Below are 57343 nucleotides of genomic sequence, written 5' to 3'. Positions count from 1 at the left end.
GAAGATAATACCGTTCGGAAAATAGGTAATGTGGAGAAAAGCTTTTGTATCCCCCATTGCAGTAATGCTCAAAGCCAGAAACGCAGGTGCCGTTTGTAATGGCTTCTGCTGCCTCGGAGCAATTTACCCGGTACCATTCTTCGTTGAAATATCTGTTGGGTGAATGGCCGGAGGATGCCCCTTCGACCTTGTACCATTGTTCAAGCTCATGGTCAGAAAAAGACAACAGAGCATCCATAATTGCGCCGTATTCTGCGCGGTACCAATTTGCGTCAAAGGGGTACCATAAAGCTTCGGATGCTTTACTTGGCATAGTCTGTCATCTTTCGTTTTCAGGTATGGAAATCAAAGGGCCTGAATGCTGTTTTCAGCCTACAGCACGGCGGTTGCGCCACAATGCCGCAAAGTCAATCTGCTGCATGATAACGGGTAGGAAGCCTGCTTCTCGGCATAGAGTGGCCAACATGTTGCGGGCAGCAGGGTAAAGAAGCCGCGGTGCTTCTATAAGAAGCAAGGTTTCAAAAGTTTCTGCTGTTGCATGTTGCAGCGTAAAGATACCTGCATAAGTCAGATTCACATCAAATAAGGGGACAACTTCTTCCCCTTCTCGTTGTGCAGGAAGGTGCCCCTGACAGCGCAAGATCAGTTCAACTTCAAAGTTGGGCTGGTTTTCACCCATTTGATGGGCACGTACATCTACAGAAACACCAAGGTGAGGGCGTTCTGTTACGCGTGAGTAAATGGCTGGTGCCCCAAGAACCTGAAATTCAACAGATTTAACATATTGGATTCCCATCATAACAGACGGCGCAGGAGATGTGTGAGATGCGCCGCCAAGTGAATCTGCAGTTTCGGTATTCATGATGGATGTCTGATCCTCAGGAGTAATGTCGCAAACAAAAATAGCTCATTATTCAGGAAAAATGAGCAAAACAATATAATCCGCACCAGCCCTACCAGATTCAGACAGTTGCGGCGAGAGGAAACACAATAAACTTCTTTTCTGTTGTAGCTCTGGCAACGGTCTAAAAATGTGTGAAATATTTTATCACTAAGCTTGCGGTTGATGGTATCCAGTCGCTTGTTCTTTGCGTGTGATACGGTTACGACTTGATGCCATGATCAGGCTGATAATTGTTGTCCCATTCCTGCTGGCGCTTGTGGTGTTCAGTGCCAGTAATCAGGATCCGCTCGATATGTGGTTGCTGACATATAGCTGGAAGTCTTCAGCTGGTGTGTTGGCGCTGTTGGTAGCTGCTGTTGCCTTTTTGCTGGGAGCTTTCTGTTTGTGGACGGCAGAATTCAGGCAACGCCGGCGTGCGCGCAAGGCAGAGCAACATGTAAAAGAACTGGAAGCGCAGCTTGCCCAAGTGCAGGCCGTATCTAGCATGCCAGTGGCCCCAGCGCCCGTAGCCATAGCGACTCCGCCTGTTTCGCCTGCAAATGGAGCAGAACCACATGTCTGATACAGCAAGGCAAATAGGTTTGATTGTGGCGTTGGATACGCAAGACCCGGCGCAGGCCAAGGCATGGGCGCATGCGGTGCAAGGTGTTGCGGGTGTTATCAAGCTTGGTATGGAATTTGCTTATGCAGCAGGCTTTCAGGCTGTGGCAGATCTAGCTGGGCAGAGGCCTTTATTTCTGGATCTTAAGCTGCACGACATTCCCAATACTGTGGGAGCCGCTGTAAAAGCGCTTTCTCATTTGCGCCCTCGTATGCTGACACTGCATGCTGTTGGTGGTGCAGAAATGATGAAAGCTGCACGCAAGGCGTGTGATGAGGCTTTCCCGGAAGGAGAGCGCCCATTACTGCTGGCTGTAACTGTGTTGACCAGTATGGATGATCAGGCCTTGGCAGAAGTAGGTGTGCCGGATGATACGCGCACGCAGGTTTTGCGCTTGGCGCATCTGGCAATGAAGTCCGGGATGGATGGATTGATCTGCTCCGCGCATGAACTCAAGGCGCTGCGAGAAGTTCTGGGTGACAAGCCTGTGTTGGTAACGCCAGGTATTCGGCCCGCAGGAGCAGCTAAGGGTGATCAGAAACGCGTTATGACGCCTGCGGAAGCACGCGCTGCCGGAGCAGACTGGATTGTGGTGGGAAGACCCATAACTCAGGCTGCAGATCCAGCAGCAGCAGCAGCAGCAATTGCTGCGGAACTGACAGCATAAATCTGCTGCATATAGCTGGAGTAGGTTATGAGCAGCGTTCGGACAGGCGTAAAAATCTGCGGCATTACAGAAGAAGCCGGGCTGGAAGCCTGCATGAAATATGGCGCAGATTGGGTCGGCTTTGTTTTTTTTGAACGCTCTCCTCGCTATATAAATGCATTGCGGGCAAAGGTTTTAGCTGCCCGGGTTACAGACGGCATCAAGAAAGTCGGGCTCTTTGTACGCCCTGGCGATGCTGATTTGGAACGCGTGTTGGGTCAGGTCGATCTAGATATATTGCAGCTTTATACAACGCCTGAACGCGCCGTGCAGATACAAGACAAGTTTGGGCTGCCTGTTTGGTTATCCATTCCAGTTGCCTCACAGGCAGACTTGCCACAACAAAGCATAGTGGAACGGCTTGTGATTGAGCCTAAGCCCCCAGTTAATGCAACACGCCCGGGTGGTAATGCGCAGCGCTTGAACTGGGATATGCTGCAAGGTTGGAAACCTGCTTATTTGTGGATGTTGGCGGGGGGGCTAAATCCCGAAAATGTAGGACAAGCCGTTGCAACAACCGGAGCAGCAGCGGTGGATGTTTCATCCGGCGTTGAAAGTGCGCCTGGCATTAAGAATCCGGATGCAATTGCGCGTTTTATCCATAATGCGCGCACTTCAGCCGTTGGTTGAGATAAAAACTTTATTTTTTCCGCTTTAGGTCTTGTTTGTTCCGAAAATTTTGCTATTACCTCTCTCGCGTCGGAGAGATGGCCGAGTGGCTTAAGGCGCACGCTTGGAAAGCGTGTGTACGTTAATAGCGTACCGAGGGTTCGAATCCCTCTCTCTCCGCCATAACGTAATTTTCCTTTAAAAATAGTCAGTTCAATTGAGCTGTAGAGCTACAGCGTTTTGTGATGTTGTTCCGTACACAAGATACATACAATATTTTCCGATGCCCTAAAGCTTGGTACGGCTATAAGGTTGCAGGCTAATTGTACGAGTAGGATAGCAAAAAGTAGGGCCGCAAATACATCGTATAGTGGAAGGCCTAAAGTGAATAGACTTTCAACGGTGATGTATTCTGCTACACTATGAATGTCCGACATCCATAAAAGCAGATAATCTTTCCATTGTCATGTGCGTGTAGCAGATGGTTCTAACTCTTCATTTATTAAACGATTACGATGTGTTCCATCCATAATGCTTTCCTACATTACGATTCGAATACGAAATATATTATTGACCAATTAGTCAGAATAAAAATACGATTTCGATACAAAATATCATTTATCCTTTAACGATTGGAAAACAGAAAGGCAGTCCTCTCCTGCTTCATGTTAAAGGCGGAGCGCTTATTATAGCAGAAGGCAGTATGCGAGCAGACATTCTGTGTGGCCCAGATGGAAAAATTGCTCATGTAGCAAACACGATAGAAACACCATCGGGTTGTGATGTTGTGGATGTCGCAGGGTTATTGGTAATGCCGGGAGGTATAGACCCGCATACTCATATGGAAATTCCTTTTATGGGCACAATTGCAAGTGATGATTTTTATACTGGAACAGCTGCTGGCGGAGGCGCTGAAGAAAAACCCCCACTCATGAGTGGGGGGTAGGAAAATAATGAATAAGGGAAATGACCTGAGTTCTGTAAATCTAGTTAGTATAATGCGTTAAAGGCAAATTGTGGTGATACAATGCGGGATGTGTTATGTCCCGCATAATACACGGAAACACCAGCAATAACGCCATAATTAGGTGTCCAGTTGTATTCTAGTGCTGGGGCAACCTGCCAATCTCCCGAACCGGAACTCAGTTCATCTACTTTCAAAGCAGAAGCATAATGGCCTTTTAGGCGGGTGCCATTAGCCCAATCTCGTGCCACGTCAATTGCAAAAACCCATCGCTGTGTAATGCCATATTCCAAGGAAAATCCTGCTTCACCATACATGCCGGGCTGTCCGTGGCCGCGAAAACCGCGTGTGGTACCATAACTGGTAACATCTCTTAGATGAGCAGAATTAAGAGCGCGCCGGAAGGTTGCCCATAGCCGTAACCGCAACTCATGGTTATTGGGCATGGTGTATGTGGATTGTTCAGTTAATGTCGCGCGATATGTGTAAACGCCGCTGCCAACGCCATCCTGTGAGCGTCCGAGGTGAGAGTAATCACCTGTAGGAAAGGAAACGCCGGTAATAAGGTTGAGTGTGGGAATAAACCGTTTGGGATCTGCCGTAAGATAGCGCCACATGAGATCAACTGGCACATCTCCAATTTTCAGGCCGCTACTGGTTGTATCTCCATGCTTCCACCGGTAGCTGATAGCTGGCGTGGTCTGAATGCTCAGGTAATCCGTTAAGGCGTACCGATAAATGGTAAAGCTGGTAACCGATTGCTGACGCGGGGAGGACATGGGCACATTGTTATTGTGCGGACCGATCATACCTGAAGGTACAGAGTAGTACATATAGGGTTCTAAAAGAAACATACCCTGTTTAGAGAGAGGGCCTGAAGGAGAAACCAGAGACCCAGTGTACCATTGATCGGCCGCGCATGCGCTTTGGGAATATGTGCTTACAGTGATGGCAGATAGGACAAGGGGCAGAAGAAAACGCAGAGATTTATCAGAAAAATATCTGAAAATAGTGCTCATCAAATGTGCTCCTTGGAAACTTGATTGTTTTCCGCACATGGAAAGCCTGCATCATCGGTAAGTTCCACAGAGGAGAGTGTTTGTGGAACAATATTCTGTGGTTTCTGGTTGGAGGTCTTCCACCCAATAATCAGCACAAGAGCCAATAATGGAATGGCAGCGATAGACATGGTGCCGGTTGGGTAATCCAGTGCCATCAGCAGTAAAATGCAAAGGAAAAACACAATACTTAACCAAGATGTAAAAGGGGCACCGGGCATTGCAAAACCCGTAGGGGCAATACGACCTGCCTTAATGGCCTGACGTAATTTGATCTGGCATAAGAGAATAAAGCACCATGTGCTGATAATCCCCAGAGATGCCATGTTGATTACGATTTCGAAAATTTGTGATGGCAACAGGTAATTTAATCCAACACCAACCAGATAAATGGCAACAGTTGTGAGAATGGCTGCTGCTGGAACAGATTGTTTGTTCATATACGATAGGTAACGTGGTGCGGAACCGTTAAGTGCCAGAGCCCGAAGTACTCTGCCTGTGGAATAGAGGCCTGAGTTTAGACTGGAGAGTGCTGCGGTGAGCACTACAATGTTCATAACGGAATCCATCCCCGGAATACCGAGTTTGGAAAAAAATGTAACAAATGGGCTAATGCCTGCCTGATAAGAGGACCATGGCAGAAGCAGCACAAGAAGAGTAACAGTGCCAACGTAAAAAATAATGATCCGCCAGATAACATTGTTAATGGCGGATGGCAGGATTTCGCGTACATTCTGGCATTCACCAGCGGCAGTGCCAATCATCTCAATGCCGAAATAGGCAAATACAACGCCTTGCATCAGGGCGAGTGCAGGAAGTGCCCCATGAGGGAACAGGCCTCCATGCTCAGTAATCAACTGTAGGCCAGTCGTATGTCCATCAATCGGAACGCGCAGGCCTAAAATAGCACTTCCAACAACAAGAAAAATTAAAAGTGCTGCAACTTTAATAAGCGAGAACCAGAATTCCATCTCGCCAAACCATTTTACACCAATCAGATTCATTGATGTAATAACCATAAGGGCCATAAACGCCATAACCCATTGCGGAACAGCAGCAAATACACCCCAGAAATGCATGTAAAGGGCTATGGCGGTAATATCGACAATACCTGTCATGGCCCAACTAAAGAATGAAAGCGCACCTGCGACATAAGAAGCACGAGGCCCTAGAAATTCCAGCGCATAGGAAACAAAACTACCGCTGGTAGGCCGGTACATAACCAATTCCCCTAGTGCTCTGAGCATAAGGAAGGAAAAAATACCGCAAACTAGGTAAACTATTGCAAGAGAAGGCCCTACAGCTTGAAGCCTGCTTCCCGCACCCAGAAAAAGACCAGTTCCAATAGCGCCTCCGATAGAGATCATTTGGATCTGACGTTTGCCTAAAGCTTGTTTGTATCCTTCTGAAGTCTGTTGAAGAGGGTGGGATGAAGAAGTTTTTGTGTCCAAAATTTCTATCTCCATGACAACAGACAGTGCGAAATCTGCAATATATTTTATGGAACGCATCTTGTTTCGATAATGCAATAACAGTAATCGCAGGATCAGGGAAGTCATTGCAGAATCGAAACACCATAGAGTTAATGTATAAAATGTTTTACAAAAATAAACTTAATATGTATTATTTAAATATATATTGACTTTATAGGTGAGTATTATCGAATTTACTTAAATTAAAATGCAAATCACAAAGTAAAAATTTTTTTATATATTATATAGTGAAGTTGAGAATATATTATAATATCTCAATCAAGATTTGTTTTTTCTGAATACGAATAAATAGTTAATTTATAAAAGCTGATAAATACTGATATTTATTAGGCGTTTAAGTGAGGTGTCGTTACCATTTTATTGTAAATGGCACGACACCTCATCAAAAAGTTACTCGATGCAGACAGTCGCTTCGCTTGTAAGCACGCGGAAAGTAAAGCTTTCCTGAAGATACAGCTCAACGGTTTCTGCCGTATGGCTTAGATAACCGATGGAAAAGTCCTGCCCGATATCAAGCTGCAAATCTCCACCGCGCTTGGAGATAACAAAAGCACCTTCAATAGCCGGAGCCCAGATGGGTTCACCTTCAATCAGGCTCTCAATATGTTTGAGAACAGGGTAGCCAACATCATCTCCACCGCTTACAGCCTGATAGGCTTTGGTGCCAAGAACAAGAGAATAGGGGCCATTCACGCCAGCAAGACGCAAGGTATCCAATGCAGCAGTAATGGCATGCGGATAATCTTTTGCAGAAGCTGGCAGCTTTGTATGTGGGTTAGATGATCCCTGCCGAATGCCTGTAATTCCGGCAGCGGCATAGCCATCAAAAATGGCACGATCCTCTGCGAAAGCAATTTTCTGGGCAGCATCCTTAACGGGCTGCCAATCAGAATCCAGAGAACCACGTTCTACAGCATCAATTTCTTCGCGCGATAAGGTAAAGGGAACCCGCAGTTCCACAAGGGGAAGCACTTCGCGCTGTACGGCCTGTATGCCATCGCTCAGGGAGCTGATTTGTTTATTGCGGCCAGTACCAACGCTGGAAAATGCTGTGCCTTTTGGTTCTGGTGTGTCAACCACGCGCCGTCCGGCCAGATTGCGGCAGATTGTGCGAGAAGCTTCCTGTTCAATTTCGGCCCAGGCAACGTGGGAAATGGGTGCAAGATGTTTATGCAGGTTGTTCATTTCAGGCGTCCTTATTGTTTAATGATCCAATTCCAAGGGAACCGTGAAGAGGTTTTGTGTTTTGAGAAGCAGATGCAGGTTCTGGAGATGCCTGAATATTTTCTGTGCTCATGTTGGGAGCATCGTCAAGGAAGTCACTCGTGGGAATGAAGAAAAGTGACCCGGTTACCGCTGTGCTTACATCTAGAATTCTATCGTAATTGCCAGGAGGCTTGCCGATAAACATATTTTGTAACATCTGTTCTGTGCGTGCAGGAGAACGCGCATAGCCAATAAAGTATGTGCCAAACTCTCCTTTACCCACTTCTCCAAAAGGCATGTTGTCACGTACAATCTGAAGTTGCTGTCCGTTTTCTTCAATGTTTGTAAGAACATTGTGCGCGTAGCTGGGCTTGGCTGCTTCGGGCAACTCTATGTCGGATACTTTTTTGCGGCCAATGATGTGTTCCTGAACTTCAGTTGGGATGGCATTCCATTTTTTAAGATCATGCAGGTATTTCTGCACAATAACGTAACTGCCACCCGTAAAAGATGGATCTTCATCTCCAATAACTGTTGCCGCAAACGCCGCTTGTCCTGTTGGATTTTCGGTGCCATCAACAAAACCGAGCAGATCTCGTGCATCAAAATATTTAAAACCGTGCACTTCATCTACAACTGTTGCAGCACCTTCCAAGCGGGAAGTTAGGGCTGTTGCCATCTCAAAGCATAAATCCATACGCGTGGCACGGATATGGAACAGAAGATCTCCCGGTGTTGAGGGGGCATGGTGCACGCCGTTAATTTCCTGAAAGGGATGGAGTTCCTTTGGGCGAGGAGCTCCAAAAAGCAGATCCCATGCGTTTGATCCAATACCGGTAATACAACTTAATTTGCCATCTGGAATACGAAACCCGACACCTCGCACAAGTGACGAAATATCGCCAAGGAGATCTAAAACCTGAGTGCGAACTGTCGGGGCATCATTCAGGGTCATCACAAGGAAAAGGGCTGATTGTGTTAATTTCGTATCAACTGGCTGCGGTGTAACCACTGTGAGGGAACTCCTGAATGCATAACGCGTTATATAATCACGACTGATACCTAGCATAGGCAGATGAATATTTGAGGCAAGATGGAAGGTGGTATCAAATAAACGCATCCATCGGATAATAAATTTTCATGATAAGTATCTTTTATCATAAGATAAACAAAAGGTCTTGGACGAACATTTTCTGTTGATTTATTTTAAATACCAAATCATGGAGGTGTTGTTTCCGGTGCATAATGCGTAATTATAGAATTTATGGCGTATAGATAGAATTTTTGTTGCTATCCAATGTCAATTTTCGGTCAAAATACCACTAATTATAAGTTTGGAAAGAACCTATGCAACCTGCGCATGATATTGCGCTTCTTTTGGCGCGCTTCCAGTTTGCCTTTACTGTAGGTGTTCATATCATCTTTCCGGCCTTTTCAATCGGGCTGGCAGCTTACTTGGCTGTATTGGAAGGATGCTGGCTGAAAACCGGACGTTCTGTTTTTCTTGATCTGTATCGATACTGGATCAAGGTATTTTCGATCGTTTTTGGTATGGGTGTCGTGTCCGGTCTGGTGATGTCGTATGAATTCGGCACGAACTGGTCGGTTTTTTCTCAAAAGGCAGGCCCCATTACCGGGGTTCTTTTGTCTTATGAAGTTATGACAGCATTTTTTCTTGAAGCCGGATTTCTAGGCATCATGCTGTTCGGCATGAACAAGGTGGGGCGTAAACTGCACTTTGCCGCCACATGCTGCGTATCTATAGGCACTTTAATTTCCATGACGTGGATTCTTTCTTCCAACTCATGGATGCAAACGCCACGTGGCTATATGATAGACCCCGCAACTGGGCGTTTTTTGCCAGCAGATTGGCTGGCTATTATCTTTAATCCGTCCTTCCCTTTCCGGCTGGTACATATGGGGTTGGCAGCCTTTTTGTCTGTTGCCTTTATTGTTGGCGCAACAGGTGCGTGGCACATGCTTAAGGCACGGCGTGAAGGAAAAGTGGCCACGGCTCCAGTGCGCACCATGTTTTCCATGGCCATGTGGATGGCAGCTATTGTGGCCCCGCTACAGATTATGGCGGGTGACGCGCATGGCCTGAATACCCTGAGATATCAGCCAGCAAAAATTGCAGCTATGGAAGGGGATTGGGATTCAACGTCTCGCGCGCCAGAGCTTTTGTTTGGCATCCCCAACATGAAAACCGAGCACACGGATTATGCAGTAAAAGTTCCGCTGCTGGGTTCCCTGATTTTAACACATAGTCTGGAAGGTAAAGTGCCGGGGCTAAAAGACTTCCCGCGCGATCAACGTCCACCTTCACAGGTTATTTTCTTTTCCTTTCGTATCATGGTTGCGCTTGGTGTGCTCATGATGCTGGTTGGCTTTTGGTCTCTGTGGCTGCGGCGCACACGCACCTTGTTTACAAATGCTGTGTTTCATCGTGTTGCGGTGTGTATGGCTCCGGCTGGTTTTCTGGCCCTGCTCTGCGGTTGGGTTACCACGGAAGTGGGGCGGCAGCCTTGGACTGTTTATGGTCTTTTAAGAACATCACAGAGTGTTTCACCAATTATGCTGCCAAGTATGGCTGTAACAATGACAGCTTTTGTTGTGGTGTATGTCATTGTGTTTGGGTCTGGCATTGGCATTTTGGTGCGCCAATTAGGGCATGAGCCGCAAGAGGGAGAGCCAGAAGCAAGTTCCGCAAATGCATCCGATATTTTGGCAGAACGCATGCATCCGGAAGTTATTGAATCTTCTTCTGGTAAAGGAGCTTGAGCACAATGGATCTTACATATTGGCTCCCGGTTATATGGGCCGTTATCTTGGTGGCGGCTATTTCGATCTACGTCATTCTGGATGGTTTTGATCTTGGTATTGGTATGCTGTTTGCATTGGAGCGGGATCCAGGCCGCCGGAATGTAATGGTCAGCACCATTGCGCCGGTATGGGATGGTAATGAAACATGGATGGTACTTGGTGGGGCTGTGCTTTACGGCGTATTTCCCGGGGCGTATGGCACGCTTCTGCCAGCATTTTACCTTCCGATCATTCTTATGTTGTTGGCGCTGATTTTTCGTGGTGTGGCATTTGAATTCCGGGTTATGACGCATGGCACAGGCCGTGAGACATTGTGGAATGTTGGTTTCATGCTTGGGTCTGGTATTGCGGCGTTCTGTCAGGGTGCCATTCTTGGAGGTGTTGTTCAGGGTGTAAAAGTTGTTGATGGAGCTTTTGCCGGAAGCGCGTTTGATTGGCTGACGCCGTTTAGTATTCTATGCGGTATAGCCGTGATGTGTGGTTATGCCCTGTTGGGGGCAACTTGGCTGATCTGGCGCACTACCGGAGTGCTGGAAGCTTCTTGCCGCCGTTGGGCCAGTAAATTGGCCATAGGGCTGTTTCTGGGGATTATTGCAGTAAGTCTTTGGACACCACTTTTGCATGCACCTTATTTACGCCGTTGGACAGATTGGCCAAATGTCGTTCTCGTTCTTCCTGTGCCAATTCTTGTAGCTGTGTTGGGGGTACTGTTTGTACGTGGTTTGCGGCATGAGCATTCCAAAGGCCCATTTTTATGTGCTCTGGGCTGGTTCTTTTTATGCCTTTCTGGTTTGGGGATTACGGTTTGGCCTTATATTGTTCCGCCCGGTCTGACACTTTGGGATGTGTCCGCTCCCCCAAGTAGCCAATTGTTCCAGCTTGTTGGCACAGTTATTCTGCTGCCGATTATCCTAACCTACACAATTTATTCCTATCGTGTGTTTCGCGGAAAGGTAACGGAAACAGATGGCTATCACTAAAATTGTTCAGGGAAATGGAGATGGTGCCCCAAAAAATATTGGGGCACGGATTGGATGGTTTGTGGCGATCTGGACACTGAGTACCATAGTATTTGTTGCTGGGGCTTCTTTGTTACACTTGATAATCCCGAAATAAATTAGGCTTTAATTTCCCCTATTTTAAATTACAAATAGGGGAATATCTTAACGAGTGTATTTTATTTTGAGATAGAAGTATTTCCTCTTTGTTGTTTTACAGGATTATTTTTGTCTGTTTTAGAAAAATCTTCAGCATTTTCTAATTGATTGCGTGGTGTGCTTTTAAAGGGCGGGATTTTTTGTCCAGGAAAGTAGTAAGGCCCCCGGTAATTTTGATCGAGCTGAGCGTTATTAAGCTTGTCGACCATATTATTACCCGTTCCATCAGAATAAATGGAAGATTGCGGCATGGGGGTAGGCTTCTGCAGTTTAGGAGCGCTGTGCGCCAAAGCTGGCAGTATCAGGCATCCCAAAGCCATTCCAGTATATATGATTTGGTTTATGCGTGACATGAGGGCTTTCTCTTTGCTGAGTATAGGCAGGTGAGAGATGATGGGCCTATCAAAACAGAAGCCTTCTTATAACCACTCATGACTATGAGATGTTCCTCTGGGAGCGCAAAAATTTTTCATTCAAAAATGCAACCTTCGTATTGGTATTTCGTCTCTGATCTATCGGTTTGTTTTATATAATCTGGATTTATTTGGGTAATTTAAAGTATTGATTTTAAATATATAAATGAATATATCGTATGGAATATCATAAAATAGTATAACTTAGAAAAATATTGAATAAATTTCTACATAATGATAATATTTTAGATGCACATTACGTATGAAATTAAGAGGTGAGGAAATATTTTATGAAAGATTCTGGAACGGCGCACGCGCATTTTGGTTGGTTTAAGCGCCGTAAACAGATGAAGCCGCAGGACATTACTGTTGTTGATGCCCAGATGTTAAACAAGGCAGTAGGCGCGGCTGCTTTGGGTAATGCCATGGAGTGGTTCGACTTTGGTGTCTATGGCTATATTGCTGTCACACTGGGGCAGGTCTTTTTTCCATCGGATGATGCTGCCTCCCGTCTGATTGCAACTTTTGCTACGTTTACCGTAGCATTTTTGGTGCGGCCTCTTGGCGGTATGGTTTTTGGACCGCTGGGAGATAAGTACGGCCGCCAGAAAGTTCTGGCTTTTACAATGATTGCAATGGCAATCGGCACTTTCTCCATTGGCCTTATCCCGTCTTATGCTCAAATTGGTTTATGGGCGCCTTTGCTATTGCTGCTGGCCCGTTTGGTGCAGGGGTTCTCAACTGGCGGTGAGTATGCCGGGGCAGCCACCTTTATTGCGGAATATTCTACCGATAAAAATCGGGGGCTTATGGGGAGTTGGCTGGAGTTTGGTACTCTGGCTGGTTATGTGGCAGGTGCTGGTATTGTAACGGCTTTGCAGATTGGCCTTAGCCATACGGCCATGCTGCAATGGGGATGGCGTATTCCTTTTTTAATTGCAGGCCCACTAGGGCTTTTGGGTGTGTATATGCGTTCCCGGCTAGAAGAAACGCCAGCTTTTCAGGCATACGCCGAACAGGCCGCGCAGCGGGATGATGAAAAGCCGGGTTGGGGTGAACTGCTGCGTGTGCATTGGCGGCAGTTGCTAAAGTGTATGGGCCTTGTTCTGGTATTTAACGTAACCGATTACATGTTGCTGACGTACATTCCCAGCTATTTGACGGTTGCTTTGGGATACGCCGAAAGCAAAGGGCTTTTGCTGATTATCATTGTCATGCTGATGATGATGCCACTGAATGTTATGGGTGGGTATTTAAGCGATAAACTGGGCCGCCGACCAATGATTATTGGGGCCTGTGTTGCCCTTTTGGTTCTCTCTATTCCTTCTGTTCTGCTGTTGCAGAGCGGAAATGATTGGTTGATCTTTTTGGGTTTGATGCTTCTTGGCCTAGCACTTGTTTGTTTTACCAGCAGTATGCCTTCTACTCTGCCAGCACTTTTTTATACCCCGATCAGATATACGGCGCTTTCTATGGCGTTTAACGTATCTGTTTCAATGTTTGGCGGCACAACACCGCTGGTAACAGCATGGCTGGTTGGGCATACGGGCAATTTGCTAATGCCTGCATATTATCTCATGTTTGCAGGGGGTATTGGTATTGTGACAATGCTGACAGTAAAGGAAACCGCCTGTATGCCTTTGCGTGGATCACCACCCGCAGTGGGAAGCGAGGCTGAAGTTAAAAAGATCCTTCAGGGGGATCACCCTATCACAGTGGATTCTACGTTACCGTCTATTCCTCAGGAATAAGGTAAAGTTAGGAACACTTCGTAGGATGCAGGCCCAGCATGAAACTCTCATGCTGGGCCTGTTTTGCCTTTAAGTTAGATGGTCTTTCAGCCAGTTTTCAACAGTCTCAAGTAATGCGCGCCCACTGGCTTCATCTCTGGTAGGAGCGGGAAAGCACGGGCCAGTTTGTATCTGGTAACGCATGGGGAGGGGCGGCTGTTTTAGAAAAGACCAACCCTGCGAAAGATAAGGTGAATCTGTTTTGATCAAAATGGTCTGCACTGGCAGGCGTGTGCATTGGGCAATAGCAGCAAAGCCTGGCTGCATGGGGCTGGGTTCTGTTCCTGCGCGGGAGCGCGTGCCCTCAGGAAACAATAGTAATTGATTGCCTTCTTGCAGACGTTCAGAGGCAGGGCCAATGAGCCGCAAAAGACTATCATGCCGGATATAGCCCGCAGTGCGTAATGTACTGCCCAAAGTTGGGCGTTCCCAGATGGAGGCTTTGGTAACGCAAACCAGATGCGGCAAGGCAGAGGCCAGAATAAGGCTATCCAACCGTGAAGGATGGTTGGCAACCAGTATAATGTTGGGAACGTTTTTAAGTGTATTGAGTTCTGTTAGATCACATTTCAAAATATCGGCAGCTTCAAGATAACGCACGGCAAGCCGTGCCATGAAACATAGCCATGCTTGGCCTATTTTGCGGCGTTTTGACCCTTCTGGCAAAGCGTGCCGAAGAAGGAAAGATCCTGCATCCAGCGCCAGAAAAATAATACCAATAACGGCAAGTGATGCATAAAACCGTAAGCTGGTACCAAGTTTTGAAAATAATGACATGAGAATACAGTACAGCTCTGGCAAGAAGAAAAGACATGCAGAACACATACATGACGCCACGGTGTAGAGGGCATGGCGTCATGTATATTTAGAGTAGATTATTCACCGTTCTGAGATTGCATAATACGGCGTAGATCCGCTGCCATATGGGCGCTATCTGCACGGGCATCAACCATTCCCTTATAACGCACCTCCGGCCCCATCACCACAAACTGTGGAGACATCCGCATGGTATATGTCCATTCAGGATCAGGCACCTTTTCGATAGGGGCATGATATTCCTTTGCCAGATCAGCCAAAGCAAAGGGCGCTGCTGTGCCGCTTACAATACGCGGGCCAATACTTTCACCATATTGGCGCAGGCGCTCTGCATCATCTCTGTCTGGGTCAAGGCTTACAAAAATGATAACAGCATTGTGCCTGCCACCTTCTACCTGATCCAATGCGGCAGACATATTGCGCAGGGCTGGGGCGCAGGCGTCTTCTGCGCAGTGTGTGGCGCCAAACAGAACAAGCATCCAACGGTTACGGAAGGTCTGATCCGTCATGGTGCCAGTTGTGGAATCCATCAGGCGGAAGGAACCTCCCACCTCGTTACCATAAGTGTTTAGTTGCACGCCGTGTTTTAAGGCCAGGTGAGTGGCCGTGTAGCCTCCGGCGGCTGCCAGAGCCAGCACGCCAAAGGTCATGAGGGCTATACGTTTTCCAGCCGGTGTCATGGTCTTAATGTGCCTCCGCCCAATTTTGGCCTATTCCGGTTTCTACAACCAGCGGAACAGCAAGATCTGCTGCTGCTTCCATAACGTTTTTAATAATTTCTGCCACAGCTTCAGCGTCTGATTCATCTGTTTCAAATAACAGTTCATCATGCACCTGCAGGAGCATGCGTGTTGCGCCAAAGCCTGCTTTTTGTAGAGCCAGTGGCAAATGAACCATGGCGCGTTTTATAATATCTGCAGCACCACCTTGTAAGGGAGCATTGATAGCTTGTCGCTCGGCATATTGGCGTCTGGCAGCACTTTTTTCATGAATGCCCGGCACATAGCAGCGGCGGCCAAAAGGCGTGAGAACATAGCCATGGGTACGTGCTTCTTCCCGCATGCGTTCCATGTAATCACGAATGCCGGGGTAACGGGCAAAATAGGCATCTATATAAGTGCGTGCTTCACCAGCAGGAATGCCAAGCTGTTTGCCTAGCCCAAAGGCTGAAATGCCGTAAATAATGCCAAAATTAATGGCTTTCGCGCGCCGTCGCGTAAGGGCATCCATACCCTCAAGCGGGATATTGAACACTTCCGATGCCGTGCGGGCGTGAATATCCTGCCCGAGCTGAAAAGCTTCACGCAATGCAGGAATATTGGCAACATCGGCCAGTAGCCGCAGTTCGATTTGCGAATAGTCAGCAGAAATTAGCTTTTTGCCAGATGGCGCAATAAAGGCCTGCCGGATGCGTGTGCCTTCTTCCGTTCGCACTGGAATATTTTGCAGGTTGGGATCAGTCGAAGATAAGCGCCCGGTGGAGGTGATAGCCATTTGGAAAGATGTATGCACGCGGTCATCCCGCCCGGCTTGGCGCAAGAGCGCATCCGTATAAGTGGATTTCAGCTTGGCAAGTTGTCTCCATGCTAAAATACGCGCAGGCAGATCATGCCCTTGGTCGGCTAGATCCTGCAATACAGAGGAATCTGTGCTCCACGCTCCGGCCTTGCCGCGTTTGCCACCCTTCAGGCCCATTTCGTCAAACAGGATTTCCCCCAATTGTTTGGGGGAGCCGATATTGAACTGTCGCCCGGCGGCTTCGTAAATATCGTTTTCCATGCCCTGCATACGAGCTTCAAAATCTTTGGAAAGCCGGTCAAGCTCTGTACGATCTACAGCAATGCCAGCTTTTTCCATATCGGCCAGAATAACTGAAAGCGGGCGTTCAATCTGTTCATAAAGCGCCAGTGCCTTGTTGGTGCGCAGCGTGGGGTGCAGCACATACCAGAGGCGCAAGGTTACATCGGCATCTTCAGCCGCATATTTGGTAGCTGTTTCAACAGGAACTTGCGCAAAAGGCACGCGGTTACGGCCTGTGCCGGTCACACTGTCATACGTAATGGGCGTATGGTTTAAATGCAGGTTAGAAAGCTCATCCATACCTTGCCCATGCAACCCGGCAGACTGGCTGTAAGAGATTAGCATAGTGTCATCAACAGCGGTGATGCTGGAAAGCGGAATGCCCGCATGATCCAGAATGAGCAGATCAAACTTGGCGTTATGGAAGATCTTTAAAACGGCATCATCCTGCAAAAGTGGTGCCAGAAGTTTAAGGGCCGCATCAACAGCAAGTTGTTCACCCGTGGGAGCTTCCAGAGTGCCTTCATGTTTTAATGGCACATAGCAGGCTTTGCCCGGAGCCGTTGCAATAGAAAACCCAACAATATTAGCCGCCAGCGGGTCTAACCCATCTGTTTCTGTATCAACGGCACAGATACCGGCTTCCTGCGCTGTGCTGATCCATTTTTGCAAAGCTTCTGCTGTGCGTACGGTTTCATAGTCATGATATGGCGCAGAAAGTACAGAAGCATCGGTGGTTGGCGCGGTATCAGCAGCAGGCGTAGTGGCTCCGGCAACAGATGCTGCAGCCACTTTTTTTGCTGCACGATGTGCGTGGGCGCCAGAGGGATGCCCAAGCCCCATACGGCTGAGGATGGAACGAAAGCCCATGCGATCCAGCCAGTCTGCCAGCATTAGCATGTCTGGCTCACGCGTGTTGAGCTCATCCACCGGCACGGGGAGGGGAACATCTGTAGCAAGTGTTACCAATTGCAGAGAAACGCGAGCGGCTTCGGCGTGTTCAATCAGCATATCACGCCGCTTGGATTTTTTCATTTCCGGCGCGGCATTCAAAACAGCTTCCAGTGTGCCATATTCCTGCACAAGGGCTGCGGCTGTTTTGGGGCCAATACCGGGCACACCGGGAACGTTATCTGTGGGGTCTCCCATCAGGGCCTGCACATCCACTACTTTTGTAGGGGGCACCCCAAATTTGGTTTCCACTTCTGCAGGGCCAACAGGTGTTTGCTTGATTGGGTCCAGCATGCAAACGCCATCCCCCACCAACTGCATGAGATCTTTGTCTGAAGAAACAATGGTGCAGGTACCGCCCTGTGCCCGAATGGCTGTTGCGTAGGATGCAATAAGATCGTCTGCTTCCCATCCGGGCAGTTCGATGCCCGGCACATTGAAGGCCTGTGTGGCCTCCCTGATCAGGCTGAACTGGGGGCGCAGGTCTTCAGGCGGTTCGGGCCGGTGTGCTTTATACTGCGGATAAATTTCTGAACGGAATGTCTGGCGGCTGGCATCAAATAACACAGCCAGATGGGTGCCTACATGGTCTTTAAGCAAACGAGCCAGCATGGTGGTAAAGCCATAAACGGCATTTACGGGCACACCTTCTGGGCTGGTCATGGGCGGGAGGGCATGAAAGGCGCGGAAAATAAAGCCGCTGCCATCTACCAGAACCAGATGGGGTGTTTCTGTCATACTGATGCAAACCGTGTAAGCGGAAGGGAAGGCAGAAAGAAAGCCATAGGGTTTGGATATGCCCCTTGGGTTTTGATGTCCAGCACTGGGCACCTGGCTTTCTGGAGGGTGTTAAGGCCCGTAACAGACAAATACCCCGGCGAAGGCCGGGGTATAGGGGGTATGTTTACAGGAAAGGCACCTGCAAGTTAGCCAATTTTTTTAACCCAGCCATGCGGGTCTGCTGCGCGGCCAAACTGGATATCGCACAAAGCTTTACGTAGGCTGCTGGTGACCTCACCTGTCTGGCCGTTACCAATGGTGCAGCCGCCTTCTGTGCTTTTGAAGGTGCCAATGGGTGTCACAACAGCGGCTGTGCCACAGGCAAACACTTCTTTCAGCTTGCCGGAATCGGCATCACCATAAAGCTGATCAATAGCGTAGCGTTCTTCTTTTACCTTAAGACCACGATCACGCGCCAAGGTGAGAAGGGAATCGCGCGTAATGCCGTGCAGAATGGTGCCGCTATCCAGCGGAGGTGTTTGCAGGGTGCCATCTTCAAACACCATCATTACGTTCATGCCACCCATTTCTTCCAGCCAGCGGCGTTCCTGCGCATCAAGGAACAGAACCTGATGGCAGCCATGTTCCTTGCCTTCCATCTGGGCCGTTAGGCTGGCGGCATAGTTGCCACCACACTTGGCCGTACCCGTTCCCCCGCGGGAGGCACGAACAGTGCGTTCTTCCACCCATACGGAAACCGGGCCGGCATCCTTGGAGAAATATTCACCCGCGGCACAGGCAATCACAATAAACTTGAATTCAGATGCCGGTTTCACGCCCAACGCGGCTTCTGTGGCAATCATGAAGGGGCGGATATACAGCGTGCCGACTTCTGGCTTGGGCACCCAGTCCTTATCCAGTTTTACAAGCTGGGTGACTGCTTCCAGAAAAAGTTCTTCAGGCACCTGCGCCATAGCCATACGTTCGGCAGAATGGCGGAAGCGGCGGGCATTTGCATCTGGGCGAAAAAGCTGCACGCTGCCATCTGGAGTGCGATAGGCCTTCATGCCTTCAAAAATTTCCTGCGCGTAGTGCAATACGGATGCCGCAGGGTCCAGCATCAACGGCTGGCGGGGCAGGATTTCAGCAGAATGCCAACCCTTACCTTCCGTATAAGTGACAACAGCCATGTGGTCGGTAAAAACGCGGCCAAAACCCGGATTGGCCAGCATGGCTTCCCGCTCTGCTGCGGGGGTAATGTCTGTTTTGCGGGTAATCTTGAAGGCGGTGTCAGATTCGGTGGTCATGGGTTCTGCTGTCTCCACGGCGCTGGGGTCTGAGCCAGATAGTCTGGCGGCTCCGTTGCCTCGGTTCTTTTTTTGCTATCAGACGTTCTTATATCTTAGGTCTGAGTTGGCAGGCTTGATGGGGCTTTTCCTATCATGTTCATGCTTTATGTGCCAGAGAGCCAGACAGGCATGCCCCGTAGGGCGGTTTTGCATCTGGCGGAATAGGTGGCTGCTTTCGGCAAGGCAGGCTGTTATCGGGCCACCTGGGCACTTCCGTCTTTTTCCGGAGAAATGCGTTATGGCACCACTTCCTTTCCAACAAAGCTATGCAGCATTGCCAGAGCGGTTTTATGCCAGCGCGCCTCTTTCTCCTGCGCCAGATCCCAAGCTGATCCGGTTGAATTACGCCTTGGCAGAACAACTTGGGCTGGATGCACAATGGCTGGCCAGCCCGCAGGGCGTGGCTATGTTATCTGGCAGTGCAATGCCAGAAGGTGTGGATCCACTTTCCACGGCGTATGCGGGGCATCAGTTTGGCAGCTTTAATCCGCATTTGGGCGATGGGCGCGCCTTGTTGCTGGGGGATGTGCAGGACGCTCAGGGCCATGTGTGGGAAGTGCAGCTTAAAGGTTCTGGCCCTACACCGTTTTCACGCAGGGGGGATGGCCGCGCTGTGCTGGGGCCTGTGTTGCGTGAATATGTGGTCAGTGAGGCCATGCACGCCTTAGGTATTCCCACAACTCGTGCGCTGGCTGCCGTAAAAACAGGCATGGCTGTTTTACGTGAAACCATGTTGCCTGGGGCTGTTCTGGCACGTGTGGCTTCCAGCCATATCCGGGTTGGCACGTTTCAGTATTTTGCATCGCGGCAGGATTTGGCAGGGCTGCGGATTTTGGCGGATTTTGCCATTGCCCGGCATTACCCGCAGGTAGCACAAGGCCCAGCGCCGTATCTGGAGTTTCTTCAGCAGGTTATTGCGGCTCAAGCCAAGCTTATCGCGCAGTGGATGCTGGTTGGGTTTATTCATGGTGTAATGAATACGGATAATATGGCCGTATCAGGGGAAACCATAGATTATGGTCCCTGCGCTTTTATGGATCAGTATGCCCCCAATACCGTGTTCAGTTTTATTGATGAGCGCGGGCGTTACGCCTTTACCAATCAGCCAACAATCGCCTTGTGGAATCTTACGCGCTTGGCGGAAGCCTTGTTGCCACTTCTTTCTGAGGATGAAGATGAAGGCGTGGCCTTGGCTGGGCAGGCGCTTGAGCAATTTGGTGGACTGTTCCATGGCGCATATTTTGCGGGATTGCGTGCAAAACTTGGTTTAAAAACACAGCAAGCCAAGGATGAAACATTCTTCCATGCTTTGTTTGCTCAGATGCAGGAGCATCAGGCTGATTTCACCAATACCTTCCGCAGTTTGAGTGATGAGCGTGTGATAGCGGGTGAGTATGTGCCCGATACGTTAGAGGGTATGCAGCCATGGCTGCACCAATGGCGGCAGCGCTTAACGCAGGAAGCGGAAGAGGCGCCAGCGATACGGGCAGAGAATATGCGCCGCGTAAACCCGTGTTATATCCCGCGCAACCATCTGATAGAGTCCATGATCGGCACTGCTGTGAATAATGATGATTATACGCTGTTTGAGGAAATGCTGCGCCTTACCGCATCACCTTATACAGAGCAGGCAGATATGGCGCGGTATGCGCAACCACCCCAGCCTGAAGAGCGCGTAAGATATACATTCTGTGGCACGTAATCGCCGCTTATACGCAACCGGTAATGACGATAAAGCGGTGGTTATCGGCTGTGGTTTCAATGCGTGCCGCTACACGGTACACAGTGCGTAACAATGCTGGAGTTAAGACCTCCGCCGGAGGGCCGGAGGCAATAATACGGCCTTCGTGCAGCACACAAACCAGATCGCACAAGTTTAACGCGATGTTCAGATCATGTAGCACCATCACTGTAACAAGGTTGTTTGCACGCGTGATCTGCGTGAGTAGTTTTGTAACAGCATACTGATAATGCAGATCCAGCGCACTAAGTGGTTCATCCAGCAACAAGGCCTGCGGTTGGCGGCCAAGAGCCTGAGCCAGACCAATGAGCTGACGTTGACCGCCGGAAAGCTCATTCAATTTTCGCAATGCCAGATGGGCAATATTAAATTGCTCCAAAAGGCTTAGTGAAACCTCAATATCTTCTTCATTTGGGGTATCAGCAAAACGTTGCCCTTGCTTGTTGGGCATAACACGTTTTGCAGCCAGCATAGCTTCTAGCGCAGTGATATTAACAGGTGCGGGCAGGGCTTGCGGAAGATACAGGCAGTGTTGGGAACGTTCAGGCAAACGCATGCTGGTAAGCTGAAGACCATCCAGCGCAATAGTGCCTTGAGCAGGTAATAGGCCACTCATGGCGCGTAACAAGGTGGATTTGCCGCTGCCATTTGGCCCCAGCAGGGCACAGATACGCCCATGTGGAAAGCGAGGTGTTGTTAGATCATCCAGCACCGTATTGCGTCCATAATGGACGGTGAGATTTTGTGCTATCAGGCCAGAGGAATATTTGCCTGCTGTCATACCATTGGCCGCTGTTTAAGGATAATGGCCAGAAAGAATGGAATGCCCACCAGTGAGGTAATAATACCAAGAGGCACCACAATGCCCGGCACCAAAATACGCGCAACCAAAGAAGAAACAGACAAAATAAGCGCGCCGGTGAGTAAGCTGCCGGGTAGGCTGAAATGATGATCTTCTCCCACCAGTCTGCGTGCAATATGTGGGGCTACTAATCCCACAAACCCGATCACGCCCACAAAAGCAACGGAAAGAGCGCATAAAAAACTGATACGTAAAAGCGTTGCTCGGCGTAGCCGCGGGACATCCACCCCAAGACTGGCGGCGCGCTCTTCTCCCATTCTTAAAAGAGTCAGCCTTCCAGCAGAGCGCAAAGAGAGTGGGAAAATAAGAACCAGACTGCCAGCCAACAAAGCTAAAGAGGCCCATGTAGCGCGGCTGAGGCTACCGAGTGTCCAGAAAACCAGATCTTGCAGCGTATCTTCACTGGCAACAAATTGCATAAGAGCAACAAGCGCCTGAAACGAAAAAACAAGCGCAACCCCACAAAGAATAACCGTGCTGGTATCGGCTTGTCGGAAGCGTGTTAGCATATCCAATGCAAAAACGGAGAAGACCGAGAACACAAAGGCACACCCTGCTACCAGCCAGTTATCGGGCACGCCTGTAATGTGCCATTGTAAAACAATAGCTAAAGAAGCTCCAAACGCTCCGGCAGCGGAAACACCTAATGTAAATGGGCTGGCTAATGGATTGGCCAGAACTGTCTGCATTTCTGCACCTGCCAAGCCCAGAGCGCCACCTATGCAGGCAGCCATGAGGGCATAAGGCATCCGAATTTGCCATACAATAATGGCAGTTTGCTGCGGCACAGATGCTGAATTGAACAGTGTATGCAAAAAGAGGGTTGGAGAGAGATGAGCAGGCCCAACCAGAAAATTGGCACCAAGTGAAAGTACAACCCCTATAGCCAGACAACCAAGGATAAACAGCCGTTTATAGATGCTGGCACGATATGTAACTTGCACAGCAGTAAGGTCTGGCAGCGTGTTCTTGAGGCCCGGCATAGCATCCTGTGCTTGACGGTGTGCAGTGGAAAAGGCTTTGTGCGTTTTCATCTTTTCCTTCTGCATGAAACTCGAAAAACGGATAGGTGTTGGCACAGATGGTTATAATGCAAAATGGTTATGATCCATCTTTGCCCGTAAAGGAAACATCCTTCTCCTTTACGGTAACGCCAGAGCAGGCAGGAGAGCGGATTGACCGTTTTCTGGCAGCTATAATGGAAACGCTTTCACGCTCACGCATTAAAAGCCTAATTGAAGAAGGGCACCTTAAGTGTGATGGCGTGTGCATAAGAGAACCGGCCGCCATAGCTCGTGCTGGCATGAAAGTGGAATTGACCATTCCACCCGCAGCCCCCGCAGTGCCGCAAGGAGAGGATATTTCTTTCACCGTTTTGTACGAAGATGATGATCTGATTGTGCTGGATAAGCCCGCGGGCCTTGTTGTGCATCCCGCGCCGGGGAATGAGACAGGTACGCTGGTTAATGGCCTGATTGCCCATTGTGGTGAAAGCCTGAAAGGTATTGGGGGAGAACGCCGCCCGGGTATTGTGCATCGGCTGGATAAAGATACCTCTGGCGTTATGGTGGCAGCTAAAACAGAGATGGCACATCAAGCCTTGTCAGAAGATTTTGCCGCTCGTCGGATAGACCGTACCTACTTGGCCTTTTGCTGGGGGCTACCCAATCCGGCGGAGGGAGATTTTGAAGGGGCAATCGGGCGCGATAAGCGAGACCGCAAGCGCATGGCGCTCACCCCCAAAGGCGGAAAATGGGCGCTCACACATTACCGCACGTTGCAGGCTTTTGGCACGGGGGCTGCCCTTGTGGCCTGCAAGTTGGCAACAGGGCGCACACACCAGATCCGTGTGCATTTTTCTGCGAACGGACACCCTTTGATAGGCGACCCGCTGTATCTGCGTCGGATTCCCGCAGCCTCTCGTGTACTGCCTTCTGCGGCCCGTGCTGCTGCTCTGGACTTTCCGCGCCAAGCTCTTCATGCCGCGCGGTTAGGGTTTATACACCCCAGAACAGGTGAAAAATTGCTGTTTGAAACCCCTATGCCGGAAGACATGCAGGCATTGGAACGCAGCTTGAAGGCTGATCAGGAATAGGTTTTTCGATTCGGAAACGAGAAACAGGACTGCACAGGTCCAGAAATATGGCTGTCTTCTGCCATGCATCTTAGAATTCTTGACACATGTGCTTTTTCCAGCGCACCCTATTACACCCACTAGGCCTTGGAAACCGTAGCCGAACTGGTGGGAAAGCCTCTTTTCAGTTTGCCGCTCATACGGAGGGCAGAGGAATTGAGGGTTAAGACATCTGTCCATCGCATGACTGGATCTTGCCTCTTTTTATGAATGCATTGCGGGCGTTACGGGAACCCAAAGCATTCAAGGGAGTTTCCAGTTCAGGGGAGTAGTCAGCACATGGTATCTTCCGTTATCAATGTTGGGCCTGAAAACAATCTTTCAAGGTACCTTCAGGAAATCCGCAAATATCCTCTCCTCACACCAGAAGAGGAACTCAGCCTTTCACGTCTGTGGCGCGATAAAGGAGATGTTAAAGCCGCGCATCAGCTTGTAACTTCTCATCTGCGTTTGGTTGCAAAAATTGCCATGGGTTACCGTGGTTATGGCCTGCCAATCAATGAACTGATTAGCGAAGGCAATATTGGCATGATGCAGGCCGTAAAGCGGTTTGATCCAGAAAAAGGGTTCCGCTTGGCCACATATGCCATGTGGTGGATTCGTGCAGCCATTCAGGAATACATCCTGCATAGTTGGTCTTTGGTGAAAATGGGCACCACTGCGGCTCAGAAAAAGCTGTTCTTCAATCTGCGCCGCCTGAAAGGGCAGATGCAGGCCATTGATGATGGTGATCTGAAGCCAGAGCAGGTGAACAAGATTGCTACAACACTGGGTGTTTCTGAACAGGATGTGGTGGATATGAACCGCCGCATGGCAGCCCCAGACCATAGCCTGAATGCACCCATGCGGGCCGATCAGGATAGTGAATGGCAAGACCGGCTGGTTGATGATCACACCAATCAGGAAGACGTTTACGCTGAGAATGAGGAACTTTCTGGCCGTAAAGCGCTGCTTTCTTCCGCCATGGAAAATCTGAACGAACGTGAACGCCGGATTTTTACGGAACGCCGGTTAAAGGATGATCCCTCAACGTTAGAAGAATTGGCGCACGAATATGGTATCTCGCGCGAGCGGGTGCGCCAGATTGAGGTGCGTGCGTTTGAAAAAGTGCAGGCGGCCATGAAGAAGGAAGTTCAGGCCCGGCGCGAAGAAACCTCCCAGAATACGTAATAAGCTTTGGCGTTTCCTAATTGCAGGCCATGCAGGCAGGAAACGCCAAAATGCTTATATTTGTTTGAGCGTATAAGGAATGCTTACGATCAGGCAGCCGCAGCGTCTTGAATGAAAAATGTGGCGTCTGTTCTGCCGTTCCAGCTTTCTGCCCGCAAATACCCTGCAAGATGCAGGGCCGGGCGTGTTGTATCTTCCAGTTTGGCCGCGAGTGGGTTTTCATGGGCGCGGAACAGAAGCGCTTTCAACCGGCCGTTATTTTCACCCTTTAAAAGCAGACGCAGCGTATTGCCATCGCGGCCAATGCGATCTGCACGTATAACTGTTACGCGTGGTATGGCCAGCAGAGGTTCTGGGTTTCCAGCACCAAACGGTGCAAGGGCACCCATGTCTTGCGCTAATTCAGCCGTGGCGCCAGAAATGGCCACCACCGCATCTACTGTAAGCGGCACTTTTTCTGGAAGCGTGGCAGCCTGTGCCAACCGAGTATCTAGAAAGGTATGAAATTCTTCCAGCTTATCTGCTGTAAGGGAAAAACCAGCAGCCATGGCATGGCCCCCACCGGTTTTCAACATACCTGCCTGACGGGCTGCAATAATCACGGTGCCAAGATCTAAGCCGGGAACAGAGCGGCCAGAACCTTTAATCGTGCCATCTTCTTGTTCTGCGCCTACAAGGGCAGGGCGATTGAACCGTTCCTTAATACGCCCCGCTACAATACCGACAACACCGGGATGCCAATCTTTCCCCGCTAGCATAATAACAGCGTGTCCGGCTTTTTTCTGAGCTTCTGCCTGTTGCATGGCAAGATCCAGAATATCGGCCTCAACACCTTGTCTACGGCGGTTTACGGCATCCAGACGTTCGGCCATCTGGCGTGCTTCAAAGTTATCTGGGCAACGCAGCAGGCGGAGGCCTAAGGCTGCTTCTGCAATACGGCCACCCGCATTAATACGAGGCCCTAACGCAAAGCCGCAGGAAAAAGCATCTGGTGCTTTGGTAACGCCAGCAATTTCCATAAGTGCATTCAGGCCAGTACGTTGGCGGCGGGCCATAATTTTAAGCCCTTGCGTTACAAACGCACGGTTAAGCCCATGCAGTGGCATAACATCACAAACCGTTGCCAAAGCCACCAGATCAAGCTGGCGCATAAGATCGGGCGGAGGCTGGTTTGCTGTAAACCAGTCTGCACGCCTCAGATCTCTCGTAGTGGCAACTGCGGCAAGAAAGGCAAGGGCTGCTGCGCAAATATGATGCAGGCCAGAGGGGCAGTCTGGCCGGTTAGGGTTGACCGTTGCCAGAATAGGGGGAAGGGCATCTTCCGATTTGTGATGATCCAGCACAATCACATCGGCTTTGTCTGTCATCTGACACAAAATATCTGCCGAAGCGGTGCCGCAATCCACACAAATCAATATGGAAGCGCCCTGCGCCACCAAATTATCCAGTGCGGCTACGTTAGGGCCATATCCTTCGGTCATTCTGTCTGGAATATGGGTATGAACGGTGCAGCCGAGTTCTTCAAAAAAAGAGGCAAGAATGGCGGAGGCGCAGGCGCCATCCACGTCATAATCACCAAAAATCCCAATTACTTCACGATTCTGGACAGCTTTTGCCATGCGGGCAGCAACCTTATCCATATCCGTGAGAGTGGAAGGATCGGGCATAAGTGCCCGCAACTTGGGTTCCAGAAAATGAGGGGCTTGATCCGGGGTAATCTGGCGCATGGCCAGCAAACGGCCAACAATTTCTGGAATACCCAGTTGTTGAGCCAAAGCAGCCCCCAGACGCATCAGGGCAGGATCTTCTGCCCCGGCACGCCAAACCCAACGCCGCCCAACAAAGCTGGCTTCCACCCCTAATACAGCAGGCGTGGAAGTTTCTTCTGGTTGTTCGGTAAGTTGCAAGGTGCTGCTTTGCATCACAATTCAGAGCTGTTTATTGCGGAGCCCATGTTTTGGTTTTGAAATTATGGTGGCCTTCAATAAAGCGCACCGTTCCAGATTTGGAACGCATAACCAGAGAATGCGTAATGGCCTGATGCGGCAACTGCCGAACACCACGCAGCAACGTGCCAGTGGTTACACCCGTGGCAGAAAACAGCACAGAGCCGGCAGCCAGATCATGCAGGCCCAGCTTGCGATCGGGGTCTTTGCCAGGGTTCATTTTGCGGGCGCGTTCACGCTGTCCTTCATCTTCAAACAGCAGCCGTCCTTGCATTTGCCCTTCTACGCAGCGAATGGCAGCCGCAGTCAACACACCTTCAGGTGCACCGCCAGAGCCTACATAAATATCAACCTGACTGGTATCAAGGCAGGCGGCAATTCCGCCTGCCACATCGCCATCTGTCAGCAGGCGCACACGCGCGCCAGCAGCACGGGCGCGGGCAATCATTTCTTCATGCCGTTCCCGGTCAAGTGTGCAGAGCAGAAGATCCTGAACACTTTTGCCTTTGGCTTTGGCCAGATTTTTCAGGTTGTTTTCAATGGAATTATCCAGATCAACAACACCTTCGGGCAGATTGGGGCCAACCACAATCTTGTCCATATAAATATCTGGCGCATGCAGGAAGTTACCACGTTCTGCCAGTGCCACCACGGTAATGGCATTTGGCATATCTTTGGCGCAAAGATTGGTGCCTTCTAGCGGGTCCACGGCAATATCCATGCCGGGGCCGCCAGAGCCTACTTTTTCACCAATATAAAGCATGGGGGCTTCATCCATTTCCCCCTCACCAATCACCACCATGCCATCAATGGCTACGGTATCAAATGCTGTGCGCATGGCTTCTACGGCAGCGCCATCCGCATCGTTTTTACGGCCACGCCCTGTCCACCGGGCGGAAGCCAGAGCAGCGGCTTCCGTGACACGCACCAGCTCAAGCGCCAGATTGCGGTCAGAAACAACAAAAGGAGAGGGGCCTATGGAATCAGACATCAGAAACAGGATCCTTGCTTAAAAGTCTATGATACCGGAAAAGGTGGCTAGAATCAGGCTGTTTCGATCCGAATCATCACAGGGCTGTCCGTCACCACGCTCAATGCATCTATTTTGGTGATGGCATCCTGCATGGCGGCTTCTGATGTCTGATGCGTAACCAGAACAAGCGGAACATACGGTGTTGTCTCATTTTCCGCAGGATGCTGAAGCATGCTGCGCAAGGAAACACCGCAATCACGCAAGACAGCTGTAATGTCTGCAATAACGCCGGGGCGGTCTTCTACCATGAGGCGGAGATAGAAAGCGCCTGCTCCGGTGCCAGCAGGGCAAGCACGCAATGCAGGTTCTGCACTGGCCTGCACGCCCCATACCGGAATGGTGTGGCCACGGGCAATATCAATCAGATCCGCGGTTACGGCACAGGCTGTTGGGCCAGCACCGGCACCGCGGCCTTCCAGCATGATACGGCCAACAAATTCACCTTCAGCTACAACGGCGTTAAACACGCCATCCACCTGCGCAATAGGTGCGTTGTGTGGCAGCAGGCAAGGTGCAACACGCGCTTGCAGGCCTGCATCTGTCAGCCGGGCAAGGCCCAGAAGTTTGATGCGGTAGCCAAGGGTGCGAGCAAAAGCAAAGTCAATGGCGCCAATTTGGCGGATGCCTTCTACCTGCACGGAATCAAATGCTACTGGGCGACCAAAAGCCAAGCCTGCCAGAATTGTCAGTTTGTGGGCTGCATCTATGCCATCAATATCGGTGGAAGGGTCGGCTTCTGCATATCCCAGATCCTGTGCATCTTTCAGCACCAGATCGAAATCCTTACCCGTTTCACGCATTACGGTAAGAATATAGTTGCACGTGCCGTTCAGGATGCCGCCAACATGCAGGAATTTGTCTGCGGCCAAGCCTTCTCGCACTGTTTTAATGGCAGGGATGCCGCCTGCTACGGCGGCTTCAAACAACAGGGGAGCGTTGTTGTCTGCACTAAGCTTGGCAAGGGCGGAGCCGTGAACAGCAAGAAGAGCTTTATTGGCGGTTACAACTGGTTTGCCAGCAGCCAGCGCTTTTTCTACCAGCGCACGGGCCGGGCCTTCGCTTCCACCAATCAACTCTACAACAACATCCACATCTGGGTCTGAAACCAGATCCAGCGGGTTATCATGCCAATGTAACGTGGAAACATCTATGCCGCGGTCGCGCGTGCGGTCTCGAGCGCTTACGGCTACCACTTCCAGTTTGCGGCCTGCGCGGGCGCTCAGCAGATCTGCATTCATACGCAGCAGGCGAATAACGCCAGCGCCAACCGTGCCCAGACCGGCAATACCAAGACGAAGAGGAGAAGAATTGGAACAGGATGTCACGGTGCAACAGGCTCCGGCTTTTTGGTAGAGGAAGAAGAAGATGGCGAGATACCATGCGCAGACAGGAACCCACGAATGGAACGCAGGGCCTGACGCAGGCGCTGGGTGTTTTCAACCAACCCGATACGAACATGGTCATCACCATATTCACCAAAGCCAAGGCCAGGAGCCACAGCCACGCCAGCTTCTTCCAGAAGGAGTTTGGAAAAGGCAACACTGCCCATTTCACGGAACGGCTCAGGAATAGGGGCCCAAGCAAACATGGAACCTTCTGGAGAAGGAACATCCCATCTGGCTCCGTGTAGGCCGCGAATCAGCACATCGCGCCGGTCTTTATAAAGAGCACGCAAGTCAGCCACACAGTCCTGCGGGCCGTTAAGGGCGGTTACAGCAGCTACCTGAATAGGCGTGAAGGCACCATAATCCAGATAAGATTTAATGCGGGTAAGTGCTGCAATTAGGCGCTCATTACCCGCAGCAAAGCCTACGCGCCACCCAGCCATGGAATAGGTTTTGGAAAGAGATGTGAATTCTACAGCAATATCTTTCGCGCCCGGCACGGCCAAAATGGAAGGAGGCACAAGATCACCAAAATAGATTTCAGCATATGCCAGATCAGACAGAATCCATATTTCTTCCTTGCGGCAGAAAGCAACCAATTCCTTATAAAAATCCAAATCAGCCAGATAGGCCGTTGGGTTGGACGGAAAGTTTACAATCAACGCGGTGGGCTTGGGCACGGAATGGCGTACAGCCCGCTCTAGCGCGCGCAGCATGTTTTCATCCGGCGTTGCCGGAATGGAGCGGATGGAAGCCCCGGCAATAATAAAGCCAAACTGATGAATGGGGTAGGAGGGGTTAGGCACCAAAATGGTGTCCCCCGGGCTGGTAATAGCGGAAGCCAGATTGGCTAACCCTTCCTTGGAGCCCAGTGTGACAATCACTTCCTTGTCCGGGTCCAGCCCAACGTGAAAGCGACGTTCATAATACCCAGCAACAGCCTTGCGTAGCCCCGGAATACCGCGACTAACAGAATAACGGTGGGTACGAGGATCCTGCACCGTTTCCAGCAGTTTATTAACAATGTGCTGCGGGGTGGGGGTATCTGGATTGCCCATGCCGAGGTCAATAATATCCTCGCCCCGCGCGCGGGCTGCTGCCTTGGCCTGGTTTACCGAGGCAAATACATAAGGCGGCAGACGGCGGATGCGATGGAATTCTTCAGTCATGGGTTTTTAATGCTCTAAAGAAACAGGAGGTAAGGAACCCCCCGCAGGTTTGTGGGAAGAAGCATAGTAATCGTCAGAGCAGAACAGGCAACTCCTCACTCTGCCCAAAATGCTGGAATGACACTTTTGTAAGTGAGTTTCAGGGGCTGGTCGCCACTTTGGCACCTGTGCCAAAGGCATCCCCCCTTACATGAATGCTGGAGGAAGGCACGCCAAGATTTACCAGTGCTGTTGCCAAACGTTGAGCCCGCAAAATCCCAAGTTTTACAGCATCAGACTGGTCCTGCGCGCTTAATGAAAGGGCATTACCAAACCCACGGATAAAGAATGGCCCATTAGGGTGATCCGCTTTGAGTTTGCTGAGCGTATTTTCCTGCCCGCTGGACAGCACATCTGACTGTGGCACAAAATGGAAAGAAGTGCCTTTCACATCAACCAGATCATAGTTTGGCTTGATGGTATCTGGCACATGCGCATCGGAAGGCACATCAAAGCCCGGAAAAGATGGGGCTGTGGGAGGGCCATCTGGAATCTGCGGAATATCAGAGGCCGGTATTTCTGTTTGTGCGGCTTTTGGGCGCACTGCTGGCATGCCAACTTCTGGTTCGGCTTCTGCTGTTTTATCCTGCGCCTTGTTAGCGTGGCTATCCGTGGAAGATGCCTTGCCGGTTGGGGACGCAGCGTTTTGCGTATTTTGGTTTGGTGAGGAATCCGCAGCATCCATAATGGCACCACTTACGCCTTCTGGCAGGCTGGCCTGTTGAGAGCCATCTTGTGCCGCGCCATTTTGCTGGGGAGAGGACGCAGCAGAAGGGGCCGCTTTTGCCGGAGGCTGTGCTGTAGCAGAAGGCGGAGGCGGAATATTGGGGATAATGCTGCCATTGGCAGCGACTGTCCGGTAAGCCAGATTGCGCTCACGAATCAGCCCTTGAGTTACCAGCGCGCGATCTTGGGGGGAGGGCATTTCCGGCGCTTGTGTGGGGGTAAGGCCAACATGCGGGTAGGGATCGTAAATACCGGGCGGCGGGGGGCGTTGAGAAGCAATAACCCCACCGCGCATATGCTGCACCCAAGAAAGCGTGCCATCAACGGCATCCTTATGGGGGCTGCATCCGCCAAGAAGAAGCGCCCCAGAAGCCATGAGCACTCCAAGCCGTACAGCATTTAGACCTATGGTGCTGCGGGGTGTCCGCTTGTGTTCTAAGCTGGGTTGCGGCATGGCAGCGCGGATACTCCGACTAATGGAAACCAGACAGTAAGACAGAGCGCACCTTACCCTTTTCCGTCCCGGCTGGCGAGACAGCACATGATTGCCCCTTGGCAGGCAGCCTTAGGCAGCGCAGGATAAGAGAATGTACACAGATACAGAACATGCGGAGAAAGCAATGACGGGCATTTTCCCCCGTAACGCCATCAAGATGGATGACGAACCGGAAACTCCGGCAGCCCCGGAGAAGGCAGAAGAAAAAACAGCCGGCGCCCCGCATGGCGAACTGGAACACAAGTTGTTCAAGCAGCGGAAAGTGCTGATTTTTGGCGGAATTGATGATAAAATCGCCCGCGATGTAACGGGCCGCCTTTTGGCGCTGGCTGGTGAATCTGACCAGCCGATTGATGTCTATGTCAATTCTCCCGGTGGGCATGTGGAAAGTGGTGACACAATCCATGACATGATCCGCTTTGTCGATTCGATTGCCCCGATCAACATGATTGGCACAGGCTGGGTGGCATCTGCTGGTGCGCTGATTTTTGCCGCCGGGCATAAAGAGCGCCGATTCTGCTTACCCAATACACGCTTTTTGCTGCATCAGCCGATGGGTGGCGTGCGTGGTCCGGCAACGGATATCGACATTGAAGCGCGTGAAATTATCAAGATGCGTGAACGGCTAAACCGGATTTTCGCTAAAGAAACCGGCCATAGCTATGAAAAAGTCGCAAAAGATACGGATCGCAACTATTGGATGTCTGCCAAGGAAGCAATTGATTACGGCTTAGTGACCAAGATCATTTCAAAGCTATCTGATCTGCACTAATACACATCGCGCCTGCTTCGCATTTCCAACTTTGGATTGGGCGAGGCAGGCGCGTTTGCGTTACTGGATCTGCCAGAATGTCTGCCCAAAAGGTTGGGTGTCGTATGAGGCAAGATCCCTAGAAAACAGGTTCCTCACATGGGTTCTCTGAGCGATATCTATTCTCATCTGCCTGAAAGCATGGATGATTTGCCTCCGCCGCCCAATGAGGCCGCAGTGGAAGAGGCTGATTATCGTGCCCGCCATTGGGTAAGCCCCGTAAAAGGGCCGCTTACGCCGGGGTCTGAGGCGCATAAACATGCCTTGGCGGAAATGTTCCGCGAGACGTTTAATCCTTACAGGCCATCCGTTATCAATTGGCCTAAATTGGACCCAGAAACGCTCAAGCGCATAACGTCCCTGCCTATCTGGGATATCGCCGTGCAGACGGAAGGCAAAGCGCGCCTGCGCATGGCTGCTTATGCTAATCTGGTTACAGACCCGGATATGAAGGATGCCATCTCCCGCAATGCGTGGGAGGAAAACCGGCATAAGGAAGTGCTGTCCAAAATGGTGGCAGCCTATGATATCCCTATGGCGCCGGAACCTCCTTACGTTGAGCCCAAGGATGTTGAGTGGGCGTATCTGGTGACAGGTTTTTCCGAATGTGCGGACAGTTTTTTTGCCTTTGGCATGTTCGAACTGGCCAAGCGTTCTGGCTATTTTCCGCCTGAACTGACAGACACGTTTGAACCTATCATGCAGGAGGAATGCCGCCATATTCTTCTGTTTGCCAACTGGTTGGCATGGAACCGGGCTGTTATGCCTTGGTGGCGTCGGCCTTACTTTGAGCTGAAGGTTCTGGCTGTTTGGGCATTCCTTGGCTACGAGCGTTTGTCTCTTGTGCGCACGGTGGATGATAACGGCCAGGTACATACGCAGGACAACAATTTTACGGTAACAGGCACCAAGGAAGTTACCAACATTCAGATCAATCTGCCTGATTTCATGCAGCTTTGTCTGGATGAGGATGACCGGCGTTTTTCCGGCTATGATCCACGCCTGCTGCGCCCAACAACCACGCCTGCCATTGCACGCGTTATTCGTGATGTTGGGCGGTGCTGGGAATTTGCTAGCGGTGTTTTCAAGGCAAATCGTAAAACAGCAGCTTAATCTGTTTTAAGATTTATCCCAACCAGCCCGATTATCTTATTGGGGTTGGTTGGGTAATTTTTTATCTGCTTGAGGCTTTGGCGTTGCCATAGCGCCTATAATGGAAAGGTGGGGGCGTTTTTGGGCGCTCTGTTATAGCTTGGGCAATAAGATCATGATCCGGTGCACGGTGGCACACAGGGTCAGTCGCCGTAGCATCTCCCGCTAGAGCCAAGGCTTGGCAGCGGCATCCGCCCCAATCATCTTCCTTGAACGCGCAGGACTGGCATGGTTCGGGCATCCAATCTGTGCCACGGAACAGGCGGAACAGGGGTGCATTTTCCCAGATATCGGCCAGAGAACCTTCTGTAACAGAAGGCATCTGAATGCCCGGAATGTTCTCTGCAGCATGGCATGGCAGCACTTTGCCTACAGGAGAAACGTTTAGAAAGCGTTGGCCCCACCCACCCATGCAGGGTTTGGGCCGGTCTGCATAATAATCTGGCGTTACAAAATCTATGCTCATGCGGCCAGCGAGACGGGTGCGTGCTTCAGCAACAATTTTTTCTGTTTCTTCCACCTGAGCACGGCTGGGCAGTAACGCATTACGGTTGAGTAGCCCCCAGCCATAATATTGCGTATGCGCAATTTCTATGCGTCTGGCCCCAAGCTGTTCAGCTAAGGCCAGCATAGCTGGCACACGTTCACAGTTTTGCCGATGGATTACAAAATTCAGTGTAAGGGGCAGCCCTTCGGCCTTAATAAGTTGTGCCGCTTCCAGCTTTTTGGCGTGGGCGCCTTTCATATGGGCAATATGGTCTGCGCTTTCAGCTTCGGCATCCTGAAAGGAAAGCTGGATATGGTCCAACCCAGCATCAGCCAGTTCTTGCAGGCTTTTGGCATTGAGCAGCACGCCAGAGGTAATCAGGTTGCTATATAATCCTGCTTTGGCGGCATGAGCGACAAGTTCGGGTAGATCTGGCCTTGCCATAGGCTCACCGCCAGAAAAGTGAACCTGCAATACGCCCATTTCAGATGCTTCGCTCAGCACACGTTTCCAGTCTTGTGTGCTGAGTTCCTGCGTGCGGGGTTCCAGTTGTAAAGGGTTGGAACAGTAAGGGCACTGTAAAGGGCAACGGTGCGTGAGTTCTGCAAGCAGGCTCATGGGAGGGGGAGGCATGTTCATACTGCCAGCAACACCTGCTTGGTGGTTAGATCCTGTAAAAGGGCTAGCACATCCCGTGCAATAATATCCCGCGGGGCGGAAAATTTTTGGCAGAGCAGCTCTAATATATCGCCCACATTGCGGGTACCATTTATGAGTTGCAGCACTTCAACCGCGATAGGGTCTGCATGAAAGGCGCGTTCAGGCGCTTGAATGAACCATACTTCCCGCACGCGGTCATATTGCAGGCGTGTGCCTCGCGCAAATCGGAGGATACTGCTTTCAGAAATCATGGAAGTATCAGGTATTTGGCTCATGCTGCAGTTTCTGGGCGGAAAGAACCCGGTGGAATACGAGCGGGCGTGACGTAAGCATAATCCAGCGCATCCAGCATGGACCATAGCACGCCGCATTTAAATTTAAGCGCGTTGAGCACACTCTGCTGTTGTTCCACTGTGCGAGCGTGCTCCTTTACATAAGCAAGCGCAAAAGCAGAATCCTGTGGTGCCTGTGTCAGGCGCGGCTTAAAGTAAGCCAGTGTTTCTTCGGTAATAAAGGCATAGTTCTGCAACATGCCCGAAACACGCTCGCTGATAATGGTGGGGGAGAACAGTTCTGTCAGGGAGGAAGCAATAGCCTCCAGCACAGAACGTTCGCGCACAAAATGCACATACGCCTCTACAGCAAACTTTGTGCCAGGCAGCAGACCTTCGAGTGATTCGACATAGGCACGATCCAGCCCCAGGCCATCCGTAAGCTTCAGCCAGCGCGCTACGCCGCCGGAGCCCGGTTCTGTGCCATCATGGTCTTCTAACCGTCTCCGCCATTCACGCCGCAATTCGGCAGTGGGAAGGCGTGCGAGAAGAGAGGCATCTTTAGCGGGAATGCTGGCCTGATAGTAATATCTGTTCAACGCCCATGCCTGAACCTGTCCTTTGTTCAGTTTGCCATCGTGCAATGCGCGATGGAAAGGGTGCAGATTGTGGTAGCGTTCTGCGCCTATGGCACGCAGGGCTTGTTCCAGTTCATTCGGGGTGAGCAGTTGGGTGGTCATAGCGAGACTTTCATTCCATCAAATGCAACATCCCATCCTGCTTGCTCTACGGCATGGCGCTCTGGTGAATCGGCCAAGAGAATAGGGTTGGAATTATTGATGTGGATGAGAATTTTACGTTTCACATGTAAAGGGCGGAAGGCGGCAATGGTGCCATCGGGCTCATCTGCAATGGACATGTGGCCCATGCGGTGCCCGGTTTTGCTGCCCAGTCCGGCGCGGATCATTTCATCATCTGTCCACAACGTGCCATCAAAAAACACAACATCTGCGCCATTTATGCGGTTGCGTAGGGCATCTGTCATCATCGCGCAGCCGGGAATAAACAGGGCTCGGGCGTGGCCATCCGTTATTTCCAGTCCAATGTTTTCCCCATTGCTCATGATTTCAGCAGGGTTTTCGGCCTTTTCTGCGTAAAGGGGGACTTTGCCCGGTACAATAAAGGGCATGATGCTAAACTCAGCCGGAACCAAGGAAATGGGGTGCTCCGGTTGCATGGCGCGGCGTGGCACAAGCGTGCGATCTAGTGCATTAAAAATAGGATTTGCGTTGATCTGATCCAGCACAGGTTGTGTGGCATATAGATTAAAGTGCTGCCGCTCGCGCAGGGTGAGCAGGCCCGTAATGGCGTCTATTTCCCCACTTGTAAGCACAACGCCAGAAATGGGGGTGGAGCGTAGCCCTTCACGCGGGAACATATCCGGTGTCTGGTTGATCTGGGTGCGCAGATCGGGCGAGGCATTGAGTACATACCAGTGCTGGCCATCTCCGCTTACGGCAAGAGATGCCTGCGTGCGGGAAGGGGCTGCGGGGTCTCCCGCACGGGCGCGGCGGCAAGCCGGGGCGTTAGAGTTCCATTGCGGAAAGCCGCCACCCGCACCTGCACCAAGAACAACAATTTCAAGCATAACAACACATCTAAATAAAAAAGCCGCCAGTGCAAAACCGGCGTTAAAACCGGTAATGGCTGGCGGCTAAGCTGGGCATAACCCCGACTTATTTCTTCTGGCCGCAAACGTAGCTGTTGATTTCAGCGCCCAACGGAATTTCGGTAACTTTTGGTGCAGTCCAAGCCATAAGCCTGTCTCCTTGATTGAGTTGAAACAGAGCAGATTCCTACAGGCTCTCCAGATAAAGATCCGCAGGAAAAAGCCGCTTTTGCGCCTTGCAGTGTGATGAAAAATGGCTATCACGCAAGGGTTCTACCCCCCAAAGAGGCGCGTAGAGGGGCTATTTTCACGCAACTGTGAATAAAAGAAGGGCTGTACAGCACAACAGCACAAAATGCGTGCAAGATTTGTCTTGGCTGGCGGAGTCTTCTAAAGCAGCCCAAACAGGCAAGGCCTCAGCCCAGCGGGGTCACTATGCCGGGGAGGAAACAGATGAGTGACCAGATACGGGTTGGGGTAAGACGCACGCATGATGAATAGTCAGGTTAAGGCTCTGTTTGTCCGTGTCTTTCGCAATACCGGGTATATTCTGGGGGGGCGTGGGTTTTGCGCGGCTCTATCACTTATAACCACAGCAGTTTGCGCACGTGCATTGGGCTTGCAGGATTATGGTGTTCTGCTGCTTATCAATTCTTTTGTTCTCTCCTGTTCAGCAGGGTTGCGGTTTCAATCTTGGCAACCTTTGCTGCAATACGGCAGTAGCTTGTACCGTAAGGGGGACAGGCATCCGTTTCAGATGCTCTTACGCCATTGCATGCTACTGGATGGCGTAGGCGCTGTGGCAGGTATGGGCGTTGCCTTGCTGCTGTGTGAATGGTTCGGAAATCTTTTAGGCTGGGGAGATGCGTCTTCCGCTACACCGTTTTGGTACATGACAGTTATTCTGTTCATGAACACAGGTGGCGCTATGGGCGTGATGCGGTTGCTGGATCGGTACGAACTCTCTGTACTGGCAGATAGCGGAAGCGGGTTGATCCGTTTGGTGGGTAGCCTTGCGGGGCTGTTCTGGCATTGGTCTTTTACCAGTTTTTTGGTGATCTGGTATTTCTCAACTGTTGCATCATTTTTTATCAATTACGGCATGGGCGCGTATCTGCTTTTGCGCTCAGATGGGTTGCAGAATTTCCGTATATTCGGCGTGCCTTGGGTAAGCCCTATCAAGGGTATCTGGCGCTTTATTTTTTCTGTCAGCATCAATCAGGCGCTTGCACGGCTTTCTTCGCGCTTAACGGTGATGATTGTAGGTGCCGTTCTTGGCCCGCAGAGTGCTGCCATTTATAACGTAACGTGGCAGATTTCTGATGGTCTGGCGCGCCCGGCCCAGATGATGACACCAGCTTTGTATCCAGAACTGGTGGCCTTGAAAGATAAGCGAGACTGGGCATCTATCCGGCAGGTAACGCATCGTATCTTGCAAGTGCTTGGTGTGTTCTCGGCAGCGGTGCTGGCGATTGTGTTTGTGTTGGGGCCTTGGTTGTTGCATGTGCTGCTGACTGTGCCGTGGTCTGGCACCCGCACACTTCTGCTGTTGATGACATTAACTGCCATTCTGGACTTGTGGGATGTGCCGCTAGAACCTTTGTTGGTTTCTCTTAATCGTGCCCATCAGATTTTGCTGGGGCGGTTGTTTACAATGTGCGTAACACTGCCCTTGCTGTATTTCCTAACTTCTGGGTTAGGAATGACCGGAGCCGGTCTGGCAACATTAATAGGCGAGTTAGTAATCTTCCTAACCCGGCTTGTGCCTTATCTGTTGATGAGCCGAAAGCAGGATTTTGGAAGAGGCAATGGCTAAGGCAGCGCCAGTTTCTGATACATGCGAGGTGTGGATACTGGATACACATCGTGCCGGTGAAATGGCGCAGTGCAGGGCTTTGGCGGATATGCTTGGATTGCCGCGCCAGATTATTCCACTTCAGGCAGATTTTAGCTTGCCAGAGCAGATTCCGGATACCCGAAACCTCCGGTTAATTCTGTCTTTTGGTAATGCAGTGCAGGCGGCCTTGGCGTTGCGAACGCGTTGTAAAAACACGCCAGCCATTGTGCAATTAGGGCGGCCAAGCCATGTGCCCGCAGCAGATTTGGATCTGATAATTATTCTGCCGCAGGATGATTATCCAGCAGCTTCCAACGTATTGCGTTTAAGATTTCCCTTAAATGGCGCGGATAAAGGCCAGAGATTTATACCGCAAGCAAATCCAGTTACGCGGCATGGCGGCACGGTTGTTTTGTATGGTGCGCCCTCAAAGCAGTTTTTTCTGGATAAGCAGGATACATATAAACTTCTAAGTTTCAGCCATAAACTGGCACAGGCACACCATGAACCATTGCATGTGCTTACCAGCCCAAGAACTCCTGTAGAGGCTGAAGGTTGGCTGGAGGATATAAGTAAAACCATTCCAATGCAGATTTACACGTTCCGAAAAGGCGTTAACCCTTTCCAGAGTTTTTTGCAGGAGGCCAGCAGGTTTGTTGTAACTGGAGATAGTGCATCCATGTTGGCAGATGCGTGCCGTACGGGGGTGCCTGTATGGCTATTTCCATTACGGACTAAGCAGAGTTTCATGGAATGGTTGCAAGCCAGCGTAGATTGGCTGGGGTTACACATTATCCGCAACAGGCTCGTGCGTTCTGGTTGGTTGGGAAGTGGGACATGCTTTGAGAAGTGGCATACCACTCTGGCCGAGCAGAATTATATCCATTTGGTGTCACCACAGGTTTCTTCTCAGGCATTGATGTGGCAGCCAGATGCATTGCGGCGGGATGATGATATGCAAAAATGTTATGAGAGTATCATGAAACTGCCTTTGTTTATTGCCAGATAAGCCACGGCATTAGATATGCTGGGGAGCGTGGCAATGTTTGCCACATTGATGGTTTCTGCCATTGGGAAGTCTGTTTCGGCTGACGACTTATAACGGCATTTCACAACGGGCAGACATGTGCATGCACGATAATCTTGAACGGAATGAGCAGGCAGTTCTGCAAGGAACATGCGCAGCCATTGTGACGTATGGTGACCGTGTCCATTTTCTAAAACAGGTTTTGGAAGGTGTTTTTAGCGCCGGTGCCGGGCATGCCGTTGTTGTAGATAATGGCACGGCAGAAAGTGTGGCGGCAGAAATTGCCAGATTGCCAGAAATATTCGGGGCGGATCGGCTTACCATTATTCGCCTGCAAACCAATACGGGTTCAGCAGGTGGTTTTCATGCGGCTATTCAGGCAGCGGCTTTGCGTGAAAGCACACAGCATATATGGGTGCTGGATGATGATAACAGGCCTGAGCTAAACTCCCTGAAAGCTCTTTCCAAAGCATGGATAAGTATGGGGGCAAGTAAGCAAGTATGTCTCAGTAGTTTTAGGGAAGATAAAACAACATATAAGAAACTTTTTAAAACCTATAAGCTGCACGGAATTACAAAAAACTCATTTTTCGGTTTTTCCATGCAGACTTTGTTGCGGAAACAAAAAGCAAAGGTTTGGCAGAAAGATGGGCTGAAATGCCTGCAAATGCAGATGTCAGCTTATGGTGGTTTCTGGTTTCATAAAAGCTGGATTCAAAAAGTTGGTCTGCCGGATGCACGGCTTTTTCTTTATTTTGATGATTACGATTTTACCCTACGGATTACAGAAAACGGAGGGCAAATTTGGGCGTGCCAGAACAGTGTTCTAAAAGATCTGGAACTATCATGGCAGGTCAATGATTCCGTATTGCAACACTGGCTGCGTGAAGAAGAAAACTTTTCCCGCACTTATTTCTCTATTCGAAACCGTGTTTATATTGAAAGAAACTTTGTAAAAAATAAGTATATTTATGATGCAAATATTATTCTGTATTTTATATCAAAGATTATTTTTAAAAATAGGCAGAGTATTTACTATCATTTCCGGCATCCTCACTTGGTGTGTAGAAGGTGGAAGCTGATTGCGCAGGCTATACAAGCCGGTAAGACTACAGATTTTCAAACACCCCCTCCGGCGGTTTGAAGGAAATGTTTGCTAAGCTGCTTAACGCGGTTTTAAAGAATTTTCTTTCTGTAAGGCTAAGCAAAGCCTGATACTTTAATCACGTCTGTTTAACCCCAGCGCAATAGTAGAATGGCGCTGGGGTTTTTGCGTCTTAAGCGCCCGGTTTTACTGGGTCTTTCAACGTGACAATAAAGGGCACATGGTCAGATGGGCGCGGCATTGCGCGTTCATTTTTATCAGGTTCAGCCGTTTGCAGACGTTCTGCAAGGCGAGGGGAAAGCAGCATGTGGTCAATCCGCAGCCCGCAATCCCGCTCCCATGCGCGGGCCTGATAATCCCAAAATGTATAAGCTGCGCCTGTTGGATGCACTGCCCGCAAAGCATCTGTCAGCCCCAGCCAGAGTAAGCGACGATACGCAGCCCGGCTTTGTGGGCGCACAAGAGCATCTTCTGGGCCAAGGGCTCCGGGGGCGCAATCTATAGGGGCAGGACAGATATTGTAGTCACCCGCCAACACAAAATCTGTTTCTTCAGCTAGTAAAAGGCGCGCGCGCGCTGTTAAGGCATTTAGGAACTCAAGCTTGGTGGCATAGCCCTGTTCTCCACCTGAATTGCCATTGGGCAGATACAAATTGCCCAGCACAATATGTTGGGTGCGCACTTCCACATATCGTGCTGCCGGGTCTGAAAAGCCGGGGAGGTGATCTGTCGTGATGCTAAAATCTCCACGCACAAGAGTAGAAACCCCGTTGTAGGATTTCTGCCCTATTACGGCGCAGCCATACCCAGCATCCTCAAAGGCAGCTTTGGGGAATAGATCCGTCTCGCACTTGATTTCCTGCATCATTAACACGTCTGGCTGTTCGCGCTTCAGCCAATCCAATACCAGATCCATGCGTTGACGGACGGAGTTTACATTCCAAGTTGCAAGTTTCATGCCACGGAAAAGCTTGTGCCACAGCCGCAGGAAGATGCTGCATTAGGGTTGTTCACCGCAAAATGCGCGCCCATCAGCTTGTCTGCAAAATCAAGCTCTGCGCCAGACAGCAAATCCATACTGGCCGGATCAACCACAACCAACGCCCCATTTTTTTCTATGCGCGTATCATCGGCCTCAATATCAGCCGCGGGAATAAGCGTGAAAAGATATTGAAAGCCGTTACATCCTCCGGCTTCTACAGAGACACGCATGGCAACCGGTGCTGGCGTTTCTGGGGTGGCAGTTGCCTGCTTTTTGGCAATTACACTGGCAATGCGATTTGCCGCAGATTCCGAAACGGAGAAGGGTGTTGGCTGGGTCATCTTTCTTAAATAGCTTGCGCGCCCTCTGGTTTGAAGGGGCAAGATGCCAAGAATAGTCAACTTTGGCGGAATATTCTAAACTCCTATAAGCTTCATCCGGATTGGATGCCGGCAACAGGCTGGTGGACCGTGCTGCAAAGGAAACCGCAGGAGTGCCAGACACGACAGAATGCAGGGATCTGATGCCCTATGCCGTTCAGCCAGGAGTAGGCCGGGCGCGCCGCCTTTATGATGAGCCAGAATCTCTCACACGTTCACCGTGGCAGCGTGATCGGGATAGAGTAATTCATTCTTCGGGCTTTCGTCGCCTGCAATATAAAACGCAGGTGTTTGTGAACCATGAGGGAGACTTCTTTCGCACGCGTTTGACACATTCCTTGGAAGTGGCGCAGGTGGCCCGCTCCATGGCGCGGTTTCTGAAGCTGGATGAAGATCTAACAGAAGCCGTCGCACTGGCGCATGATCTGGGGCACACGCCTTTTGGGCATGCGGGGGAAGATGCGCTGGCTGCCCATATGCAGGAATGGGGTGGGTTCGATCATAACACACAGGCCCTCCGGCAGGTGATGCTGAAGGAACGCCGGTATCTGGCATTTGATGGGTTGAACCTGACATGGGAAACATTGGAAGGTTTGGCCAAGCATAATGGGCCAGTTAAACGTCCGCCTGCGCGATTGCTGGAATTAGATGCACTGTTCCCGTTGGAACTTTCCACATATGCCTCTGCCGAGGCACAGGTGGCGGCATTGGCGGATGATATTGCCTATCACGGGCATGATCTGGACGATGGCGTAAAATCAGGCCTACTCTCGCTGGATGATCTGGTGGATGTGCCCGTAGTGGGGGAAGAACTGTTTGAAGTGCGGAAGGCTGCGGCTGATCTGCCTTCTCATGATACACGCACTTTGCAGCGTATCCGTCATGAAATGGTGCGTCGTGTTATTCATAAACTGGTGACAGATGTATTGATCTGTACGCGCGAACGCTTGCAGGATCTGGCCCCTCGGCATGTGGAGGATATACGCGCGGCATCCGGCCCTGTTGTGGCCTTTCAGGAGCAGATGGCCCAAGCCAATAAAGGTATTCGTAAGTTTCTGTTTGCCCACCTGTATCGTCATTGGCGCGTGAATAGGATGACGCACAAGGCCCGGCACGTTACGGCAGAACTTTTTGATACGCTTACGGAGTCGCCATCCCTGCTGCCGGCTGAATGGCAGCGTGAGGCAGAGGGAAAAGATGCCACAGGGTTACGGCGTGTGGTGGCGGATTATGTGGCTTCCATGACAGATCGCTACGCTATGGAAGAACATAGACGGTTGACGGACCTGTCTGTTGCAGGCTGATAAACGCGCTTTCAGCGCTTTCTTACTATTACGGGGTTAAGTGTTTTATGTCTGACTGTGTGTTTCAGCGTTATCGCCAACATGTTCTGGCCATTGTGCAGGAACTGCTGCCCAATGTGCCGGAAGAAACGCTGGCTCGCGTGGAACTGACCCCAACGCGAGACCCCGCGCACGGAGATATGGCAACCAATGCTGCTCTCCTGCTGGCTAAGGTGGCACGCCGCAAACCATCAGATATTGCGGCCGATCTGGTCGCCGCCCTGCAAAAGGTGGATGGTGTTGCCTCTGTAGCCGCAGCCGGGCCGGGTTTTGTAAACATTACACTTAAGCCCGATGTCATGCGTAGTGTTCTGCCCGCAGTGTTGCGTGCGGGTGAAGCCTATGGGGCATCTCAGGCTGGCAAAGGCTTACGGGTGAATGTGGAGTATGTTTCCGCCAACCCAACAGGGCCTATGCATGTAGGTCATTGCCGTGGGGCTGTGGTGGGGGATGCCCTTGCCAACCTTATGGCCAAGGCAGGCTTTGCCGTTACCAAGGAATTTTACATTAATGATGCCGGTGCACAGGTAAAAGCGCTGGCATGGGCGGCTTACTGGCGCTACCTGCAAGCTCTTGGCACCAAAATGACGCAGGATGATTTTTCTGCGTTGGCTCCCGGTGGCCTGCAATATCAAGGTGAATATCTTATTCCAGTAGGTATGGAGCTGGCGGCAGAATACGGGAACAAGCTGACAGAAACCGATGCAGATGGTGCGCCCCTGCCAGCGCCGGAAGCCACATGGCTGGAAACAGTGCGTGGTTTTGCCGTGGCGCATATGCTCACGGCTATCAAGGAGGATCTGGCAGCCCTTGGTGTGCACCACGATGTGTTTACATCAGAAGCCGAAGTGCTGCACCGTGGCGTAACAGATGCAGCCATCAGCAAGCTGGAACAGCAGGGCCTGCTATATGAAGGTGTGCTGGAGCCCCCCAAAGGCAAGTTGCCGGAAGATTGGGAAGAGCGTGAGCAGCTTTTGTTCCGTTCCACTCAGTTTGGGGATGATGTAGATCGTCCACTGCGCAAATCTGACGGCACCAATACCTATTTTGCGAACGATATTGGCTACCATGCAGATAAGGTAGCCCGTGGTGCGCAGATGATGATTGACGTATGGGGGGCCGATCACGGTGGTTACGTCAAACGCATGAAGGCCGCCGTTAAGGCGATTACGGGTGATACGGTGCCGCTTGAAGTGGTGCTGTGCCAGATTGTGCATATTCTGCGTGATGGACAGCCTGTTAAAATGTCTAAACGGGCAGGCACGTTTGTTACTCTGCGTGATCTGATTGATGAAGTCGGGCGTGATGCGGTGCGCTTTACCATGCTTACCCGCAAGAGTGATGCCCAGATGGAGTTCGATCTTGATCTGGTGGTGGCGCAGCAGCGTGATAACCCGGTGTTTTATGTGCAGTATGCCCACGCTCGTTGTCGCTCCGTGTTGCGCGCCGCCGCAGAAGCCGCTGTATATGGTGATACGGATGATGCAGCCCTTGCCTCAGCATCACTCGAATCTCTGACATCGGATGCTGAAATGGCGCTTATCCGCCGTTTGGCAGAATGGCCGCGTATGGTGGAAGCCGCCGCGCTTGCGCGCGAACCCCATCGTGTGGCCTTCTACCTTGCAGATGTGGCGGGTGATTTTCATGCCTTATGGAATCGTGGCCGGGATGATGCTTCTTTGCGCTTCCTTCAGCCAGATGCTGTAGAGGCAACCCGTGCGCGTCTTGCCCTTGTTGCAGCTACGGCGGTGGTTATCCGCTCTGGTCTTGCAATCATGGGTGTGGAACCCGTGGAGGAAATGCGCTGATGAGTGATGAAGACCGGCCCAAATTTTCAGCGGATGACAGGATCAGTCGTGCGCGTGAGCGTATGAGTATGGATTATGAAGACCCGGCACCAACACGGCCAACGGCTGTAGGTGGCCGCCCAACCGAAAACGTGCTGACCCGCTTTTTAAGCAGTGATACGGGTACGCGGCGGCTGGTTTACGGGGCGGCTGGTCTGGGTGGTTTACTGGTGTTGGGGATTGGTGGCTGGGCGCTAATAGGGCACCATCAGCATGGTATCGCCATTATGGGGCCGCCACCGGTTTCCATGCGCACAAAGCCGGTTGATCCGGGTGGGATGCAGCTTGATTCTGTTGCCATGCCCGATGAGGAGGGTGATCCAAAAGCACACCCTGTTCCGGCCCCAGAAAAACCTAATCCAGAAGCCTTGGCTGCCCAGTATGGCGCACAGGGTGAAAGTGATTCTGCGAAGCCGGAAGGGGTGCCCGTTCCGGCTACAGGAGCAGAAGGGGCAGGTGCTGGGCATGCAGCAGATCAGCAGGCGGCTGCGGCACCTCCGGCAGACGCGCCAAGCGCCTCTGCGCAGGAAGAAACCGAAGCTTCTACCAGCGGGGAGGAAGGGGATACAGCGGCTGCGCAATCGGTTGCCAATAACCCGAAACCCAAGCCAGACGCGGCTGTTCCGGCCAAGGATAAGGATACTGCTGCAGCAAGTAAAGCAGCACCGGCTGATACAAAAACATCAACTGTGCCACATGGCGGTGTAGAGGGTGGAAAGTATCAGGTGCAGTTGGCTGCGGTGCAGAATGAAGATGAAGCACGTAAGGAATGGTCACGTCTGAAATCGCGTTACCCCACCTTGTTTGGAGAGAGCACCCCCTCCTTTGTGCGGACGGAGCAGAATAACGCTACGTTCTATCGTTTGCGCGTAAAAGGCTTTGCTTCTGTGGCAACTGCGCGTGAATTCTGTTCTGCGGTGCGCGAACGCGGCATGGCCTGCATGGTAGTGCGGCAGTAAGCTGCAACTGGTCTGGCAGAATGGAAGCAGGACACACGCAGGCAGATGTTGAAAGTGCGCTAAGCCCGGCAGAGGCTTCTGGCGTGTTGCCTGTTCATGTTGATACCCAGGTAGAGCAGGTGCCACGTGTGCCGCTGTTGCGGTTAGAGGGGTTTGAAGGTCCTATGGATCTTCTGCTTGATCTGGCCCGGGCGCAAAAGGTTGATCTGGCCCGTATTTCCATTCTGCAACTGGTAGAACAATATCTTGCCGTTGTAGAAAATGCCCGCCGGGTTCGGCTGGAATTGGCCGCAGACTGGCTGGTTATGGCGGCATGGTTGGCGTGGCTTAAATCCCGCCTGCTGCTGCCTCCGGATGATGAACTTGCTGTAGAGGGTGAAGAAGCCGCAGAACTGTTGCAGGAGCGGCTGATAGAACTTGCCTGTATGGGTGAGCTGGCCCGTTGGTTGGATGACAGGCCCAGATTGGGGCGGGATGTATTTGCCCGTGGCGTGGCAGAAGATCTGGTGGAAATAGACCGTTCTGGTCTGGTGCTAGATATGCCGCAGCTTATGCGGGCCTATATGGCGGCTATGCGGCGTAATGCACGCAAGCGTATTTATGCCCCACGCACTTTACGGTTCTGGACTGTGCAGGATGCCTTAAGCAGACTGACACGTCTGCTAGGTGAAACACCACCGGGCTGGAGCAGTCTGGATGCTTTTTTGCCAGATGTTTTACCTGAACAGGCAGAAGGAGCAGATGCGGTGCGCCAACGGCGTGCTGCTGTGGCGGGTACACTTATTGCGGGGTTGGAATTGGCAAAAAGTGGAAGGCTGGAATTGCGGCAGGAAGAGGTTTTTGGACAGATCATGCTACGCCCGCATGAAGAAATACATGAAACCGAGCATGATAGTGCTGAAAACATACTTCCAGCAGAAGAAGCACAAACTTCATGATCACTGACATGGCGGATAAACCTGCTTCTGAAAGTGAAGGAGCCATTAAAGTGGTTCAGTCTGAAAACACTATGGTTTCAGAAGAGGCTTTGCGTTTGGCTGAAGCGCTTATTTTTGCGTCTACCGAACCCGTAAGTGCGCGCCGGTTGGCGGAATTGCTGGAATTGCGTCAGCTTGTGCCAGATGGGGTGGATAATCTGGCAACGTTTGTAACGGCTGTTTTGCAAGCCCTTGTGCAGCGTTATGAAGGCCGCGGTGTGATGCCTGTTGAAATAGCCGGAGGATGGCAGTTTCGGACAGCGCCAGATTTGGCGCCAGCCCTTACGCGTGTATTGGAGCGGCCTCGCCGTTTTTCACGTGCAGTTATGGAAACACTGGCTATTATTGCTTACCACCAACCCTGTACACGCGTACAGATAGAAGAAATACGCGGTGTCAGCCTTGGGCAGAATGTGCTGGATACGTTGATAGAATCTGCACTTATTATGCCTAAAGGGCGCAAGGAAGTGCCGGGGCGGCCTGTGCTGTGGGGCACCACGCAGGATTTTTTACGTCATTTTAGCTTACGCTCCTTGGCGGATCTGCCGCGTAGGGAGGAACTGTTGGTGGAAGTGCCCGAAAATGCGGGAGCAATGGGGCGCCCTCAAACCGAAATTACGTTTGCAAAGGGCGAGGAAGAGGCCGCAGACCAAACAGAGCATACCCTCGATACGTCAGATGCTGATGCCGTGCTGGATAGTGAGCTACAGGCTGAGGCTGATCCAGTTGAAGGCGCTGAAAATACAGATGCGCAGGCAGAGAAAACGCCAAAGGTTGCGGAAGAAAGCGTAAAACCGCGTGTTCCCGCGCCAGAAGGCTCGTGATAGATACTCTGCATCTGGTTGTGCGGGCGTTTTTGTTTTTCCCGTGCGGTGCGTGCAGCAACGGAACTGCCCATGTTTGATTTTGCCTGGTCTGAAATTGCGCTAATTGGCGCCGTGGCTCTGGTCGTGATCGGCCCGAAGGATTTGCCTGTGGCCATTCGTGGGCTGGCTGGAGCTGTAAAAAAGGCACGTAAACTGGCTGGGGAGTTTCAATCTCACGTTGATGAGATGGTGCGTGAAGCTGATCTGACAGAAGTGCGCGATCAAGTCCGAGACCTCAAAAACCTCAACGTACGTAATCGGATCATGAAGGCCATTGATTCGGATGGTACGTTAAGCAGTTCTTTCGCACCTCCGCCACAAATTGCTGAACAGCATATTCCTGCGGGCCCTCGTGCATTGGATATGCCAGCTTCCAGCACACAAAGCACAACCAATGTTTCTGCTTATGTGCCCAGTACATATGAACCAGCCATAACAGATGAAGATATTGCCAGCGCCCCGCCAGAATTGCCGCCCAATATTGTGCGCCGCATTTTAAAGGAGCAGGAACGCTTGCATCCACCAGCATTTTTGCCACCAGTGCGCGTCATGCACGGTGGGCGCAGTGTGGCGCCGGGTGAAAGATTGGGGCACGTATCTGGCCCAAGTAAACCAGCATGGCAGCAGGATATGGATATGCAGCCAGAGCAGCCGAAAGGGGCTGAGCCAGAACAGCAGGTGGTGGATTATCAACCATGAACGAGAATGAAACCGTGGGGGAAGATCCTATTCACGATCAGCCAATGCCGTTGATCGAACATTTGCTGGAATTGCGCCGCCGTTTATTGTGGGCGGGAGCGGCTTTTATTCTGTGTTTTGCGCTGTGTTACCACTATGCGGGTGATATTTATCTGTTTCTGGCGCGCCCGTTGGGCGAAATTATGCGCCAGCAGGGTGAACAGCCACATCTTATTTATACGGCACTGTATGAGGCATTTTTTACCTATATCCGTGTGGCGTTTTTTGGGGCGGCGTTCCTCTCTTTTCCCGTTGTGGCCATGCAGGCATGGATTTTTATAGCTCCCGGCCTTTACCGATCGGAAAAACGCGCTTTTGCACCTTTTTTAATTGCAACGCCCATTCTGTTTCTGGTTGGGGCCTCTTTGGCCTATTACTTTATTTTTCCCATCGCGTGGCGTTTCTTCCTGTCGTTCCAAACAGCAGGCGCTGGGCATGATGGGGTGCAGATTGAACTGCAAGCCAAGGTTTCCGAATACCTTTCTCTGGTTATGAAACTGATCATGGCTTTTGGTGTGGCGTTTGAATTGCCGGTGGTGCTTACGCTTCTGGCGCGTGTGGGTATTGTTACGGCGGATATGCTGCGCCGTTTCCGCCGCTATGCCATTGTAGGTGCCTTTGTTATTGCTGCTATTCTGATGCCGCCAGATGTCATTACCCAGATCGGTCTGGCCGTGCCTTTGGTCTTACTTTACGAAATTTCCATTATCTGCGCGTGCTTGGTTGAACCTAAGTTTAAGGCGAGCCAAGCGGAAGATACATCCAACACCCAGCAGGAGGTTCCCTAACCCATGCATGATATTCGCGCCCTGCGGGCTGATCCCGCTGCTTTTGATGCTGATCTTGCCCGCCGCGGGATTGAGCCAGTTTCGGCTCGGCTGCTGGCATGGGATGAGGAACGCCGCCAAGCACAAACTGTGTTGCAGGAAAAGCAGGGCCGCCGGAAAGCGCTAGCGCGTGAAATTGGCACACTAAAGCGGAGTGGTGGCGATAGCAGTGATCTGGAGGCCGAAGGTTTGGCCTTGCGCGCAGAAATGGAAGCGCTGGAAGAACAGGTTAATACACTGGGTCGTGAAAGCACAGCCCTTCTCGCCAACCTGCCAAACCGTTTGGATGCCACCGTGCCAGAAGGCCCGGATGAAAGCGCAAACGTGGTGCAGCATGAATGGGGCACAAAGCCTGCCTTTACGTTTACACCCAAGCAACATTTTGAGCTGGGCGAAACGTTGAAGCAGATGGACTTTGCAACAGCCGCCAAGCTTTCTGGCTCACGTTTTGTTGTGCTGCGTGGCGGTATTGCCCGTCTGGCACGTGCCTTGGGCCAGTTTATGCTGGATCTGCATGTGACAGAGCATGGATATACGGAAACGCAGGTGCCCGTCATGGTGAATGATGATGCCATGTACGGAACAGACAAACTGCCAAAATTTGCAGATCAATCCTTTCGCACGGAAGATGGCCGCTGGCTTATTCCTACAGCAGAGGTGCCGCTTACGGCTTCTGTTTCTGGGGATATTTTGGAAGGTGCAGCACTGCCGCTGCGTATGACAGCGCTAAGCCAATGCTTTCGGAGCGAGGCAGGGGCCGCCGGGCGCGATGTGCGCGGAATGCTCCGTCAGCATCAGTTTGAAAAAGTGGAAATGGTTTCCGTCACCACGCCAGAAGAAAGTGATGCTGAGCATGAGCGTATGACGCGCTGTGCAGAAAAAGTTCTGGAAAAGCTGAATATCCCATATCGTCGTATGCTGCTATGCGCTGGAGATACCGGGTTTGGTGCAGCAAAAACCTTTGATCTGGAAGCATGGTTGCCGGGGCAAGATGCTTGGCGGGAAATTTCTTCATGCTCCAATACGCGGGATTTTCAAGCCCGGCGCATGAACGCCCGTTATCGCCCACAGGCAGGGGCCGCACCTGCTTTTGTGCATACGCTGAATGGTTCTGGCCTTGCTGTAGGCCGCACCCTTATTGCGGTAATGGAAAACTATCAGAACGAAGATGGCTCTGTGACCGTACCGGATGTTTTGCGCCCATATATGGGGGGCATTGAAAAAATCAGCTAAGGGCAAGGCTTAGATACAATGGTTTCCAAACCCACCTTATACTTGGCAATCGCCATTGTATCTGAAGTGATCGGCACATCCTTGCTCACAGCCTCGCATGGGTTTGCGCGCTGGGGATACGCTATTGCCAGCTTGGCAGCGTATGGGTGTGCCTTTTATTTTCTGTCCATTCCGCTCAAAACCATTCCAACAGGCATTGTTTATGCCATTTGGAGCGGGGTTGGCATTGTGCTTGTTTCTGCTATTGGCGCTTTGTTTTTCAAACAGATGCTGGATACACCGGCCCTTATTGGCATTGGCCTGATTATAGCCGGGGTGTTGGTGATCAATGTGTTTTCAGGTTCCATACAACATTAATGTGCGGAACTGATGGTTTTCATAACCAACCCCGGTGTGAGCACCTGTGGCAGTGTTACGGGCGTTCCGTTAGCTGGAATGAACAGATAAAAAGGCACGCCATCGCGCCCATGTTGGCGTAGGAAAGCCGTAATAGCGGCATCATGTGTCGTCCAGTCTCCGCGCAACAGGGTGACATTCTGGGTTTTGAAGGCTTCGCGCACTTCCGGCACATCTAACGCCACGCGCTCGTTTACCAAACAGGTAATGCACCAGGCAGCCGTCATATCTACAAACACATTTTTTTTGCTGGCATGTAGGGTTTGCAGTTTAGTGGCGGAAAAAGCTTCTACGCCTTCAGGCAAAGACATGCCTTGTGCGGAAGAAGGAGCCGCAGTTTGTTGCCGTAATATGGGCAGCATGGATAATGCGCCAAGCAATGCCAATAAAGCCAAGCCGTGTAGGGCAAAGCGTTTGCGATCAGATAATGTGTTCTGGTGCGTTTGGGCCAAACCATAAACCCATGCAGCCAGACCTAAAAGCACTATACCAGACCCAAGCAGCACAACTATGGAAGCACCACCTTCCAGCGTGGCAACCCATAGCAACCACACGCAGGATGCCAACAGGGGGAATGCCAGAAACTGGCGCAAATAAACCATCCATGCGCCGGGGCGGGGCAACATTCTGGCGCAGGAAGGGTAAGCTGCAATCAACAGATAAGGCAGCGCCAACCCCAGACCGAGTGCGGCAAATACGGTAAGCCCAGCAATTGGGGGGCCAGAAAGTGCCCCTGCAATAGCCACGCCCATAAAAGGGGCGGTGCAAGGTGAGGCCACAACAACAGCAAGTACGCCTGTTAAAACATCATTCCACAAACTGTGGCGCGTATGTGGTGCGCTGCTGATAGAAACGGCAGAAAAAGAAAATACGCCCAGAAGATTCAAGGCCATGGCAAAAAGGAGCCAACAGACCATCCCCACAAAAAGAGGGGATTGAAACTGAAAGCCCCAGCCCGTTGCAGCACCTGTAAGACGTGCTGCCATCATGATTGCGCCCAGAAGGGTAAAACTGCCAATAACCCCAACTGCGTAACAGGATGCACTCAGGATCTGTTCCCGCTTTGCGGCATGGCCAAGCCGGGTGATCGCTAAAGCCTTCATGGCCAGAATGGGAAAGACGCATGGCATCAGGTTGAGGATAATGCCGCCTATAAAGGCAAACAGCATTTGCTGTATAAAGCTGGGGGAAGCAGCGAGCGTATTTTCTGGTGTATCAGTTAATGCGCTATGGGTGGCATTTATTTGCAGTGCCCGTTCTGTGCCCGCTTTGTCCTTCAAAACCACAATGCCAGCTAAGAACCGTAGGGCAGAAAAATCCGCAGTCGATTTAAGGTGCAGTGTGACAGAGCCATTGCGGATAGTGGATTTTTGTTCGGCAGCTTCGGCAATTTTTCCCTGCTGTTCTGGCATGAACCACGCATCGGATACGGATGTGGGGTTCAGATCCTTGCCAGTCAGCTGTAAAATACCGTTGGAGGAAAAGGTTGCCGTGTAAGGTGAGGGCACAGCCATGTGCTGTGAGGTTTGCTCAAATAAAGGTGCTTGAGCGGAGGGCGTTGGAGAGCCTTTATTCAGCGTAAGCGCAAGATCAGCTTCCTCTGGCACGCAGACGTGCTCGCACACCAGCCAGTTTGCATGTGCCTTAATGTTTATTTTGTCTGATTTCTGGTCTGCGGTCTGAAGGGGAAGATCCAAAGGCAAAATAACATCGCCTGTATAGGCGTAAGACATTAACGAAGAATCGGGAATGCGCTGAGGTACCGGCCAATGGATGATTTGCGTGCTGCCTTGCAGTGCGCCATCAGCATTTATGGTGATAGTTGGCGGATCTCCCGCATCTCCCGGATTTTGCCAGTAGGTATGCCAACCGTTTTGAAGCTGAAGCCGCAAGGCAATGTGTAAGGGAGTACTGGCATCAGCGGTATCAGATGCTGTTATCAGGCTTGCGATGCTATGGCCGGTTTTAACCTGTGGGCTTTCCGCTGCGATTGCTGAAGCACTGGAAAAAACACATGCCATCATCAAAATGGCCACAAACCCAGACCGCCAGCCTGTAAAGCCATGCCTGTTCCGCCTTGCCTGCATCCAGGTAAGAGAATGAGATAGGCCAGAAGCAGTAAGACGTGGGAAGGACATAACAGGCAAACTCATGGTGCATTCTGCGATAAGGAGCGCGCAGCATAGGCCAAACTTGCCTGTAATTGTAACCTGCTGTTGGTGAAAGCAAAGGATGCAGAAAAAGCAGTTAGTGTTCTGCCTGTCCTTCGGCATCTGGTTGCAGCACAAACAGGCGTGAACAATAGGGGCATACAGTTTGATGTCCGCCAATTTTCAGCCATACGCGGGGGTGTCCAAGTTCGCTTAAGCCGCCATCACAGGCAATTTTGCGTTTGTCCACCATAATGGTTTCAACATGCCCCAGTTTGGGGTGTGGCACAGGGTTGGCAGGCTGTATCAACATAGGTGTGGTATCCCCTTTTTGCTATGATGCCTAAATGAAAGACATGTGCAGGCTGTGTGCATGATAGCTGGGTGGGCTGTGGTTTTGCACCTTTCTTATCTTCCCATGCGCGTGAGCAAGCATGGTCGCTATTGCTGCGCATTACTGGTTGTGTTTTTGAGTATGACAGGATGCAGCATGAAACTTCCTGATCTCCCCAAGCCTCCCCCACGCTTTGCGGCAGCCGCCCGGTTGGTTCCGCCTGACCGTATGTTTACACTGTCGGATGGTGCAGCTCTTCCTGCGCGCGTATGGCAGGCACAAGGACAACCTCGTGGCATATTGCTTGCGCTGCATGGGTTTAATGATAGCCGTGATGCATGGGAGCAACCTGCACCATTTTTTGCCGGGCAGGGCATAACTGTGGTGGCCCCAGACCAACGCGGGTTTGGAGAAGCCCCAAACCGTGGAGAATGGGCAGGTTCAGACCGCATGGTGCAGGATGTGCGGGAGGAAATAGCCATTCTTCAGCAAGAAAACCCGCAAATACCGCTCTATCTTACGGGCGAAAGCATGGGTGGTGCTATTCTCATGCTTTTGATGTCTGGCACGGATGCACCATCTGTTGCAGGCACATTGCTGTTGGCACCTGCTGTGTGGAATCTGGGGCTTGGGGCCGATATTCCACTGGATGTTTTGGCAACGCTTTTTCCGCACCATTTGGTAACGGGGCAAGAACTGCCCGTGCACGTGGTGGCAAGTGATAATCCGGCAGCTCTTTTGCGCCTGTATTTTGACCCGCTTACTCTGCGAGCCACCCAGCTTGAGGCTTTACGTGGGTTGGTAAGCTTGATGAAACAGGCAGCCACGGCAGCACCGCAAATGAAAGGGCAGTTGCTCTGTGTGTATGGAGATAAAGATCAACTCGTGCCTTCCAAGGCAATGGCTAAGGTATGGGAAACTCTGCCCAAAGGCGCGCGGTTGGACCTAATTTCTGGCGGGCATCATTTGTTGCTGCGCGACAAAAACGGAAAACAGGTGATGCAGGACATGCTGACCTGGATAACGCAGCCAGACAGCTTTTTACCATCAGGTGGAGATGTTGCCGCCAGTGCATGGCAGGCACAAAACCCGGCAAAGACAGAGGGAAAGTGGTTTCCGGCCTCATGGTTGGATGGTTTGGCGCGTTAAATTCATCCAGACAAAATGATAGAACCAGAATAAGAAAAAAATCTATCTACGGGAAGTTATCAGGATAATGCAGATAGAGGCTTGGCAAATACCCCTGAATTGCGTTAGGGAAGGCGCACGGACCCGTAGCTCAGCTGGATAGAGCGTTGCCCTCCGAAGGCAAAGGTCGCGCGTTCGAATCGCGCCGGGTCCACCATCCTTTGAAATGATTGGCTATTTTTTGCAGTATTCTGCAAAGGTTAGACACTTTTGTGGTTTCGGTTAGACAGTTTGCCTTATTTTTTGCGTCGGTAATGGTCTTTTGCATCTTCTAACAAGCTACGCAGGCTTGCGCGTGGGGAAGCAATAAACCCGATAAAACCCAAAAATACGGTAATACCCGCGCCACTTCCCAAGTTGGCTCCTGTTTGAGAGGAAGATGCACGTTGGGTTGCCCGATCTGTGTTTGGTGTGTCGTTTTTAGGTTTGGGCATACGGCGCATTCTCTCGGGCAGTAAGTGTCTCAGCACCAAATATGTAAGACCGTGAACGGGGCTGAAAAACCATTATTTCATGGGGGCAGCCAGAACATGCAGATATGTGCATATTTTTTGTATGAGCGCTTGGTCTGGAGCAGACGGAATGACATCTTTCTGTTTCAGTCTATTTAGAAGATCCTGAGTTTGTTGCATCCGCATGGAGCTGCCAGATGCCCAGATGCGAAGGATTTTTTTGAGTTCGGTTTTTAAGGCATCGGGAAATGTTTTGTCTTTCACAGTATCCCGTAGAAAAATCAGATACAGGCCTTTCACCATGTATAAGATTTGTTCCTGAATATACTGCTCCGTCTTTTCCTGAGGGAGAGCTTTAGAGGTATTGATAATTCTCACAAGGCTTTCGGCATTTCTGGAAAGCCAGATATGGGGTTGGGTTTTATCACCCGTGCGTGCCAGATGGTTCAGACTTTTTTCAATCCATCGGCGTGTGCGGCGCATGTGGGAATCAAGCCGGAATGGAAAGATAATCAGAAAAGTCCACCGAGTGAACAACACAGCGCCCAGAAACGCTAGGGTAGTATTGAAAAAAGATTGTTCATCAAATCGTCCCTGATTGGCAGGGCCTAGCAGCACTGGCAGGAACATGTTGAATGAAAAAGCATATCCTGCTGTTTGTGTGTGGCGCGCGGCCAGTCCACCAATAATCATTGGAATAAACAGTAGCAGAACCAGAAGTTCTGGTGCCGTTATGGCGGGAATAACAAGTAACGCGTACAAAGCAGCAATTAACCCGCACCATAAAGCACCCTTGAAAAAAGGAGCTGCCGCCAAAAGCGGATTTTCACGCGTAGCCAGCAAGCCATATACGAGAGAAACAAAAGAAAAAAACGTAGGGCCTGCGGGCCATGCTGTCACTTCCCATACAAGCCAGGCCCCCAGAATACCCAAGCAGGCCCGGATACCGTTATCCATTGCCTCTACGGCATGCCTGCGAGATTGCAACCTGAAGCGGAAATGATCTCCTGATTTTGGGTGCATACAAGCCTGAATATGCTGGCGAATTACAGCTTCATCAGCCAACATGGTGTGGTTTGTTGGTGTGAGTTGATGCGTGAGGGCAAGGCCATATCCGCGGGCCAGCATGGTAATCATGCCTGCAAAAGCAGCGCGTGCGTGATCCGCGGCATGAGAATGTGGGCCCATTTCCAGCGCATCATATTCTGCGCGCGCATTGGCATTGAGAAGTGCAGATAATGCTGGCTCCAGTGTGATGGCGCGAGGGCGATGGATAAGTGAAGCAATACTTTGGTTTGTGCTGAGCAGGGTTGTGCTCAGGCGCTCTAAAAGGCGTTTTTGTGCTTGTTCCTGCAAGCCCGGCATAAACACCACGGCCAAAGTGGCCTCACACACAATTCCCAAGATAATGTAGGAACTACGGGCCATGGCGATATCAAAGATATTGTCTGGCTGCATAATGGCGCCAGATGCCACAATGGCTGATGTGAAACTGGTAACCAGCAAGCCATAGGCACGGTAACCGGTGCCAAAAGTTGCCAATCCGCAGCACACGCCAATCCACAGAGCAAGGCTGCAAAAAAATAGGCC

Annotated in this window: 53 protein-coding genes, 2 tRNA genes and 1 pseudogene (2 of these 56 only partly in view); 27 read left to right on the top strand and 29 right to left on the bottom strand. The window is 51.0% G+C overall.

Translation table 11 applies throughout. The features are described from left to right. A protein-coding gene (locus DS739_RS10620; protein ID WP_006115914.1) for a hypothetical protein crosses the window boundary here: on the bottom strand, positions 1-313 show its start. The gene continues 350 nt to the left of window position 1, outside the view; 313 of the gene's 663 nt are visible here — the first part of the coding sequence; it begins with the start codon at positions 311-313; the stop codon falls past the left edge of the window. A 54-nt stretch (positions 314-367) separates the two neighbouring features. Next, entirely contained in the window at positions 368-862 is a 495-nt protein-coding gene (locus DS739_RS10615; protein ID WP_006115915.1) for a protein-export chaperone SecB, read from the bottom strand. A gap of 256 nt (positions 863-1118) precedes the next feature. Here DS739_RS10615 and DS739_RS10610 point away from each other — a divergent pair, with 256 nt between their 5' ends. From DS739_RS10610 to DS739_RS10585, 5 genes and pseudogenes are all read left to right on the top strand, one after another. Beyond that, entirely contained in the window at positions 1119-1466 is a 348-nt protein-coding gene (locus tag DS739_RS10610; protein ID WP_035353319.1) for a lipopolysaccharide assembly protein LapA domain-containing protein, read from the top strand. Further along, positions 1459-2172, top strand: a complete 714-nt coding sequence (gene pyrF, locus DS739_RS10605) for an orotidine-5'-phosphate decarboxylase (protein ID WP_039891688.1) — start codon at positions 1459-1461, stop codon at positions 2170-2172. Before DS739_RS10610 ends, pyrF begins: the two co-directional genes overlap by 8 nt. A gap of 27 nt (positions 2173-2199) precedes the next feature. Next, the gene (locus DS739_RS10600) at positions 2200-2841 is read left to right on the top strand and encodes a phosphoribosylanthranilate isomerase (protein ID WP_006115917.1); all 642 of its coding nucleotides are present in this window, start codon (positions 2200-2202) and stop codon (positions 2839-2841) included. 71 nt (positions 2842-2912) lie between these two features. Continuing rightward, positions 2913-3003 (top strand) — tRNA-Ser (locus tag DS739_RS10595). Positions 3004-3478: 475 nt separating this feature from the next. Beyond that, positions 3479-3724, top strand: a pseudogene (locus DS739_RS10585) (dihydropyrimidinase); the annotation flags it as partial. Positions 3725-3810: 86 nt separating this feature from the next. Here DS739_RS10585 and DS739_RS10580 read toward each other — a convergent pair. The 4 genes from DS739_RS10580 to DS739_RS10565 all read right to left on the bottom strand — a co-directional run bounded on the left by DS739_RS10580 (position 3811) and on the right by DS739_RS10565 (position 8553). Continuing rightward, positions 3811-4563 (bottom strand): hypothetical protein, encoded by a 753-nt coding sequence (locus DS739_RS10580; protein ID WP_232517467.1) that lies wholly within the window; start codon positions 4561-4563, stop codon positions 3811-3813. Positions 4564-4802: 239 nt separating this feature from the next. Next, positions 4803-6293 (bottom strand): amino acid permease, encoded by a 1491-nt coding sequence (locus DS739_RS10575; protein WP_369870176.1) that lies wholly within the window; start codon positions 6291-6293, stop codon positions 4803-4805. 432 nt (positions 6294-6725) lie between these two features. Further along, positions 6726-7520: a family 1 encapsulin nanocompartment shell protein gene (locus DS739_RS10570; protein ID WP_006115920.1), complete on the bottom strand. Its 795-nt coding sequence runs from the start codon at positions 7518-7520 to the stop codon at positions 6726-6728. A gap of 1 nt (position 7521) precedes the next feature. Further along, the gene (locus tag DS739_RS10565; RefSeq protein ID WP_035353389.1) at positions 7522-8553 is read right to left on the bottom strand and encodes a Dyp-type peroxidase; all 1032 of its coding nucleotides are present in this window, start codon (positions 8551-8553) and stop codon (positions 7522-7524) included. Positions 8554-8888: 335 nt separating this feature from the next. On the opposite strand from DS739_RS10565, the gene DS739_RS10560 reads away from it, so the two are divergent. Both DS739_RS10560 and cydB read left to right on the top strand, forming a co-directional pair. Next, complete coding sequence (locus DS739_RS10560; RefSeq protein ID WP_006115922.1) at positions 8889-10322, top strand: cytochrome ubiquinol oxidase subunit I; 1434 nt, start codon at positions 8889-8891, stop codon at positions 10320-10322. Positions 10323-10327: 5 nt separating this feature from the next. Then, entirely contained in the window at positions 10328-11344 is a 1017-nt protein-coding gene (gene cydB, locus DS739_RS10555; protein WP_035353328.1) for a cytochrome d ubiquinol oxidase subunit II, read from the top strand. A 197-nt stretch (positions 11345-11541) separates the two neighbouring features. Here the strand turns inward: cydB and DS739_RS10545 are convergent, their stop codons facing one another. Next, entirely contained in the window at positions 11542-11874 is a 333-nt protein-coding gene (locus DS739_RS10545) for a hypothetical protein (RefSeq protein ID WP_035353331.1), read from the bottom strand. Positions 11875-12224: 350 nt separating this feature from the next. Here DS739_RS10545 and proP point away from each other — a divergent pair, with 350 nt between their 5' ends. Beyond that, positions 12225-13685, top strand: coding sequence for a glycine betaine/L-proline transporter ProP (proP, locus tag DS739_RS10540; RefSeq protein WP_035353333.1), 1461 nt, complete (start codon positions 12225-12227; stop codon positions 13683-13685). A gap of 69 nt (positions 13686-13754) precedes the next feature. Here proP and DS739_RS10535 read toward each other — a convergent pair whose 3' ends face one another. The 4 genes from DS739_RS10535 to DS739_RS10520 all read right to left on the bottom strand — a co-directional run bounded on the left by DS739_RS10535 (position 13755) and on the right by DS739_RS10520 (position 19318). Continuing rightward, on the bottom strand, positions 13755-14501 hold the full coding sequence (locus DS739_RS10535) for a 1-acyl-sn-glycerol-3-phosphate acyltransferase (RefSeq protein WP_035353336.1): 747 nt from the start codon (positions 14499-14501) through the stop codon (positions 13755-13757). Positions 14502-14599: 98 nt separating this feature from the next. After that, a complete protein-coding gene (locus DS739_RS10530; RefSeq protein WP_006115926.1) occupies positions 14600-15220 on the bottom strand; it encodes an SCO family protein in 621 nt (206 codons plus the stop codon). Between the two features lie 4 nt (positions 15221-15224). After that, complete coding sequence (gene polA, locus DS739_RS10525) at positions 15225-18029, bottom strand: DNA polymerase I (protein WP_035353339.1); 2805 nt, start codon at positions 18027-18029, stop codon at positions 15225-15227. Between the two features lie 188 nt (positions 18030-18217). Then, on the bottom strand, positions 18218-19318 hold the full coding sequence (locus DS739_RS10520; protein ID WP_035353342.1) for a branched-chain amino acid aminotransferase: 1101 nt from the start codon (positions 19316-19318) through the stop codon (positions 18218-18220). A 280-nt stretch (positions 19319-19598) separates the two neighbouring features. Between DS739_RS10520 and DS739_RS10515 the strand changes: the two genes are divergently transcribed. After that, on the top strand, positions 19599-21062 hold the full coding sequence (locus tag DS739_RS10515; protein WP_035353345.1) for a YdiU family protein: 1464 nt from the start codon (positions 19599-19601) through the stop codon (positions 21060-21062). Positions 21063-21069: 7 nt separating this feature from the next. Here DS739_RS10515 and DS739_RS10510 read toward each other — a convergent pair whose 3' ends face one another. Then, positions 21070-21882: an ABC transporter ATP-binding protein gene (locus tag DS739_RS10510; RefSeq protein ID WP_006115930.1), complete on the bottom strand. Its 813-nt coding sequence runs from the start codon at positions 21880-21882 to the stop codon at positions 21070-21072. Next, a complete protein-coding gene (locus DS739_RS10505; RefSeq protein ID WP_006115931.1) occupies positions 21879-22997 on the bottom strand; it encodes an iron ABC transporter permease in 1119 nt (372 codons plus the stop codon). Before DS739_RS10505 ends, DS739_RS10510 begins: the two co-directional genes overlap by 4 nt. Positions 22998-23044: 47 nt before the next feature. On the opposite strand from DS739_RS10505, the gene DS739_RS10500 reads away from it, so the two are divergent. Together DS739_RS10500 and rpoH are read left to right on the top strand one after the other, a co-directional pair. After that, a complete protein-coding gene (locus tag DS739_RS10500; protein ID WP_006115932.1) occupies positions 23045-24058 on the top strand; it encodes an RluA family pseudouridine synthase in 1014 nt (337 codons plus the stop codon). Between the two features lie 249 nt (positions 24059-24307). Continuing rightward, on the top strand, positions 24308-25267 hold the full coding sequence (gene rpoH / locus DS739_RS10495) for an RNA polymerase sigma factor RpoH (RefSeq protein WP_006115933.1): 960 nt from the start codon (positions 24308-24310) through the stop codon (positions 25265-25267). Between the two features lie 89 nt (positions 25268-25356). Here the strand turns inward: rpoH and recJ are convergent, their stop codons facing one another. The 5 genes from recJ to DS739_RS10470 all read right to left on the bottom strand — a co-directional run bounded on the left by recJ (position 25357) and on the right by DS739_RS10470 (position 32106). Further along, complete coding sequence (recJ, locus tag DS739_RS10490; protein ID WP_035353354.1) at positions 25357-27189, bottom strand: single-stranded-DNA-specific exonuclease RecJ; 1833 nt, start codon at positions 27187-27189, stop codon at positions 25357-25359. 16 nt (positions 27190-27205) lie between these two features. After that, a complete protein-coding gene (gene glpX / locus DS739_RS10485; protein WP_006115935.1) occupies positions 27206-28204 on the bottom strand; it encodes a class II fructose-bisphosphatase in 999 nt (332 codons plus the stop codon). A gap of 53 nt (positions 28205-28257) precedes the next feature. Then, positions 28258-29571, bottom strand: a complete 1314-nt coding sequence (locus tag DS739_RS10480; RefSeq protein WP_006115936.1) for a homoserine dehydrogenase — start codon at positions 29569-29571, stop codon at positions 28258-28260. Then, positions 29568-30800, bottom strand: coding sequence for an LL-diaminopimelate aminotransferase (locus tag DS739_RS10475; protein WP_006115937.1), 1233 nt, complete (start codon positions 30798-30800; stop codon positions 29568-29570). Before DS739_RS10475 ends, DS739_RS10480 begins: the two co-directional genes overlap by 4 nt. Positions 30801-30939: 139 nt before the next feature. Continuing rightward, positions 30940-32106, bottom strand: a complete 1167-nt coding sequence (locus DS739_RS10470; RefSeq protein WP_006115938.1) for a hypothetical protein — start codon at positions 32104-32106, stop codon at positions 30940-30942. A 46-nt stretch (positions 32107-32152) separates the two neighbouring features. Between DS739_RS10470 and DS739_RS10465 the strand changes: the two genes are divergently transcribed. Together DS739_RS10465 and DS739_RS10460 are read left to right on the top strand one after the other, a co-directional pair. Continuing rightward, complete coding sequence (locus DS739_RS10465) at positions 32153-32833, top strand: ATP-dependent Clp protease proteolytic subunit (RefSeq protein ID WP_006115939.1); 681 nt, start codon at positions 32153-32155, stop codon at positions 32831-32833. Positions 32834-32971: 138 nt separating this feature from the next. Continuing rightward, positions 32972-33985: a hypothetical protein gene (locus DS739_RS10460; RefSeq protein WP_006115940.1), complete on the top strand. Its 1014-nt coding sequence runs from the start codon at positions 32972-32974 to the stop codon at positions 33983-33985. Between the two features lie 61 nt (positions 33986-34046). Here the strand turns inward: DS739_RS10460 and pqqE are convergent, their stop codons facing one another. The 5 genes from pqqE to pqqA all read right to left on the bottom strand — a co-directional run bounded on the left by pqqE (position 34047) and on the right by pqqA (position 37260). Beyond that, entirely contained in the window at positions 34047-35150 is a 1104-nt protein-coding gene (pqqE, locus tag DS739_RS10455; RefSeq protein WP_006115941.1) for a pyrroloquinoline quinone biosynthesis protein PqqE, read from the bottom strand. Then, entirely contained in the window at positions 35147-35422 is a 276-nt protein-coding gene (gene pqqD / locus DS739_RS10450; protein ID WP_081461428.1) for a pyrroloquinoline quinone biosynthesis peptide chaperone PqqD, read from the bottom strand. Before pqqD ends, pqqE begins: the two co-directional genes overlap by 4 nt. A gap of 20 nt (positions 35423-35442) precedes the next feature. Next, entirely contained in the window at positions 35443-36183 is a 741-nt protein-coding gene (pqqC, locus tag DS739_RS10445; protein ID WP_006115943.1) for a pyrroloquinoline-quinone synthase PqqC, read from the bottom strand. Further along, positions 36180-37091 carry a pyrroloquinoline quinone biosynthesis protein PqqB gene (gene pqqB, locus DS739_RS10440; protein WP_006115944.1) on the bottom strand — a complete coding sequence of 304 codons (912 nt, stop codon included), beginning with the start codon at positions 37089-37091 and terminating at the stop codon, positions 36180-36182. Before pqqB ends, pqqC begins: the two co-directional genes overlap by 4 nt. Before the next feature lie 88 nt (positions 37092-37179). Further along, positions 37180-37260, bottom strand: coding sequence for a pyrroloquinoline quinone precursor peptide PqqA (gene pqqA, locus DS739_RS10435; RefSeq protein WP_014457297.1), 81 nt, complete (start codon positions 37258-37260; stop codon positions 37180-37182). A gap of 342 nt (positions 37261-37602) precedes the next feature. Here pqqA and DS739_RS10430 point away from each other — a divergent pair, with 342 nt between their 5' ends. The 3 genes from DS739_RS10430 to DS739_RS10420 all read left to right on the top strand — a co-directional run bounded on the left by DS739_RS10430 (position 37603) and on the right by DS739_RS10420 (position 41120). Further along, the gene (locus tag DS739_RS10430) at positions 37603-38928 is read left to right on the top strand and encodes a lipopolysaccharide biosynthesis protein (RefSeq protein ID WP_006115945.1); all 1326 of its coding nucleotides are present in this window, start codon (positions 37603-37605) and stop codon (positions 38926-38928) included. Continuing rightward, a complete protein-coding gene (locus tag DS739_RS10425) occupies positions 38921-39958 on the top strand; it encodes an ELM1/GtrOC1 family putative glycosyltransferase (protein ID WP_035353360.1) in 1038 nt (345 codons plus the stop codon). The genes DS739_RS10430 and DS739_RS10425 overlap by 8 nt, the downstream gene beginning before the upstream one ends. Before the next feature lie 115 nt (positions 39959-40073). Beyond that, a complete protein-coding gene (locus DS739_RS10420; RefSeq protein ID WP_342752873.1) occupies positions 40074-41120 on the top strand; it encodes a glycosyltransferase in 1047 nt (348 codons plus the stop codon). Between the two features lie 133 nt (positions 41121-41253). On the opposite strand, the gene DS739_RS10415 is transcribed toward DS739_RS10420, so the two are convergent. Together DS739_RS10415 and DS739_RS10410 are read right to left on the bottom strand one after the other, a co-directional pair. Beyond that, on the bottom strand, positions 41254-42039 hold the full coding sequence (locus DS739_RS10415) for an exodeoxyribonuclease III (protein WP_006115948.1): 786 nt from the start codon (positions 42037-42039) through the stop codon (positions 41254-41256). After that, positions 42036-42404, bottom strand: coding sequence for an iron-sulfur cluster assembly accessory protein (locus tag DS739_RS10410; RefSeq protein ID WP_035353363.1), 369 nt, complete (start codon positions 42402-42404; stop codon positions 42036-42038). The genes DS739_RS10415 and DS739_RS10410 overlap by 4 nt, the downstream gene beginning before the upstream one ends. A 122-nt stretch (positions 42405-42526) precedes the next feature. On the opposite strand from DS739_RS10410, the gene DS739_RS10405 reads away from it, so the two are divergent. The 9 genes from DS739_RS10405 (at position 42527) to DS739_RS10365 (ending at position 51590) form a co-directional block, all read left to right on the top strand. Continuing rightward, the gene (locus tag DS739_RS10405) at positions 42527-43747 is read left to right on the top strand and encodes a deoxyguanosinetriphosphate triphosphohydrolase (RefSeq protein ID WP_081461429.1); all 1221 of its coding nucleotides are present in this window, start codon (positions 42527-42529) and stop codon (positions 43745-43747) included. 47 nt (positions 43748-43794) lie between these two features. Continuing rightward, complete coding sequence (gene argS / locus DS739_RS10400; RefSeq protein WP_006115951.1) at positions 43795-45594, top strand: arginine--tRNA ligase; 1800 nt, start codon at positions 43795-43797, stop codon at positions 45592-45594. Next, on the top strand, positions 45594-46592 hold the full coding sequence (locus tag DS739_RS10395) for an SPOR domain-containing protein (protein WP_035353366.1): 999 nt from the start codon (positions 45594-45596) through the stop codon (positions 46590-46592). Before argS ends, DS739_RS10395 begins: the two co-directional genes overlap by 1 nt. 20 nt (positions 46593-46612) lie before the next feature. Beyond that, positions 46613-47530, top strand: coding sequence for a ScpA family protein (locus DS739_RS10390; RefSeq protein ID WP_006115952.1), 918 nt, complete (start codon positions 46613-46615; stop codon positions 47528-47530). Then, positions 47527-48393, top strand: coding sequence for an SMC-Scp complex subunit ScpB (gene scpB, locus DS739_RS10385; RefSeq protein ID WP_006115953.1), 867 nt, complete (start codon positions 47527-47529; stop codon positions 48391-48393). The genes DS739_RS10390 and scpB overlap by 4 nt, the downstream gene beginning before the upstream one ends. Before the next feature lie 72 nt (positions 48394-48465). Continuing rightward, positions 48466-49134, top strand: coding sequence for a Sec-independent protein translocase protein TatB (gene tatB, locus DS739_RS10380; protein ID WP_161596117.1), 669 nt, complete (start codon positions 48466-48468; stop codon positions 49132-49134). Beyond that, positions 49131-49961 carry a twin-arginine translocase subunit TatC gene (gene tatC, locus DS739_RS10375; RefSeq protein WP_006115955.1) on the top strand — a complete coding sequence of 277 codons (831 nt, stop codon included), beginning with the start codon at positions 49131-49133 and terminating at the stop codon, positions 49959-49961. Before tatB ends, tatC begins: the two co-directional genes overlap by 4 nt. Before the next feature lie 3 nt (positions 49962-49964). After that, a complete protein-coding gene (gene serS, locus DS739_RS10370) occupies positions 49965-51233 on the top strand; it encodes a serine--tRNA ligase (RefSeq protein WP_006115956.1) in 1269 nt (422 codons plus the stop codon). A gap of 18 nt (positions 51234-51251) precedes the next feature. Further along, the gene (locus DS739_RS10365) at positions 51252-51590 is read left to right on the top strand and encodes a multidrug efflux SMR transporter (protein ID WP_006115957.1); all 339 of its coding nucleotides are present in this window, start codon (positions 51252-51254) and stop codon (positions 51588-51590) included. Here DS739_RS10365 and DS739_RS10360 read toward each other — a convergent pair. Together DS739_RS10360 and DS739_RS10355 are read right to left on the bottom strand one after the other, a co-directional pair. After that, positions 51587-53782, bottom strand: coding sequence for a protein-disulfide reductase DsbD (locus tag DS739_RS10360; RefSeq protein WP_035353369.1), 2196 nt, complete (start codon positions 53780-53782; stop codon positions 51587-51589). The genes DS739_RS10365 and DS739_RS10360 overlap by 4 nt on opposite strands. A gap of 94 nt (positions 53783-53876) precedes the next feature. After that, on the bottom strand, positions 53877-54092 hold the full coding sequence (locus DS739_RS10355; RefSeq protein ID WP_035353371.1) for a zinc-finger domain-containing protein: 216 nt from the start codon (positions 54090-54092) through the stop codon (positions 53877-53879). A 60-nt stretch (positions 54093-54152) separates the two neighbouring features. On the opposite strand from DS739_RS10355, the gene DS739_RS10350 reads away from it, so the two are divergent. Beyond that, on the top strand, positions 54153-55262 hold the full coding sequence (locus DS739_RS10350; RefSeq protein WP_035353373.1) for an alpha/beta fold hydrolase: 1110 nt from the start codon (positions 54153-54155) through the stop codon (positions 55260-55262). 119 nt (positions 55263-55381) lie between these two features. Further along, a tRNA-Arg gene (locus DS739_RS10345) sits at positions 55382-55458 on the top strand. Positions 55459-55537: 79 nt separating this feature from the next. Here DS739_RS10345 and DS739_RS10340 read toward each other — a convergent pair. Both DS739_RS10340 and DS739_RS10335 read right to left on the bottom strand, forming a co-directional pair. Beyond that, on the bottom strand, positions 55538-55744 hold the full coding sequence (locus DS739_RS10340) for a hypothetical protein (RefSeq protein WP_035353375.1): 207 nt from the start codon (positions 55742-55744) through the stop codon (positions 55538-55540). A gap of 63 nt (positions 55745-55807) precedes the next feature. Beyond that, positions 55808-57343 carry the 3' portion of an FUSC family protein gene (locus DS739_RS10335; RefSeq protein ID WP_035353377.1) on the bottom strand. It continues 300 nt past the right edge of the window, so only the last 1536 of its 1836 coding nucleotides appear in the window; its start codon lies beyond the right edge, outside the window — the gene reads right to left on this strand; its stop codon occupies positions 55808-55810.

The organism is Acetobacter sp. JWB (genome assembly GCF_003323795.1).
Lineage (GTDB): Bacteria > Pseudomonadota > Alphaproteobacteria > Acetobacterales > Acetobacteraceae > Acetobacter > Acetobacter oryzifermentans.
The sequence above is the reverse complement of the archived record's forward strand: the minus strand, read 5'-3'. Positions and strand labels throughout refer to the sequence as shown.

Bases quoted from the DNA above. Each gene is read 5' to 3' on its own strand.
- DS739_RS10615 (WP_006115915.1), bottom strand. From the start codon at position 862: ATGAATACCGAAACTGCAGATTCACTTGGCGGCGCATCTCACACATCT.
- DS739_RS10610 (WP_035353319.1), top strand. From the start codon at position 1,119: ATGATCAGGCTGATAATTGTTGTCCCATTCCTGCTGGCGCTTGTGGTG.
- pyrF (WP_039891688.1), top strand. From the start codon at position 1,459: ATGTCTGATACAGCAAGGCAAATAGGTTTGATTGTGGCGTTGGATACG.
- DS739_RS10600 (WP_006115917.1), top strand. From the start codon at position 2,200: ATGAGCAGCGTTCGGACAGGCGTAAAAATCTGCGGCATTACAGAAGAA.
- DS739_RS10580 (WP_232517467.1), bottom strand. From the start codon at position 4,563: ATGTCCTCCCCGCGTCAGCAATCGGTTACCAGCTTTACCATTTATCGG.
- DS739_RS10570 (WP_006115920.1), bottom strand. From the start codon at position 7,520: ATGAACAACCTGCATAAACATCTTGCACCCATTTCCCACGTTGCCTGG.
- DS739_RS10560 (WP_006115922.1), top strand. From the start codon at position 8,889: ATGCAACCTGCGCATGATATTGCGCTTCTTTTGGCGCGCTTCCAGTTT.
- cydB (WP_035353328.1), top strand. From the start codon at position 10,328: ATGGATCTTACATATTGGCTCCCGGTTATATGGGCCGTTATCTTGGTG.
- DS739_RS10545 (WP_035353331.1), bottom strand. From the start codon at position 11,874: ATGTCACGCATAAACCAAATCATATATACTGGAATGGCTTTGGGATGC.
- proP (WP_035353333.1), top strand. From the start codon at position 12,225: ATGAAAGATTCTGGAACGGCGCACGCGCATTTTGGTTGGTTTAAGCGC.
- DS739_RS10535 (WP_035353336.1), bottom strand. From the start codon at position 14,501: ATGTCATTATTTTCAAAACTTGGTACCAGCTTACGGTTTTATGCATCA.
- DS739_RS10530 (WP_006115926.1), bottom strand. From the start codon at position 15,220: ATGACACCGGCTGGAAAACGTATAGCCCTCATGACCTTTGGCGTGCTG.
- polA (WP_035353339.1), bottom strand. From the start codon at position 18,029: ATGACAGAAACACCCCATCTGGTTCTGGTAGATGGCAGCGGCTTTATT.
- DS739_RS10520 (WP_035353342.1), bottom strand. From the start codon at position 19,318: ATGACCACCGAATCTGACACCGCCTTCAAGATTACCCGCAAAACAGAC.
- DS739_RS10515 (WP_035353345.1), top strand. From the start codon at position 19,599: ATGGCACCACTTCCTTTCCAACAAAGCTATGCAGCATTGCCAGAGCGG.
- DS739_RS10510 (WP_006115930.1), bottom strand. From the start codon at position 21,882: ATGACAGCAGGCAAATATTCCTCTGGCCTGATAGCACAAAATCTCACC.
- DS739_RS10505 (WP_006115931.1), bottom strand. From the start codon at position 22,997: ATGAAAACGCACAAAGCCTTTTCCACTGCACACCGTCAAGCACAGGAT.
- DS739_RS10500 (WP_006115932.1), top strand. From the start codon at position 23,045: ATGGTTATAATGCAAAATGGTTATGATCCATCTTTGCCCGTAAAGGAA.
- rpoH (WP_006115933.1), top strand. From the start codon at position 24,308: ATGCATTGCGGGCGTTACGGGAACCCAAAGCATTCAAGGGAGTTTCCA.
- recJ (WP_035353354.1), bottom strand. From the start codon at position 27,189: ATGCAAAGCAGCACCTTGCAACTTACCGAACAACCAGAAGAAACTTCC.
- glpX (WP_006115935.1), bottom strand. From the start codon at position 28,204: ATGTCTGATTCCATAGGCCCCTCTCCTTTTGTTGTTTCTGACCGCAAT.
- DS739_RS10475 (WP_006115937.1), bottom strand. From the start codon at position 30,800: ATGACTGAAGAATTCCATCGCATCCGCCGTCTGCCGCCTTATGTATTT.
- DS739_RS10465 (WP_006115939.1), top strand. From the start codon at position 32,153: ATGTACACAGATACAGAACATGCGGAGAAAGCAATGACGGGCATTTTC.
- DS739_RS10460 (WP_006115940.1), top strand. From the start codon at position 32,972: ATGGGTTCTCTGAGCGATATCTATTCTCATCTGCCTGAAAGCATGGAT.
- pqqE (WP_006115941.1), bottom strand. From the start codon at position 35,150: ATGAACATGCCTCCCCCTCCCATGAGCCTGCTTGCAGAACTCACGCAC.
- pqqD (WP_081461428.1), bottom strand. From the start codon at position 35,422: ATGATTTCTGAAAGCAGTATCCTCCGATTTGCGCGAGGCACACGCCTG.
- pqqC (WP_006115943.1), bottom strand. From the start codon at position 36,183: ATGACCACCCAACTGCTCACCCCGAATGAACTGGAACAAGCCCTGCGT.
- pqqB (WP_006115944.1), bottom strand. From the start codon at position 37,091: ATGCTTGAAATTGTTGTTCTTGGTGCAGGTGCGGGTGGCGGCTTTCCG.
- pqqA (WP_014457297.1), bottom strand. From the start codon at position 37,260: ATGGCTTGGACTGCACCAAAAGTTACCGAAATTCCGTTGGGCGCTGAA.
- DS739_RS10430 (WP_006115945.1), top strand. From the start codon at position 37,603: ATGATGAATAGTCAGGTTAAGGCTCTGTTTGTCCGTGTCTTTCGCAAT.
- DS739_RS10425 (WP_035353360.1), top strand. From the start codon at position 38,921: ATGGCTAAGGCAGCGCCAGTTTCTGATACATGCGAGGTGTGGATACTG.
- DS739_RS10420 (WP_342752873.1), top strand. From the start codon at position 40,074: ATGTGCATGCACGATAATCTTGAACGGAATGAGCAGGCAGTTCTGCAA.
- DS739_RS10415 (WP_006115948.1), bottom strand. From the start codon at position 42,039: ATGAAACTTGCAACTTGGAATGTAAACTCCGTCCGTCAACGCATGGAT.
- DS739_RS10410 (WP_035353363.1), bottom strand. From the start codon at position 42,404: ATGACCCAGCCAACACCCTTCTCCGTTTCGGAATCTGCGGCAAATCGC.
- argS (WP_006115951.1), top strand. From the start codon at position 43,795: ATGTCTGACTGTGTGTTTCAGCGTTATCGCCAACATGTTCTGGCCATT.
- DS739_RS10395 (WP_035353366.1), top strand. From the start codon at position 45,594: ATGAGTGATGAAGACCGGCCCAAATTTTCAGCGGATGACAGGATCAGT.
- DS739_RS10390 (WP_006115952.1), top strand. From the start codon at position 46,613: ATGGAAGCAGGACACACGCAGGCAGATGTTGAAAGTGCGCTAAGCCCG.
- scpB (WP_006115953.1), top strand. From the start codon at position 47,527: ATGATCACTGACATGGCGGATAAACCTGCTTCTGAAAGTGAAGGAGCC.
- tatB (WP_161596117.1), top strand. From the start codon at position 48,466: ATGTTTGATTTTGCCTGGTCTGAAATTGCGCTAATTGGCGCCGTGGCT.
- tatC (WP_006115955.1), top strand. From the start codon at position 49,131: ATGAACGAGAATGAAACCGTGGGGGAAGATCCTATTCACGATCAGCCA.
- serS (WP_006115956.1), top strand. From the start codon at position 49,965: ATGCATGATATTCGCGCCCTGCGGGCTGATCCCGCTGCTTTTGATGCT.
- DS739_RS10365 (WP_006115957.1), top strand. From the start codon at position 51,252: ATGGTTTCCAAACCCACCTTATACTTGGCAATCGCCATTGTATCTGAA.
- DS739_RS10360 (WP_035353369.1), bottom strand. From the start codon at position 53,782: ATGAGTTTGCCTGTTATGTCCTTCCCACGTCTTACTGCTTCTGGCCTA.
- DS739_RS10355 (WP_035353371.1), bottom strand. From the start codon at position 54,092: ATGTTGATACAGCCTGCCAACCCTGTGCCACACCCCAAACTGGGGCAT.
- DS739_RS10350 (WP_035353373.1), top strand. From the start codon at position 54,153: ATGATAGCTGGGTGGGCTGTGGTTTTGCACCTTTCTTATCTTCCCATG.
- DS739_RS10340 (WP_035353375.1), bottom strand. From the start codon at position 55,744: ATGCGCCGTATGCCCAAACCTAAAAACGACACACCAAACACAGATCGG.